The sequence below is a fragment of the Mesorhizobium sp. WSM4310 genome, assembly GCF_007003935.1.
GTDB lineage: Bacteria > Pseudomonadota > Alphaproteobacteria > Rhizobiales > Rhizobiaceae > Mesorhizobium.
This window is the reverse complement of the sequence record NZ_VFTA01000045.1, coordinates 1-45,368: the sequence shown is the minus strand read 5'-3', so window position 1 is coordinate 45,368 and position 45,368 is coordinate 1. Positions and strand designations below refer to the sequence as shown.

Below are 45,368 nucleotides of genomic sequence, written 5' to 3'. Positions count from 1 at the left end.
GCGGCTGATCTGGGTCTTGTAGTGGGTGCGGGTTTTGAGCCGGTGGTCGACGACATTGTCGGCCAGCCCAATATGCTGCAGCAGGCCGGTCGTCACCATGTGCCATGTGCCGTAAAGGCGTGGCAGGCCGACCAGCACCAACGGGATCCATGACCCCAGCGCGATCGCGGAAGCGATCGTCGCAATGTACACGGCCATGTGCCAGCGGGCGGCGACGACAGCCTTGTGCTGTTCCATCTCGGGGGTGTAGCTCTTCTCCTCCTCCGACAGCGAGCCGAAGGCCTGGCGCACCAGCGTCGGCAACGAATAACGGAAATCGAGAATGCCGGTGAAGGCCAGCGCCGCCTTCAACAGGTCCGGCGGGCGCATGACCGCGATCTCGGCGTCGCGGCCGACGATGATGGTGTCGGTGTGGTGGCGGGCGTGGCTCCAGCGCCATTGCACGGGATTGCGCATCAGCATGAAGGAAGCGATGTGGTAGACGACATCGTTCATCCAGCGCGTGCGGAAGGCCGTGCCATGGCCGCATTCGTGCCAGCGCGAGTCGCTCGACGAGCCGTAGAGCACGCCATAGACGAACAGGAACGGCACCACCCACCACGAGCCCCAGAACCAGACGATGCCAGCCGCCGAGCCGACGATGGCGGCGAGCCAGATGATGGTGTCGCGGATCGCCGGACCGTCCGAGCGCTGCATCAATTCCTTCATCGCCTTGCGCGGCACGTCGGTGTGGTACCATTCGGCCGAGGCCAGGCCGGTCTCGATCGCCCTGCGCGTGCTTTCGCCGACCAGGCTGTAATCGCGCTTTTTTGCCATCGTCGTCACATCGACCTCCAATCGTCATGCACCGCTGGCAATCCGGTCCGCCGGCCGGAGGGCTTGCTTGGGACAAATGTAGCGCTCACGCCTTGCCCGCCAGGCTTGGGAAATTGCCGGAGGGCTGAGGATAATCCTGCTCGGGCTGGCGGGCGATGGCAGCAATCCTGCCTTCGGCCGCGGCAATCTCACCAGCACCGTCGAGCGCCCGGAACACTGTGTTATAGGCCCGGGCTTCGCCATGCTCCAGCCAGATCATCTCGCCGCGGTCGCGCGCGGCGAGATCGCCAAGCACATGATGGGTCGAAGGCTCGATGCCCAGCGCATACTGGCCGGCCTGGAAATTCTGCCATTGATAGGCGCAAGGCAATTGATCCTTGCGCGTCACCACTTCGAAGCCCAGACCGAGCCGGTCGTTGACCACGGCAACAGGCACCTCGCCCTTTGCGTCGGCGCCCATCTCATGCTGCCACACCTGCTCGCTGAACCCCAATCGCGGTTCCGGCATGGTGCGGTAGCCGACCTTCTGCGCCTCGTAGCGCTCGCCGGCATGACCGGCCCACACCACGTCGCGGATTGGCGCCAGATAGCGCGAGCCCTGGTCGAGTAAGGGATGGCTGACATTGACATGGTAGAAATACATGTGCGGCGTGCGGTTGAAGCCATGGTTTACGACACGATCGAAAAGCCGGACCTCGTTGCCGCCGACATCGGCCTCTATGCGACGGATGAGATGCAGGTCTTCGCCGAACACCGCCGACTGCTGGACGATGCCTTCGGCCCACAGCACGCAGCGGTCGCCATCCCACCTTTCGCCATAGCCGGTTAGCCGCGCCGGGATGGTGCCGACGCGACCGTGCAGCGAATGGGTGATGGTTTTCTTGCCGGGGTAGTTGTAGTTTTCGGCCGGCACTTCTTCGCGGCCCAATATGTGGTCGAGGCCGCAGGTGACGAGCAGGCCGGAAAAGGAGCGCGCCCAGGCGAGCCCGCTTTCACCCTCATAGTCGTGCAGCCCGGGATGGCGGAAGCCGCTTGGGGAATGCCAGCCGATCGCCTGGCCCTTGAAGTCGCAATCGGCGATGTCGAGTGCGCGGTCGACCAGCGAGGTGAAGCGCAGGCCCGAGCCGGTGCGGAACTCCAACATGCGGATGCCGCGCTCCACGCCGTCGCCAAGCGTCATGAGCCGCACACCGGCGAATTGCGACAGCAGGCCGGAGCGCTCCGCCACCTGCCTTCGCGACAGCGTCTTGCCGTAAAGCTCTACCATGTCACGGCCGCTTCTTCACTGCACTGTCGTCCCTTCAATCGGCGGCACTAACGGCCTTCACAGACCGTTGGCGCGGAACTTCCCGTCGAGGAATTTCTTGGCGCGCGGCACGTCGTCTTCCGACAGATGCTCGATGATGACCGGGATGTTCGGGTGCTTTTCCGCCAGCCGCTTGAGGTAGAGGTCGTAGTTCAGCGAGCCGAGGCCAGGCGCCGGCAACTCGATCTCACCGACGCCCCGGAAGGTGTGGCTTTCCATCGCATCGGCGTCGCCGATATCGGCGTGCTTCTCCGACTTGTCGTCGCCCGAGCGCTTGACGTCCTTGGCATGCGCGATCTTGATCTTGTCGGTCAGCGTGTCGAACACCTGGTTGAGGATCTGGTCCATCCGGTCGATGTTGTGCGTCTCGAAATAGTTGGTCGGGTCCATCAACAGGCCGAGGCCGGGATGGTCGACCTGCGCGAACATCTTCACCGTCTCCTCGACCGAGCCGACGACGTTGTTGACATAGGTTTCAAGCAGGAACACCGCGCCGTGGTCGTAAGCCGTCTGGGCGAGGTCCGCGATCACCTTGCGGCATTCCTCGAACCCCTCCTCGGTCTTGTTCTTGGGGTGATGCACCCAGTCGGACTCGGTGTTGTAGGTGCCGGTCTCCGAGATCACGTAAGGCGAGCCGAAATGGCGGGCGTTGCGGATGATCTCCTTGAGATAGCCCACGCGCTTGTCGCGCTCCGCTTTGTCGGGGTGGATGATGTTGGTGTAGCCCGACACGCAGCAGACCGGCAAGTTGTGGTCGCGGAAAACATCACGCACCTTCTTGGCCTTGTCCTTGGTGATCTGCCCGGCCGACAGGTCGACATCCTTGAAGTGGAGGTCGAGCTGCACCGTGTTGAAACCAAGACCACGGATCTTCTTCGCCGTCTCTTCGAGGCTGTACGGGAAATAGCCCGTAAAAATGCCTGCCTGCATCATGATCTTGAATTCCTCCCTGTAAGCGATTCAATTATCTGGTGTTTCAGTTGCGGTGATCAGATAGCGATTTCGGAAAGCTTGACCGTGCGCCTCGATGCCATCGAGCGGTAGCCTGCCTCGACGAGCGCCATGGTCTTGACGTTGTCGGCGACGGACAGCGCCGGCGGCGTACCGGTCTTCACCGCGTGCTGCAGCTGCTCCATGACGCCGATAAAGGCATGCGGGAACCACATCGTCTCCCAGCTTGGGCTGACCCATTCGCCGCCAGTGGTCTCGGCCGAAGCATAGGTCAACGTCGAGGCAGCGCCCGTCGGCCAGCCGATCGTGCCCTTGGCGACACCCTTGGTGCCATCGACGCGCCAGTTGATGTGCTGGTCGTCCTTGTAGCCTTCCTGGCGCGGACCGGACCAGACATCCTCCAGCGAAACCGCGAGCACGCCGGACGGGAAACGCAGCGTCGAGACGGTGATGCCATCCAAATGGTCGAATGTCGTGCGTGGGTCTTTCCGCGTGACTGTCGTGATCTCATCGGGATCGCCGAACAGGAAACGCAGCACGTCGAGATGGTGCACGCTCATATTGGCGAGGGTCAACCGGTCGTAATCCTCGAGAAACGTTTGCCAGTGCGGGATCGCGTGCATGTCGATCTGCGCGAAGACGATGTCGCCCAGCGCGCCGCTGTCGATAATCTGCTTCAGGACGCGCATCGACTGGTCGTAGCGCATGTTCTGATTGACCGAGAGGACCTTGCCGGCCTTCGCCGCCTCGTCGCGCAGCTTGACGGCTTCCTCGACCGACAGCGCCAAGGGCTTCTGCGCCAGGATCGCCTTGATGTGCTTCTGCTTCAGCGCGTGGCGAATCAGCGCCGGCTGCAGGTCGGGCGGAAAGGCCAGGTCGATGATCTCGAGGTTTGCATTCTCGATCAGCTGTTCCGGCGTGTCGTGCACGGTCGGGATCCCCCAGCGCGTGGCGACTTTCTGCGCATTCGACCGCGTGCGCGAGGCGATCGCAACGACCGGAAACCCGGCCTCCTTGTAGGCGGCAAGATGGCACTCGGCCATGATCATGCCGGCGCCGACGCAGCCGATCCTGTATTCTTTCGTGCGGATCTTCACATCCGGCTCGAAGCCTTTGCCTGCCATGTCTTCCTCCCGAAATTCTGTCCTCGCGGCTGCAATCATCTCACCAGCGCGCCTCCGCTTTGCCCGAAATAATGCACGCGGGCGGGCTCGCAGAAAATCGCCACCATGGCGTCGGGCTTGATGTCGGGCTGGCCGCGCAGTAGCGCCTTCAGCCGCGCCTGCCCGGCGGCGAGTGTCACGACGGTGTAACCACCAAGCGGCTCGACCTCGAACACCTGCGCCGGCCGGCCCTGGCCGCCATCCGCCCACGGCCTGACCTTGATATCCTCCGGCCTGAGCCCAATCTCGACGGCATCAACGGGGGCAGCCTTGTCGGCAATCCGGATTGTGCCTTCGGCGGCTTCGACGCCGCCCTCGCCCCGTGCGGATTTCAGTATATTCATCATGGGCGAACCGAGCAGCCGCGCCACATAGGTGCTCGCCGGACGGTCATAGATCTCGGCGGGCGCGCCGATCTGCCTGATCTTGCCATTGTCCAGTATGGCGATGCGGTCGGCGATCGACATCGCCTCTTCCTGGTCGTGGGTGACATAGATCAGCGTCTTGCCGAGTTCGCGCTGGATGCGCTTCAGCTCGACACGCGTCTCCTCGCGCAGCCGCGCATCGAGCGCCGAGATCGGGTCGTCCATCAGATAGGCGTTCGGGTCGCGCACAAGCGCACGCGCGATCGCCACGCGCTGCCGCTCGCCGCCCGAGAGCTGCGCCGGCGGCTTGTGCAGGATGTGGCCGATATGCAGCTTGGCCGCGACATCGGCCACCCGCCTTTCGATCTTTGCCTCGGCGACTTTGCGCTCGACCAGCGGGAAGCGGACATTGTCGCGCGCGCTCATATGCGGGAACAGCGCGAGGTTCTGGAACACCATCGCCACATTGCGATCGGCCGGCGACACCGCGTTGACCGGTCTGCCGCCGATCAGGATTTCGCCGGCGTCCGGCCTCTCCAGTCCAAGTACCAGGCGCAGCATCGTCGACTTGCCGGACAGTGGCGGCCCGAAGAAGCAGAAGAACTCGTTATCGTTGACGATGAACGAGGCATCGTCGACCGCGAGTGTGTTGCCGTAGCGCTTGGTCACATTGCGAAAAACGATGTCAGCCATCTCAACCCGCCTTCATCGCAACGCCGGAAGCCGCATCGAAGATACGCACGGACGAAGCCGCCGGCGCGACGACTGCGGTTTGCCCGATCGACAGCCCGACATCATTGTCGAACACCGCCTTCACGGCGCCATCGCCTTGGCCGAGATGGACGATGGTGCGCGCACCGATGCGCTCGACAAAGGTGACCGGCATGGCGAGCCCACGCCCGTCTTGCGCCAAAGCCACCTGCTCCGGCCGGAAGCCGTAGAGCATGTCGCCACGTGCACCGCGCAAGTATGCCGCCAATTCGTCCGGCAACGGCGGCGTGATGCCCAGCGGCCCGAGATCGATGACAAGGCCCCGATCGCTCTCCGCCGGCTTACCGTGGAGCAGGTTCATGCCCGGCGCGCCGATGAAGCGAGCGACGAAGACATTGGCCGGATTGTTGTAGACTTCGAGCGGCGTGCCGACCTGATGCAGGACACCATGATCCATGACGGCGATACGATCGGCCATCGTCATCGCTTCGAGCTGGTCGTGGGTGACATAGACCATGGTCTGCCTGAACTGGCGCTGCAGCTGCTTCAGCTCGGTGCGCATGACAGCGCGGAAGGCCGCGTCGACATTGGAGAGCGGCTCGTCGAGCAGGAAGATCGCCGGCTCCATGATCGCCGAACGGCCGATCGCGACGCGCTGCAATATGTTGACGGACAGCCGGTCGGCCTTGCGGTCGAGCAGCGCCGTCAGTTGCAGCAGCTCGCCGATGGCGCCGACGCGGCGGTCGATCTCGGCTTTGGCGGCGCCCCGCATTCTCGGCCCATAGGCCAGGTTCTGGCGCACCGTCATATGGGTGAAGATGGCATAGTTCTGGAACACGAAGCCGACGCCACGCCGACCCATCGGCACGCCGGCCATATCGCGCTTGCCAAACAGGATCCTGCCGCTGGTCGGCTCCTCCATGCCGGCGATCATGTTCATCGTCGTCGACTTGCCGCAACCGGATGGCCCGAGCAGCGCCATGAACTCGCCGTCTGCTATGTCGAGGTCCATGGTCTTCAGCGCAGTGAAGTCGCCGAATGTCTTGGTGAGGTTGCGCAGCTGGATCGCGCTCATGCCGCCACCTGCCTTGCCCGCGCCATACGCTTGATGGCGAACACGGCGACGATGGAGAGCACGATCAGGATGGCCAGCGCGATCGCCGCGACATAGCCCCAGATCAGGTCCTGCGTGGTGACCTTGTAGATGTAGACGGAGATCGTTTCGGTCGCGACGCCAGGGCCGCCGCCGGTCATGATGTAGAGCGTGTCGAATATCTTGAAGTTCTCGATCACGCGGATCGCCAGCGCGATGATGATGATGGTCTTCATCTTCGGCAGCGCGATGGTGACGAAGCGCTGCCATGGGTTGGCGCCAAGCAGCGTTGCCGCCTTGATCTGGTCCTCCGGCACGCCGACCAGGCCGGCAAGCAGGATGAGGAACATCAGCGGTGTCCACTGCCAGATATCGGCGATCATCACCGCGATCAGCGCAAGCGTGGGTTCCGACAGCCAGGCGATGGTGACTGATGTGCCCGTGATGGCGGACAGGATGTCGTTCACCGGGCCGCCCGACTGGAACAGCATGAAGAACATGTAGCCGGCCACCGCCGGCACCACCATCATCGGCATCAGCAGGATCGAATAGAAGATGCGCTTGCCGGGAAAATCGTCCGCGAACAGTGTTGCCAGTCCTAGGCCGAGCAGGAACTCCGCCGGCACGCAGACGATCATGACGAGCGCCGTGCGCTTCAGTGCGCTCCAGAAGCGGGCGTCGGCGGCAAGGTCGGTGTAGTTGGCGAAACTGTTCCACATCTCCCAGGCATTCCACCAGCCGAGGCCCGAAAGCGGCGACCAGTCGGTGACGCTGATGTAGAGCTGCATCAAGAGCGGAAAGGCCGAGATGAACAGCACCAGGATCTGCGCCGGCAGCGTCAGCCGGAAGCCCAGTCGCGCGCCCTCGTCGCGCAGGGCCGGCTTCGCACGGGCGGCACCCATTTCGTCCTCCGAAACAGTCACGGTCGCCGCGCTCATTGCTTGAGCGCCCCAAAGGTCAGCCCGCGCACCAGATGGCGCTGGATGGCGATGCCCATGATAACCGGCGGCACGGCGGCGATCAGGCCGAGCGCTGCCTTGGCGCCATAGAGCTGGCCGGTCATCGAGGACGACAGCGAAGCCATATAGACCGGGATCGTCACCCATTCGCGCGTCGTCAAAAGCAGCGCGATCAGATAGTCCGACCAATTGAGGATGAAGACAAACAGGGCAGCGCTAGCGAGCGGCGCGCGCATCATCGGCAGCGTGATGCGGGTGAAGACGCGCAGCCGCGAGCAGCCCTCGACCAGCGCCGCCTCCTCGATCTCGCGCGGCATGTCGTCGAAGAACGTCTTCATCAGCCAGAAGGCGAACGGCAAGGTGACGATGCCGTAGATCAGCGCCAGCCCCCACCAGCTGTCGGTAAAATTCAGGAAGGCCCACATGATCATCACCGGGATCATCACCGCCATCGGCGGAAACAACCGCAACTGGATCAGCGCCAGCGGCAGGTTCTGCCCCGAGCCGAAGCGCGACAGGCCATAAGCAGCAGCCGTGCCCGCCGACATGGCGATGGCCGTGCCGAACACCGCCGACAGCAGCGACGACAGGATCGGTTTCAGCGCCGTGCGGTCGAGCGCCACGATCAGGCTGTTGGTGGATTCGCCGAAGACGAACTGGAAATTGCTGAGTGTCGGGTTCTTCGGCCACCATCTCAGGTCGGCGCCGGTCGCCGACCATTCGGCGATCGGCTTGAAGGCCATTGACACCATCCACAGGATCGGCACCAGCGTCACCGCCATCGCCGCGAGGATCGCGGCATAACGAAATATCTCGAAAGGAACGGAACGCTTCATCTGGCTGCTTTTGCTGGTGGCGTTGAGTGCGGAGGGGAAGAGCTTTCGCCCCTCTCCTCCGGCTCGATCCAGGGAAACGGATCAGCTGATCGGATCGAGAACGGTCGGCCAGGCCTCCTTGTTGGTCCTGATGGCTTCGAGCAATTTGTCCTCGCCGATGCGCCGGGCGATCTTCTTCCACTCGGTCTCGGTGTCGGCCATTGCCTGTTCAGCGGTCTTGGCCTTGGTCAGCGAGGCCATGAGATTTTCGTCCAGCGCATTGTGGAAGGCGGTGGCGCCGGGATAGTTGATGGTCGGCACCGTGCGGGCGACCGTCTCGCGCACCACGTCCATGTGGTAGGCGTGGTAGGTCTGCCGCACCAGCGGATCGGAGAAATCCGACAGCCGGAACGGATCCAGATAACCGCCGGGATTGGCGCTCATCCAGGCGTATATGCGGGCGGAGCCCAGCCATTGCAGCAGAAGGTAGGCGACCTCCTGGTTTTTAGACTGCGACGAGACCATGCCGGTCAGCGAGAACCACAGAACGGAGCGGCTGATCAGCTTGCCGTCGATCTCGCGGCCGGGCGGCAGCATCGAGCCGATCTTGCCGGTGACAGCCGAATCCTTGTTGCCGGGATTGTCGAGGAATTTCGGCAGGTTGGAAAAGGCACAGGTCATCGCCGCACCGCCCTTGGCAAAATTGCCGTACTGCTCCGGCCAGCCCCACGAGATCGCATCCGGCGAGTGATGGGCGAGCGAGCCGACATATTCGTTGGTCGCGGCGATGCCATGCTCGGAATTGATCAGCGGCTTGCCGTCGTCACCGAACAGGAACTGGTTGGGCGAAGCCATCGAAACATAGCGCTGGTACCAGTTGGTGTAGCCCCAGCCCTGGTTGCGCAAGTCGGTCGAGCCGAACAGGCCCTTGTCCGGGCGCTGGAAGAAGGCGGCGAGGTCGCCGTGCTGCTTCCAGGTCTTTGGCGGCGCCAGATCGTAGCCGTATTTGTCCTTGAACGCCTTCTGCTCGGCTGCGTCGCCGAACAGGTCGCTGCGGTAGACCCAGGTCTGGAAGTCCCCGTCCAGCGACACGCCATAGTTCGACCCGCGATATTTGTTGAGCAGTGATACGCCCTTGGCTCCGTCGACATAGCCGGTCTTGGGATCATCCCACTCGGGCTTGTACTGGGCGACGAAGTCGTCGAGCTTGGCGATGCCGCCGGTCTCGGCGAGATCGCCGAGGCGGTTCCATTCGGTCGAATAGATGTCATAGGCCCCACCCTTGGTGGAGATATCCTGCATCGTCTTGGTGAATTCCTGGCCGTTCGGCAGGCCGACGATCTCGATCGGAATGCCGGTTTCCTTTTCCCACAGTTCCTTGATCGACGGCGCGCCGGCGGGGAAAGGCTGCGTGAGCTGGCCGATCGAGCCGTCCGACAGGCCGAGCACGATCTTGGCAGGTGCCTTGCCCGCGCCCTTCAGCGACTTGGCCGCCTCGATGGCACGGCCTTCAGGCGTGTCGGCGCCGTATTGGTAACGCTCGGCGCCCTCGAAGCCGGTCGGGCCGCCGATCATGCCAGGCGCCAGCGCGTCGGCCGCAAAGGCGCGGCCGGGACGAATGAATTGCGGCGCGATACCGGCCGCTGCCACGAACGCCGCCAACTTTCCTCCGGACGCCAGCAATCGGCGCCGCGATATGCGGATCAGATCAGACATTGGAATTCCTCCCTGAGGGCTCCATGTTTCCTCCACGAGCCCATGAGGGATATTGACGGCAGGATTGGAAGACTGTCAACATCATAAATAATCAAAATACCTCATAATATCGCAATGAGGCGAGGAAATGCGTCATATCAAGGTTCATATACCGCTCCTGATGCCTCGATTTGATGGGAAATGTGCCTTCCCATTCCGGAATAGCCGTGCCGGGCGACCTGATTTAGCCCGACGGCTTGCGCATCGGCCAAGGCCGGATACATCATTTCCCATCAGAATCGCCGACGGCAGACAGCCGGCATTGCGTGATCCTGATGCGTTGAGGAGATGAAAGACGTGCGTTCCACCCTGACCGACATAGCCCGGGAAGCCGGCGTTTCCGCCGCCACCGTCGATCGCGTGCTCAACAACCGTCCCGGCGTGCGGGCGCGCACACGCGAGATCGTGCTCGAAATGGCGCAGCGTCTCGGTTACATAGCCGAAGGCCCGAACGGAGCAGCGCCCAGGCCCTCGCCCGGCGAGGTCATCCGGCTCGACTTCGCGCTGCCGGCCGGCACCAATTCCTTCATCAAAATGCTGCACCGACACATCGAGGCGCAGGCCTTGGCGCGCCCGGATCTCGATGTCCACATCGCCACCATAGAGGGTTTCAACCCCGACCGGCTCGCCCGCCTGCTGCAGGAATTGCGCGGACAGACGCAAGGCGTCGGCGTCATCGCACTCGACCATCCGACGGTGCGTGAGGCGATCCGCTCGCTATCGGCCAACGACGTCAAGGTGGTGACCATCGCCTCCGACATCCTGCATGTGCCGAGGGTCGCGTATATCGGCATCGACAACCGCGCCGCCGGGCGGCTGGCCGGCTATCTGCTCAACCGTTTCATGGGGCCGGAGCGCCCCGGCAAGGTGGCGCTGTTCGCCGGCTCGCTTTCCTATCGCGGCCATGAGGAACGCGAGATGGGATTCCGGCACATATTGACCGAGGAATCCCCCAATCTCGAGATCGTCGAGATGCGCGAAATGCTCGATGATCGCGAAAAGGCTTATTCTGAAGCATCAGCACTGCTGGACCGGCACCCCGATCTCGCCGCGATCTACAATGTCGGCGCCGGCAACACCGGCATCGCCCGCGCGCTCAAGGAACGCGGCCGTGCGCAATCGATGGTCTTCCTCGGCCATGAGGTGACGGACGGCACCAAGGACCTTCTGCTCGACGGCACGCTGGATGCGGTCATCGACCAGAACCCGCGCGTCGAGGCGCGTGAGGCGCTCAACACTCTGACCCAGGCGGTCCGGGGACTACCCTATGAGCTGCACCAGCCAAGGCTGCAGGTGATCTTCAAAGAAAACATCCCGGAGATTTGAGCGGCTAGCTTTCCGTTTTAGCCCTTATGACCGCCTGGCCATCCGTGCCAGTGCGGATGGCTAACCGATCACCGGAAACGATCCCACCACTATCACATACCACCAGCGGCATACTTTTCCCGTACAGAAACTCCGCTACGATCGCCCCCACCGCCAGGATCGGATCCGGCCGCTCCAGAAGAATGCCAACCGGCGCCGTACCCCGGCGGATCGCTTCGGCCAGGACGGAGGATGAGGAGGATGACCCTCGCCCGCTTGGCATGACCAGTATCCTGCCGGCGACATTCTGGCCCAATCCAGGATGCGAATGGTCGATGATTTCCCCCGTCTCGGCGTCGATGCCACCCCAGAAACTGAGCGGCTGCGAGAACACCAAAGCCGGGCCATCGGCCTCACCGGCGAGTTGGAAAGTGCCCAGCCTATCGGCCGCGTCCTTTGCAACGGGCTGCGTCACGAGGCACCCCGCACGACATGTCCGGCCGCTGCGGAGCGGATGCAATCCCTCATCTCGGCGAAGGCGACGGTCACGCCGATATTGCCCGGTGCGTAATGCGCCCATTTGCCGGAATTGGTCATCACCACGCCGTCGAGCCGCTCGAGGATGGAGGTGACATAGGTGCACGTATCGGCGACCGGGATCAGGCCGAATGCCTCCATGCCGGCCAGCGCGCCTTCCTCCTGCAACCGCGTCAGCGTCGCGCGTCCGGTGTTGACATAGATCGGGATGCCCTTGCCCGGCGCTGCCTCGCGCAGCATGGGCAACAGGCGCGTCCATTCCTCATACGAGAAATGCGGCGTGCCCAGCGACACTGCGGCAAGCGGCGCCCCGTCGGCCACTCCGGACAATCTGGACAACGCATGATCGATATCTGCCCGGGTGATGCGGATCGTCTCATCCGGCGCGTGGCCGTGAAACGCTTCGTCGAGCATGTTGGCCTCCGGCGTGATGCCGACCGCATGGAACAACGCCACGGCACCGGTCGTCGCGGCCGCCGCGCCAAGCGCCTTGAGCTGATCCTCGTCGCGCGGCCGCGGCAGGCCGGCAATGACCGGAATGCGGTCGCCACTGACTTGTCCGACGATCAGCCCGACGCCGACGAACAGGCTGTCGCTCGGTTCGGCTTCAACGATGTCCAGCTCGAACAGGATGCGGCCGCGCCGGTTTTCGCTGAGATGCAGGCCCCAGGCCGGTGCGCGCCCGGTCATGGCGCAGCACAAATCGATGAAGTCGCCATAGCGGTTGGTGCGCGCGCCGATCACCGAATTGGCGAAGACGATGGCATTGGATTCGCCCCAGGCGATCTGTTGGCCGAATTCAGGCCGGAACCGGGTCTGGTAGGGCGCGCAAGTGAAGGTCGCCTGGCAGCCAAGCTCCAGATGCGCCTTCATCAGCCGCCGCGCCGGCACCTCTTCCGCCGCCGGCATCTTCACCATGCCCGGATGGATGAGGTCGAACGAGCCGACATTGAGCGTCGTCGGCACCTGCACGCGCCCGCCGCCCTCGACCAGCCGTTCGACGAAATCCAGCCCGGCCTTGCCGTGATAGAGACAGCCGTCGATATGGGCACCGCTGATGTCGAGCAGGCCGCATGCGCCGATGGCGTTGGAGAACGCGACGAGGATTTTCATGGCGGCGGCTGCCGACGGGCCTTGCTCGCCGTCGAGCATGGATCGGTCACGCGCCATCAATTCTAGCGTCATCGGAATGCTCCGGACTTATGCCCGGCTATGCTGTTCCCTATTGTCCCCCGTCTGGCAAGAGCCGGAGCGAGGATCAGGTCGCAGCAATCAGCACCGTGCTTTCCGGCGACCAGCGCAGCACCACATCCTGCCCTTCCGCCAGCCTGTCGGCGCCGGTGTTCTGCACGATCACCTTCAGTGTCTGGCCGGCACGCTCGACGAAATAGGTGCTGTTGTTGCCGGCGAAGATGCGTTTGGAAACCTGGCCCTTCAGCATGTTCGCATCGCTATCCACAGCCCCGGCATCGGTGCCGATCCGGATGCGCTCGGGCCGCACGGCGCAGCTCGCCTTGGCGCCGGCGGCAAGCGTCGTACCCGCGCCTGCGGCAATCGCCGTACCATCCTGCAGGCGGATGCCGTTGCCGGTCGTATCGCCGCGAAAAATGTTGGCGTCGCCGAGAAAGGTGGCGGCGAATTCGCTTCTCGGCCGATCGTAGATCTCCTCCGGCGGCCCCTCCTGCACCAGCCTGCCGTCGCGCAATATGCCGATGCGATCGCTCATCGTCAGCGCCTCTTCCTGGTCGTGGGTGACGAAGATGGTGGTGATGCCGATCTCGCGCTGGATGCGCTTCAATTCGATCTGCATGTCGACGCGCAGCGCCTTGTCGAGCGCGCCGAGCGGCTCGTCGAGCAGCAGCACGCGCGGCTTGGTGACGATGGCGCGCGCCAGCGCCACGCGCTGGCGCTGGCCGCCGGAGAGCTGGTGCGGCCGGCGGCCGCCGAGCTTGCCCAACTGCACAAGGTCGAGCGCGCGCTGCACTTCGGTCGCAATCACCGCCTTGGCCTCGCCCCGCACCGAAAGGCCGAAGGCGACATTGTCGGCGACGCTCATATTGGGGAACAGTGCATAGTTCTGGAACACCATGCCGATGCGTCGCTTCTCGACCGGCACCCGCTCCACGCTCTCGCCGCCGATGGAAATGCGGCCGGAGTCAGGAAAATCGAAGCCGGCGATCTGCCTGAGCAACGTGGTCTTGCCGCTGCCCGACGGACCGAGCAGCGCATAGAAGCCGCCATCGGCGAAGTCGATGGAGACATCGTCCAGCGCCTTGTGCGCGCCAAAACTGCGCGAGACATCAGATACCTGCACGCCGGCCATTATTTCTCTCCGCCGAATTTGAAGAAGCGCGCCGTGAGCAGCATCAGCGCCATCGACACGACAATGATGATAGTCGAGACAGCATTGATCTCGGGCGTGAACCCTTTGCGGATCGCGGCATAGATCTCGACCGGCAGCGTCGTCTGGCCGGGCGTCGACAGGAAGTAGGACACGACGAACTGGTCGAACGACACGGCAAAGGCAAACAACCCGCCGGCGATGACGCCCGGCATGATCCAGGGCAGCGTGACACGAACTGTGACCTGCCACTGATTGGCGCCGAGCGAGCGCGCCGCCTCCTCCAGTTCCGGCGCGAAGGTCTGCAGCCGCGCCGAGACGACGACGATGACATAGGGCAACGCCAGCGCGACATGGCCGAGCAGAATGGCGAACAGGCCGCGTCCGATGCCGACGCCGAAGAAGAAGATCAGCATCGCCGTGCCGGTAATCAGCCAGGGAATGGCGATCGGCGGGAAGAGCAGCGCCTGCAGGACCTTCTTGCCGCGAAATTCGTAGCGGAAGAGCGCCAGCGACGCCGCCGAGCCGAGCACCACGCTGATAATGGTGGTGAGGATTGCGATCTCCAGGCTGTTCCAGGTCGCGGCAATCAGCTGGTCGTTCTGCCACAGCGAGGCGTACCATTCGGTCGTCCATTCGAACGGCAGCTGGTAGAAGGGCGAGACGTTGAACGACATCAGCGCCATGATGATGATGGGAAGATAGAGGAAGGCGAGCAGCAGCCCGATGTACAGCCGGCCAAGTCCTTCCAGGATGCGGGTCGTCGCCATCACGCAGCCCTCCGCAGCACCGGCGAGGCGATCGCCAGGATGACCAGCACGACGGCGAGCAGGATGAAGGATAATGCCGCCCCCAGCGGCCAGTTGAACACGGCGACGAACTGGTCCTCGATCACGGTGCCGTAGAAGGTGCCGGTGCGCCCGCCGAGGATGCGCGGCTCCATGAACGAGCCGACGACGGGGACAAATATGAGCGCGGCACCGGCCACTAGGCCCGGCATCGACAGCGGAATGATCACCCGCTTCAGCACCTGCAGCCGCGTGGCGCCGAGCGAGCGCCCGGCCTCGATCAGCGAGTCGTCGATTGCCTGCAAGGTGAGATAACAGGTCAGCACCATGTAGGGCACGTAGGAGTGCACCAGCCCGATGATGACGGCCGGATAGGAATACATCAGATCGATGTTGATCTTGAACGGCAGCACGGCGTTCAGCGCCGTATCGAGGATGCCGCCTTCGCGCAAAACCATCGCCCAGGAGAAGATGCGCACCAGCCCGTTCGACCAGAACGGCAGGATGACGAGCAGGAAGATCGCTTCGCGGCTGCGCCCCTTCAGCACCTTGGCGAGCACGTAAGCGGCGGGATAGCCGATGACGATGCACCACAGCGTCACTTCGAGGCCGAGGCGCAGCGAGGCGAGCAGCAGCCTGAGATAAAGGCTCTGTGAAAAGAAGGCGGCATAGTTGCCGAGCGTGAAAGCCCAGGGCTTTCCCGACAGCGGCAAGTCGGTCATGAAGGAGAAGAAGACCATGGCCGACAGCGGCAGGAAGATCGCCACCGTCAGCCAGAGATAGGCCGGCGCCATCAGCGGCAGAGCCGATCTCAACCCGCTGCGCGATGCGGTCGCGCTTTGTGCCGCCATGCCACCCTCCTCCCCAGGATTGAAAGGACCAGCCGGCGCGAACCGCCGGCTGGTTCGGACGTGCGTTTTATTTCACGTCGACCTTGAGCTGCTGCCAGAGCGCCAGATAGGCCTCGCGCTGGGCATCGGTGATCGGCGCCTGGAACTGGATGCGCTTGGCGACCTCTGGATCGCCCATCACCTTGCGGTTGAAGGCATCCTGAGGCAGCGCCGCCACGGCCTTGGTGTTGGCGGACACAGGGGCGCCGACTTTGGTGACCCATTCGACGTAGAATTTCGGGTCGATCATCCAGTTGATGAAGGCCTGCGCGCCCTCGACATTCTTGGAGCCGACAGGAATGGAGAAGGCATCCAGCCAGGCGACGGCGCCCTCCTGCGGAATGACCAGCGAAACCGGCAGCTTGAAGTGCGTCTTGGCACGATCGGCCGAGCCGCTCCAATAGGTGCCGATGTCGATCTGGTTGGAGGCGACCATCTGGTTCCAGTCGTTCTCCGAGCTCCAGAACGTCTTGATCTGCGGCATCAGCGAGGTGAGCTTCGTCTTGACCGCATCCATATCCTTGATGTCGTTGATGTTCTGACCGGTGGCGATAGCGCCGAACTGCACCGCCTCGACGGCGTCGTCGCGAATGACGACGCGGCCCTTGTGCTTGGGATCCCACATTTCGGCGATCGACGTCGGCGGCTTGTCGAAGGATTTTTCATTGATGGCGAGCGCGGTCAGGCCCCACACCCATGGCACGCCATAGACCTTGCCGTCATGGTCGAGCATCGGCGAACCGGCCTTATCCTTGCTGATGTCGGCATAGTTCGGCAATTTCGACGTATCGATCGGCTGGATCAGTTTTTCCGCCATCGCCTGGTCGTTGAAGGCGGCGTTGATCATGACCACGTCATAAAGCCCCGGATTGGTCCGGATCTTGGTCAGCATTTCCTGTTCGGAATTGAAGAAGTCGTTGACGACCTTGTTGCCGGTCGCCTTCTCGAAGGCGGCGACCGCCCAGGGCTCGTCGGCGCCGTAGCCTTTCCAGTTGAGCACATGCACTTCGGCGGCATTGGCGGCCAGCGTGAGTGCGGTGGTGAAAACGGCAGTCGCCGTCAGCAGGGCAGTCAATCTTGGCATGCGCATGTCGGTTCCTCTCATTGTTTGCCCGCTTGGCGGGGCTTGTCAGGCTGTCTGATGGGCCTTCTGGTTCTGGCCCGGCGCGCCGGTCGCGGCGGCCTGGCTCAGGAAAGTCTGGATTTCCGCATCGGTCGGCGCCGATGAGCCGCCATGGCGGGTGACCGAAATGGCCGCCGCCGCATTGGCGTAACGCCCCGCCTCGAAGGGCGGCGTACCGCGCGCCAACGCACTGATGAAAGCGCCGATATGGGTGTCGCCGGCGCCGTTGGTGTCGACTGCCGTGACCTTGAAGCCGGTAATGGTCTGCGCCATGCCGTCGGCCAGCCTGATATGGCAGCCCTTGGCCGCCGAGCGGATGACGACGCCGGCGGCCCGGGGGCAATGGTCGGCGAGCAGCCGCGCCGCCAGGCTCTCGACGTCACCGGAGCCGGCAATGTCGGCGGCCTCCGCCGCGTTGCAGCTGAGCCAGGTGGTGCGGGCAAGCACCCGCGACAGGATCAGGCGCGGAATGTCCGAAATGATCGGCGTCGGGTCAAAGACGAACGGTGTTTGCGCAGGAAGCGCCTCGATCCAGTCTGTGAGCGCGTCGCGGCTTCCCGCATAGCTCAGCGTATAGCCGGAGGTGAATACCCAATCGTCCGGCGCCGCCGATACGGGCGCCATCATGTCGAGGGTGAGCACACTTTCTGCCCCCGGCCACGAGACGAAAGTGCGCTCGGCATCGCTCGAGATCATGGCGACGCAATTGCCGCTGTCCATCGCAAGCGATGGCGGCGTCAGTGTCTCGATGCCTTCTGCGGCGAAGGCGGCGCGCAGGAAATCGCCGTTCGGCCCGCTGCCGAGCTGGCCGCCGAACACCACTGTCATGCCGGTGCGGGAGGCCGCGACCATCATGTTGAAGCCGCCGCCGGCGACCTGGGCAAAGCTCGATGCCGTCTTCTCGGTACCCGGCGCGGGCAAGGCGTCGATGCGGTAGACATAGTCGACCACCGCGCTGCCGATATGGACGAGGCGCCCGCTCATTCGGCCGCGTCCTTGCCGAACCCGGTCTTGGCCACCCTTGCCGCCACGAGATCGGCGGCAAGCGCGCGCACCTCTGACATGTCGATGCCGACAAGCCGGGCAATATGCTGCTGCGGCAACAGTGAAAAGCCGGTGCAGGCGCCGGCCATACCGGCCGCGATGGCGCCGATCGTGTCGGTGTCGCCGCCGAGATTGGCGCTGATCACAGCCGCCTGCCAGGGATCGCCCCCGGCGACTTCCAGCACAGCGAAGGCGGCCGGAACCGATTCCTGGCTGGCAACGCCGGTGCCGACCAGGTCGGTGATCAGCCGGATCGCATCCCCCGCCGCCTTGCCGCGCACCAGATCCTGCGCCCAGACGATACGCGAGGCGATGTCGCCGCCGGTCACCCAATGGCCAAGTGTCGCCCCTCGCCTCGCCGCCGCGACGGCACTGTCGGAGGCGGCGCGCCAGTCACCGCCGGAAACGCCACGGCTGACGGCCGCCGCGACCGCTGCGGCCGAGGCTATGGCGATCGAGGTGTTGTGCGTGGCGCGGCAGGTCTCGGCCACCTTGGCGACGAACGCGTCGAGTGGCTCCAGCGGCATCATGATGCCGACAGGCGCGATGCGCATGGCAGCCCCATTGGTGTCGCCGCTGCGCCCCGCTTCCTCGGCCGGCACGCCCTTGTTGATGGCGTCGATGGCGCGCTTGGTCGACGGCCCCAGCAGATCGTAGCTGCCGCGCGCCTTGACCTCGCGCTCCCAGTCGAGCAGCGCGTTGACCCAGCGCGTGTGGTCGAAGCGCTCGCCTGAAACAACCAGGATGCGGCCGAGCAGCAGCGCCTGTTCGGTATCGTCGGTAATTGTGCCGGCCAATAATCCCTTCGACACGGGATGCTCGGCGAAGGGCGCGACGAAATCGTCGACACGGCCGTAGAGCTCGGCGATGCGCGCCGGCGACAGGAGCTGCGTCGGCATGCCAAGCGCGTCTCCCAGCGCCCCGCCGACAAGCGCGCCCATGGCGCGATCAAGCGTGTCCGGCATCGCTCAGAACCTCATATGCAGCGCGAAATGCGCCGGATTGAGCAGGCTGGTGACATATTCGATCGGCCGGTCGTCGGCCGCGCGCGTCAGCCGCCGCCCGCGCAGGAAGGGCGTGCCTTGCGGGCAACCCAGGATGGCCGCGTCCTCGGCGTTGAGCATCTCGATGCCGACCCATTCCTCGCCATGGTCGGGGATGAGGCCGGCGCCGCGCAGCGTCTGGTGCAGCGATCCTTCGCGCAGGCCGCGCAGCGGCACATCCTCAAGCTCCGGCGACAGCGGCAGGCGGCTGCGCTCGATGGAAATCGCGTGGCCATCGCTGGCATTGGTGCGCACACGGTCGACGGCGATGAAGAAGGGGCTTTCGATCTCCAGCAAGGCAGCGAGATCGGCGTCTTCGATGATCTCCAGCCGCAGCGTCCTCGTTTCGGCATTGGCGCCGGCATTGGCCAGCGCCCGCGACCAGCCGATCGCGTCGTCGACCGGCTTGCCGTCGAAGGTGACGAAGGAGCCGATGCCGACCTTGGTGGTGATCAGCCCACGGCTGGACAGTTCCTCGAGGCCCTTGCGGACCGTGTTGCGGCTGACGGAGAAACGCTGGACGAGCTCGTTCTCGCTTTGCAGGCGGTCTCCGAAGCCGAGCACGCCGGAGCGGATTTCATGTTCCAGAACGGTCGCGATCTGCTCGGGCTTGCCCGTTCCGGGAGACAGTTGAACCATGCGCCGCTTCATATGCATACCTGTTCAATGAACCTGTATGGTCCTGTTCAATATATGGCTGTAAACCTCCTGTCAATGCGATGCCGAGACCCCAGGCAGCGACTGGAAATTGCCTGTTTCGGACAATGGCGTCAGCAAGATCGCCAATGACGTGCCGAGCAAGGGGCTCGGGCCAGCCATCGTCGAGGCCTTGGAAGCCCGGGTGGAACGATCAGCGACACCGGCGGCACAAGCGTCTCGGTCACCCCGGCAAAAAAGCCCGCTCCGGGATACCGGCGCGGGCCTTGGAGGAGGATGAAGGGGTGGGGACCCTCTCCTGTAGTTTCCTCGGGGGTGGACCGAAATCACAATACGCCAGTCCCGCGTGACGGCGGATCACAAGCCGGCTGGCTTGCATCACAATCCGCTGCGCCTGGGCCCCGTCATGGTCTCGAGATTTCGATCATCCCGGCGGCTTGCAGGCAGCTAGATGCGCCCTAGTACGACGAGGATGATGATGATCAGCAGCACAAGCCCGAGCCCGCCGCCGCCATAGTAGCCGGTTCCATAGAACGGCCCGCCGCCGAGCCCGCTAAAGCCGCCAAGCAGCGCGAGGACAAGAAGGATGATGAGTATCGTGCCTAAGGTCATGGTTCCCGCTCCCGTGGGCGCTGGTGCGCCGGTTTCGAACACCGTCATTTGCAGTGTTTCGAAAATGAGAACGTTCGAGCCGCCTTACCGTTCCGCCCCTAATGTTCGCCGGCGAAGGAAGGATCCGATATCCCGATAGATACAGGGTAGGAATTGACAGCGCCAGACACGCGGAAGCCCGCCCGAGAGACGGGCTTCCGAACGGCCGGAGGTCAGACCGTCAAAAAGGTTCACGCCGATTGCGCACGTCCATTCCTGGCGCCCCTGGCTTCAGCGGCGGGCGATCAACAGGCAGAGCTGACGCAGGTCGCGATCATAACTGCCCTCGCTGCTGAGCACGTCGACGCAGCGCTTCTTCATACGCGCCACCTGGCTGTTGGACATCTGGGCTACGACACCCGGCAGGCTCGGATGATTGGGATTGCTCGCGTACGAGGGATTGCTCGGGCTGGACGGATTGCTTGGATTGGTTCCGCCACCAATGCCGACGCGCGGACCGGTATGGCGACCGGCCGATCGCGGACCCCAGCCTCTTCAATCGACAATCCTGCCCTCAAAACAGGCGGTAGAACAGCCTGTAGCGCACACGTTCCATGTAAGCGCGATACTCCGGTTCGGCGGCCAAAAGGGCCTCCTCGCGCAGGATGCGATACAGCTGCATGTAGGTGATTACCGCATAGACAGCGAGGTTGTGGAAGGAAAAGGCCGACAGCAGATAAAGCACATGGCCGGCGAGGTAGCCGGCATAGATCGGGTGCCGCACAATCCGGTAGGCGCCGCCGGTCATCACGCCGCGATTGCCAGGCAGGATGGCAAAGGAACGGCCAAGCGATATCTTGCCCCAGATGACGAACAACAGCGCAACAAACTGCAGCGGCGCGGCGAAATAGACCGGAACAAGCGCTATGCCAGGCTGGAGGCTGATCAACGCGACACCGAAACTGGCGGTCACGGAGACGACGACCGTAAGCGGATTCCAGTCACGCGTCACCGGACGCCGCGACAGAAGCAGCCAGGTGAAAGTGAGGATCTCGGAAATCGCCACCAGCGCGGCGTTGATCCGGGTCGGGTCCTCCACGAGCTGGGACATGCCGCGATAGACGAACAGCCCCGCGCAGGCCAGGGCACAGAGGCGAAAGAAGCCTTCGCGCAGATCGACCAGTATGTCACGCTTTCGCGCCGCGGAGAAAAATCCGCCCTCATTATTATGCGAAAACGCTTCACTTTTTGACGTGAGCAACGCAAACACCCCGATGATCCCTCGAAGCGACCATTGCACGCAACCATTGCCGGGGGGTTAACCGGGACGATCGGATCGGCATCAAACGGGACAACTCCTGCGAAAGCATGCGGGTGCGGGACGCCCCCCGCATGCGAACCTAACGGAACAGGCCGTCCGATACCGGGTGATGCTTGTCCAGCCTCATCCCAAATTCAGATTTACGAAATACTTCGTGAAATCAGGGCGCTGCGTCAGGATCTTACCATCAGCGTCGCGCAAGATGCCCGCTTTGAAGAGATAGTCGCCGATGGCGTCCATCTTGGCCGGATCCATCGTGCCGATGGCGCCGTTCTTCGCGCGCAGATAATGCCCGTCGATCAGCGCCTTCAGCGACGCCTCGATCAACGCCGGATTGGTCAAGGCATCCTTGTTGGCGGCGATCAGCAGCGCTGCGGCTTCGGCTGGATGATCGACGGTGAACTGATAGCCGCGCCGCGTTGCCTGAATAAAAGCCGACGCCAGTGCCGGGTTTGCTTCGAGATAGGCTTCGCTCGAGGAGATCAGCGTCGTATGCTCGTCGGGCACGCCGTAGTCGGCATAGACGAAGCTGCGCTGCTTGATACCTTTGAGTTCGGCCTCGACGCCCTCCCAGGTCGAGACCTCGAGCGTGAAGTCGACAGAGCCATTGGCCAGCGCTTCATAGGCGGAAGTGCCGAGCGTCACCGTTTCGAAATTGCCCTTGCCGCCGTCATGGCGGATGATGGTCGAGATCAGTGCGTTTTCCCAGGCGCTGCCGAAACCGCCATAGGTCAGGCCGTCAAGGTCCTTCGGACTTTTGATCTCGCTGCGCGCCGCATTGAAGACCACGCGGCCGGTTTCCGACTGCACCACGGCGTAGACGGCCTTCAGGTCGGCCCCGGCGGTCTTCTGGGTGAACAGGCTGATGGTGCCGTTGATGCCGAAATCGGCAACGCGGTTGGCGACGAGCGTGCCGGCGCCGGTATCACCATAGGGCAAAATGTCGACCTCGAGGCCGGCCTCGCGGTAAAATCCCTTGTCGCGGGCGACGAACAGCCCGATGTGGTTGGTGTTGACAGTCCAGTCCAGCGCGACGGTGATTTTTTGCGTCGCGGCGAAGACACGGCTCGCTCCGGCGATCAGCGGAAGACCGCTGGCAAGGGTGAGCAGCAAAGCCTGCCGGCGTGTCAGATCAGTCATGGTCATGTCCTTTGGATGGTTGGGGGTTGAGCAAGATGTCGAGGATCTCGGCCTCGAGTGCGCCGGCCTGTTGCGCGGCGGCGCCGGTCGGATCGCGCGGACGCGGCAAGGGCACCGTGATCTCGCGCAACACACGGGCCGGGCGCGCCGACAGCACATAGATGCGGTCGGACAGGAACACCGCCTCGCGCACATCGTGGGTGATCAGCAGCGCCGTCCAGCGATGATGCCGCCACATCTGCTCGAGCCAGCGCTGCATGGCCGCGCGGGTCAGTGCGTCGAGCGCGCCAAACGGCTCGTCGAGCAAAAGCATGTCGCGCTCCTGCACCACGGTGCGCAAAAGCGCCGCGCGCTGGCGCATGCCGCCGGAAAGCTGTGCCGGAAAATGCCGCTCGAAGCCGGCGAGCCCGAACTCGGCAAGCAGCGGCGCGACCCGCGCCCGCGCCGCCTGGCGTCCGACGCCTTGCACTTCCAGCCCGAGTGTCGTGTTGTCGAGGATGCGCCGCCACGGCATCAGGGCGTCGCGCTGCGGCATGAATGCGAAATGCCGGCCATGGTCGTCGAGCGGCATGTCGTCGAACAACATCTCGCCTTCGCCATGCTCGGCACCCGTCAGAAGCTGGAACAGCGTCGACTTGCCGGCACCCGAAGGCCCAAGGATCGAGACGAATTCGCCGGCACCGACGCTGAGCGAAATGTCGGCGAGCACGTCGAGGCCGCCAAACGCCTTGCGCACATGCCGCAATTCGAGCCGGCTCATCGCCCCGGCCCCTTCCCTGCCGGCTGGCGGTCGATCCGTTCCCAGGGCATGGCGAGGCGCTGCAAGAGCGCCGTCAGCCCAAACAGGATCAGCGTGAGTGCGGCACTGACGCCGACCGCGGCCAGCACCAGATCGGGGCGGAAATTGTTCTTGGCGTTGAGCATGTAGATGCCTAGTCCCTTGGCCGCACCGGCATATTCGGCGAAGATGGCGCCGACCACGGCATAGGTGATGGATATCCGCAGGCCGGCGAAGAAATACGGCAGTGCCGAAGGCAGCCGCGCCAGAACGAAAACACGCCAGCACCCTGCCCCCATGGCGCGCAGCATCTGACCGATCTCCACCTCGGTCGCCTCGTAGCCCTGCACCAGAGCCACCAGCATCGGGAAGAAGGTGACCAGTGCCACCAGCATGATCTTCGGCGTCAAACCGAAGCCGAACCACAACACCACTAGCGGCGCGATGGCCACCAGCGGCAAGGTCTGGCTGACGATGAAGACAGGAAACAGCGCCCGCCGCAGCGGCTGGAAGAAGTCGACCAGCATAGACAGCGCGAAAGCGGCGCCGAGCGAGCAGGCAAAGCCCATCAGCGTGGCGCGGATGGTGGGAATGGCGTTGTCGATCAGCGCCTCGCGATTGAGCATTGCCTGTTCGAAGACGCGCGACGGCGCCGGCAGGATCGTCGGTTTGATGCCGGAATAATTTGCGTAGAGTTCCCAGGCCACGAGCAGCAACCCGACCGACATCACGGCCGGTGCTGCCTTGGCGAAGAGACCCGCGAGCTGCCGCGGGCGGCTTGACGACGATGAGACCAAGAGAGGATAACCTTGACGGCCGCGCGACGAAGGCGCGTTCTGTTCAGACAGCGGTGGGGCTGTTGGCGGAAACCGTGACGTCAAGGGTTACGTGGCCGGCGCCCGGCCCGAAGCGGCAGAAGGCTTCATTCAGCGCCGAAAAGATCGCGCCGGTATCGCCGCGCAGTTTGGTGCAGAAGTTCTTGGAGCGATCGTAGACGCCGGACTGTTTCAGGAAATCGATGCAGCCATAGATCTCATCCATGTGGTCGCCGGTGCCCATCACATAGAGCGAGAATTGCGCCGCCGCCGGCTGGCCGGTGGCAGCAGCATTGCGCACGACAGTGATGGCGGCTTCCTTGCGCGGCCCGAGCGGCCCGACAGGCCCGCCAAACGCGTCGGAGCGGCAGATCGGATCGTCCGGCTCGCCGGGACAGCCGCGCGAAATGGCGGCCGACAGCACGCAATGCTTGCCGCTCCGCGCCGCCGCCACGAACAGGTCGCGCAGCGCCGGGAACAACACTTCGGGTGGCCCGACCAGCAAGGTCGAGATGTCGTCGGTCTCGATACGGAGCCTGTCCCGGTAGGGGTCGAGCGCGCCGAGCGCGCCCAAGATGACACCGACGAAATCGTCGGCCATGGGATAAAGGGAAATCTGTGCGCCTGAAAACATCGCCCGCCTCGCTCCGCTGGTATTACCCAGATCAGCTTCTAGGGTCTGTGGGCTTGCCGCCCCCGTCTCAGCCCCGACCGTACGGAGCACCCCTGTGGATGAGCGCGTTAAAGCACCATTCCAACGGAAGGGGAAGCCGTTTTTTCAGCGCACCGGGCCAAAAGCGTTGCACCAGCAACACCGCAAACGCCATGGATGGGTCCGGCGGCAGCGGCCGGTCAGTGACTGTAGACCCGAGCACGCCGGCTTCGCCCGATACGGTCGATCCGGCAATTACCAACAGCACGACCATCGCGCCGGGCGACATGAACTCCGATGCGGATCGCAATTGCCCGACCAATCCGCAAGGCGCGCAGTCCGATGCCAACGGCAACGCGACGGCCCCACCGTGAACGACAACAACTGCGGCAAGTAAGTGATTGCCCAAACTGAAAAAGCCGCCGGACATCCGGCGGCTTTTCGATATCATTCCCAACGATGCTTTTTGCCCAATCGTTAGGATGCGGCCTTCTCGCGAACCGGCAGCTTCCAGCCCGGCCTGACGAAGTGGCAGGTGTAGCCGTTTGGATATTTCTCCAGATAGTCCTGATGCTCGGGCTCGGCATCCCAGAAGGCACTGGCCGGCGCGACTTCCGTGACGACCTTGCCTGGCCACAGGCCGGAGGCATCGACATCGGCAATGGTATCTTCGGCGACGAGCTTCTGCTCGTCGCTCGTATAGTAGATCGCCGAACGGTAGCTCAACCCGACATCATTGCCCTGGCGGTTGCGCGTCGTCGGGTCGTGGATCTGGAAAAAGCGCTCCAGCAGCGTGCGATAGCTGATCACTGCCGGATCGAAATTGATCTCGATGGCTTCGGCATGGGTGCCGTGGTTGCGATAGGTGGCGTTGGCCACATCGCCGCCACTATAGCCGACGCGCGTGGAGATGACGCCGGGATAGCGCCGTATCAGATCCTGCATGCCCCAGAAACAGCCACCGGCAAGCACTGCGCGTTCGGTCGAAGTCGCCATGTCACGTCTCCTCAAAAAGCAATTCCAGCTCATGCGAGCGTTTCCCGCCCGGAATTGCGCAGACAAAATTGGATTTCCCAATAGATGGGCATTGTCGTCCGCTTCGTCCAGTCGCGTGGAAACAACGCGGCCATGAACGAACGATATCACGACGCGATCGGGGATCGAACCGTTTCAGTTGGGCAGATGCCGGGTCGGGCTGTCGACGGCAAGCTGCGGATAGAGCGTGCCCGGCGGAATGGCAGCAAAGCTGATTGCCAAAGGCGGCGCCGTGCGCGACCAATTGAAAAGAACGGTCTTGACCGGGAGGTTGCCCAGCCATGTCCGCAACTGCGGCGGCACGCCATGTCCTCGCCAAACCATCAGCATGCCGTGGTCGCGCAAGCGCTGCCTGGTGATCCAGGGCGCCAACCGGGTGTCAAGATCGGTGAAGATCGACGGCTTGTCATAGGCATTGAGGCCAGCCAGCAAGGCCACCTGGGTATCGCCGCCGACAATGTCGAGCCGGCCGGGCGCCGCCGCGTGCCAGACCGCCTCGGCCTCGTCCGCGATCGGCTCCGCCGGCCAGCAGACGGCATCCAAGCGCCCCCGCACATTGCAGCCCGTCCAGCGCAGCGCAGCATAGGCGCCCGACACGGTGACGATGCAGAGGAACGCGCAGATCGCCAGCCTTCGCATCTCGATGGCGCCGAGCCGGTGGCCGAGGAAGGCCAGCACCGTGACACCGACAAGATTGTACATCGGCGCGCCCCAGGACTCGCCGGCGCCAATGAACAACGAGGCCACCATGATCAGGGTCCCCGGGCCGAGCCCCATCCACACGAGATAGACCAGAATGCTGCGCTCGACGGGCACTTCGGGGGCGGGCGAGCGCCGCAGCAGGCCTGATATCGCCAGCACCAGAAGAAGGCCGGAGAGTCCGGCCATCTGGACACCTATGTAATAAAGGCGCGCCCGGTGTTCGGCCACCCATTGGTCGCGGGCGGCGAAATAGGTCAGCGGCAGGAAATCGATGCGGTAGAGCGCGATGGCCAGCGGTGTGGCAACGGCGAGAAAAACGGCAAGGCCAAGCCATGGCCAGGGCGTCGCCAGCCGGCTGCGCGCGCGTGCGTCGCGCAACAGCCAGAGCGCGCCGAAGGCAAGCAGCAGGCCGGTAGAGAACTTGGCATAGAGCCCGACGCCCGACACCAGTCCAAGCGCCAGCCACCAGCCCGGCCCGCCGCCACGGCCGGCGCGCCAGAGCAGCCAGCAGATGGCCGCCCAGAACGGCATCTGCGCGTAGTCATGATTGAATTGCGGGGTCGGCCAGCCGAAGAAATAGAGCGACGGCATCAAAAGCACGGCGGCCAGCGCACGGCTTTGCCCGAGCATGTCGCGGGCCAGCAGGTAGACCAGGACGAAGGTCGACGAGATCGTCAGCTGGGCAACCAGATATTGCGGCCAGCGGAACGATCCGGTCAGAAGATGGCTGGTTTCGAGCAGCCAGCCTGGAAGCTGTGGGTGCTTGTAGGTCAACAGCACCCATTCGCGGCCCCACATGAAACCTTCCACCACGTCGCCGGGCGGGGCGGGATCGATCAGTGCCGGCACCGCCGTCCAGCACAGGATCTGCACCAGGCACAAAAGCGCCAGCAAATACCAGGGATGGCGGAGCAGGCCGGGCCATACCGATGACGAGTCGAGGCCGGCGGAAGTCAGCCCCGCCGGCGCCCAACCATCCATGGAGTCGTTTATTCCCACCATGCGGCGCTTAAATCACATCGTCCGGTTTGCCGAACAGTCCCCATAATCAAAGCTTACAAAAAAGTATACTTGCAAGCCATTGCAAAACCAAGATTGGGCAGGAATTTCGGCGCTCCGCTGCCCTCCCCCGGCAGAACAGCCGCCCATTTGGTCCTGTCTGAACATCCCTGATATCGATGCGTCACCACCATGCCGTCATCCACCATCGCGCGCTCGACTTCTGGCTGGCACGTGCGGCTGTCCTCGTCATCATCTGTTTGCAGCTCCTGGTGATCAACGATCTTTCGTTCGGCCCGCGCTGGCTGGCGCCGGCGCTGGAGGCCGCCTTGCTCGTGCCCCTGTCCGTCGCCACCGCCTGGACACAGGTCGCCAGCCAGAAAGCGCTCGAGGAGGAGCACTGGTATCTGGTCGGCCGGTTTCGCGTCATCATCCGCAGGACGGCGCTGGTGATGACCGGCGTCGTCAGCGTCATGAATTGTGGTTCGCTGGTGTTCCTGGTGCGCGCCCTGCTGGCGGGCCATGCCGGCTCCAGCGGCCAGACGCTGCTGATCGACGCGCTCAACATCTGGGTCACCAACGTCATCGTCTTTGCCTTGTGGTTCTGGAGCACGGACCGCGGCGGGCCGCCGACATGCGGCCTCGTCAATCGCGCCCATTCCGACTTCCTGTTCCCGCAAATGACCTTGAACGACCGCGAGATCCGCGACTGGCTGCCGGGCTTCGTCGATTATTTCTTCCTCGCCTTCACCAATGCGACGGCATTTTCGCCGACCGACACCTTGCCGCTGTCGCAGCGCGCCAAGCTTTTGATGATGGCCGAATCGATGATATCGCTGCTGACGATCGCACTGGTCGCCGCCCGCGCAGTCAACATCCTCGCCTAGGCCCAGAAACGCGAAAATAGCCCGCCCGGCGAACCGGAGCGGGCTATCGGATGGTTTGCGCCCAAAGCTGGAGCGCGAGGTCGACGATCTCACCCTCAATCCGCGCCGAGATCGCGTTCGAAAACCACCTGGTCGCGCAGCGGAATGCCGTTCACAAGCAAGCCTTCGGGGTAACCGGTCGATGGCCCGAAGGCATCCTGCACGATGCGAGACATTCGAAAGCCCTGTCTTTGGTAAAATCGCAAATTGCCGATATCGGCCGCCGCGGTCGACACGATCAGGCGCCGGCCGTAACGCTCGCGGCAGCGGGTGACCGCCGCCGCGACAAGGGCACGCCCCAGCCCCTCGCTCTGTCTTGCCGGACGGACCGCCAGGCTCTTGAGCTCGAAGACACCGCCCTCGCCTGTCTCGATGAGCTGCACGTGGCCGATGATCCTGTTGCCCTCTCGCGCGACCAGCACCTCGCCCTCATCGATATAGCTGGAAACCTGCGTGGGGGAATCGTCGGCAAGGGCAAACAGCGGCAGCAATATTTCGCGGTCCCCATCATATCGTTCAATCTGCATCCGTAACCCCGGGCTGGATCAACGCCGCCGCGAGTTCGGCAACCTTTCATCGGGATATAGCAGTGGCCGGGCGGGCGCCACAAACGCAAAAAGCCCGCCTCGGCGCGGGCCGAGGCGGGCATTGGCTCGATCGAGCCGTCAGGCGCGAATTCTCGGACGCACGGCAAGCCTTCGTAGGCAGGAATGAACGTGAAGATACTGGCCGTCGATCGCGCCCCGCCGCGTGCAATCCGTCACCCAAACCAGCCAAACGTAAGGCTAACCACCAAGACCGCGATGAGGATTGAGAGCGGCACCGCCATGAACAGCCCAGCCTCTAATAATCGGGTTTCCTTGTCACTGAACATTAGGCCCTGCCTCAACAAGCTTCGCTCAGATAGAAGCTGCGAAGCCTGTTTCCGTTCCGAATACCGGCGACATGCGATCCACGAGCGATTTGGCTCAACATGGTTGCCTGGAGATCGAAATCAGTTCGGTTTCCTCAATGATGCCGGCCATGTATTTTGCAATGATACGGGAGGCCAGCGCATCATTCGATTGGTGCCCCATTCCGGCCCAACAAAGGCGGTTTCGGGAGCGATTTCAGCGGAGGCTAATTGAATCGCGGTTTTTCAAGGAGCGAGCAGCTGTCGAAAAACCCGCCGGCCGCAGCCAGCGCGCCTCGCCCTTCCTTCGTTCGCACGTTTCGCTGATATGAGCAGGGGTGCAAATATCTTCACCAGTCGGCGCTGCCATCTCAAGGCCCTGCCGGTCAGGCCCAGTGGCCTTCCGCTGCCAGTCCCCACTAGCAACCAAGCCGCTGGGCCGCAGGCATGATTTGCGCCACATATGCGGCATGAAGGCGCTGAACAGAAGGTGTTGCTCGATGCTCCGGACAGACAATGGCGCGGCACTGAGGCTTTCAGATTTCGCCGATCCCAACGATGCAGTAATTGCCGCAATCGAGCTCTATGGGCCGGAAGCGCAGACCGCAGCGGCCTACTGCGCCATGGAAGCACACTTCGCCGGGCGACTGGCCGATTTCCGCCTCTGGTGCGAGGTCTTTCGCGTCTTCAAAACCAGATTCCATTGAGAGGCACATATATCGGGCTGCGCAGCCATCAGCGCGTTCTCGCAGTGCAGCCTGCCGCATGAAGCAACCATCGGAAATGCGAAAGCCCGCTTCGGCGGCCTTTCAGTCTTCCGTCGCCGACTTGAACTTCTGCACGATCACCTCGAACAGAATATCCGAAAAGGCGTCCAGATGGTTGATGGCGGCATCGAAATCCCTGGGCAGCACCGACAGCACGATCTTCAGATACTGGTCGGGCTTGCCGGCCCGCACCTCGGCGATGACGGCGGCGCCATGCGCGCGGAAATCGGCGCGCACGGCGGCGAGAAAATCGTCGCCCAGCGTCTTCTTCGTCCGCGTCGCGCGAGGCTTGCGTGCCAACGCAGGCTTGGCGACGGGCTTGCGCCTTGCCGGCTTTGTCATGCGGCGCGCCGGCCCGGCGGCGGCTTCGTCAGCCATCGACTTGATCCATGGTGCTGGCTGCGTTTGCGGAAGCAGCCAAGCCGGTCTTCGGCACCGATCTGGCCGGGTTCCTGGTGCGGGATTTCCTTTTCGCCACCTTGGCCCTCTTCGCGCGCTTCGGCTTTGCGGTCGCGGCAGGTTTTGGCGCACTGGCGCGTTTCGCCACGCTGGCCTGCGCCCTGAGCCGCGCCAGGACGAGACCCATGGCGTGGCCGCCGATGCCTGCTTGGGGAAAACCAAAGCCGCAGCCAGCATCCCACACCATGCCGATCAGCACGCCCGATGCCACCGGCTCGACCCGCCCCAACCGCACCTGCGGCGGCGCGCCCTCGAACGCGCCGATGGCGCTGACGATCTCGCGGCCGTCATCGTCGGTGATGATCGTGGCGTAGCGTTGGGTCATTGGATTTCCCGCTGAGGTCGCGCCCTACGGCCGCCAGCATACAAGTTGGCGGCCGGCTGATCGGCTGACAAGGCGCCAGAAACACAAAACCCGCCTCGGCGGCGGGTCGTTGGCGCAAATCAGCACCATGGACAAATATGTAGCATGGCTGCCCTCACCCGGTCAAGGAAAAAATTCCTAGATCATGGAGCCTCTCAAGCCTCCTTCTCGATCAAGCTCTGCGCCGTCGCCGAACCCCGAACCGGATAGCCGGCTTTTCATCAGCCGGCAGCTGTGGGACCATCAGAAGAAGCTCATGGAATGATTCGCGTCGTACGGCCTTGCAGGAGAGGGCGATGGACAGACCAGCCATGGCATCCGTCTTCAGGATGCGGCATGCTCCAGCCACGGTTTCCGGTGTGCGCAGCACCGGTCAGGGCCAGGCTGATCCGATCATCCGCGTGAATTCGCTTGGCGACGCGATCCGCTTCGTCGCCAACGCCTACCCCAATTACGACATCAGCGCTGTCGCCATCACCTGCGGCGATCCGTCGATCCCGCGCCTCGGCAGCATGGAGGTCAAGGCGGTGTGGCGCGAATATGGCGAGCGCCTGACGCAGGAATAGGCCGGCAGCACGAGCCGGCGCCTGCCCGGCATCCCGGTTGAAACCGGCTCCGCGCCTGGCTTCGGATCGGAAACGCCGCTGGAGCGTTTCCCCTTTGGTCAATGGAGGGAACCCCATGAACGTCGCCAATCTGCAACTCGAAGGCCTGCTGATGGCCGTCGCCTCGATCAACCACGTCCTGGTTCGCAAGGGGGTGCTGACATCGGAGGAGATCGACATCGCGCTGCGCAAGGCCGAGGCCAGCGAAACCGGCGAGGAGCGATCCAATGGCATGTCGGCGTCGAGCCGCGACGCCGTCAACTTCCCGATCCGGCTGCTGGAGCTCGCCAACCAGTGCCAGCCGGAGGCCGACATGCCGTCCTTCTCGAAACTGGCCCGCATGGTCGGCCAGATGAAGGAGCCCTATAACGATCAGCTGTGAGGCCCGGGCAGTTCACCGTTTCACGCAAACGGCGAACTCCTCCGATCTTGTAGCTCGTCTCAAGCCTTGCCCGGCCAGCCAAGGTTCAGCGCCAGCGTCCGTCCCGGCCCGTGGACGGCGGCGAAGAGCAGGCCGGCGGCGAACGGGAAATGCGACATGAAGGCGCCGAACTCGGCCTGGTTCGAGGCCCAGTGCGACGGGCCGTGGAAGGCAAAGCCGAGGAAGGTGACATAGACTGCCGCGACCAGCGCCGCCGGGGTCAGGAGGGCGCCGGTCAGGAAGGCTATCACCAGCAGCGTCTCGAGGATCGCGGCGCACCACGCCAGAAACAGCGGAAACGGGAAGCCGGCGGCGGCGATGTAGCCGGCGGTGGCGCCCATGTCCATGAACTTGAAGACCACCCCCATCAGGAACATGGCGGCGAAGACCAGGCGGGCGATGAGAAGGGCCGCGGTCTGCCACGGCGATTGAGTGATGTCCGGCATTTTGTCTCTCCAGGGTTGCAATGGATATCGACCCAAGGACGAGCGACGCCGTGCAGTTCCGACACCGGCCTGAATTTTTGTCCGCAAGCGCGGCCGCGACGGACGCCGTCGCCGGTCTGGCGCTGACGGACGGGCGCCGTCGCCGGGCCGGGAACCTTGCCGCGACCTGCCCCGAAAGCTACCCTCGCAAAGGGGGCGTGATCAGTTTGTGAGGAGAGCCAGCAATGGCGACGGTCCGGTATCTCGTCAGCGATGTCGAGTTGGCGATAGAATTTTACACCAGCCATCTGGGGTTCGCGCTGCGGCAGCAGTTCGGCCCGGCGATGGCCATCCTGAAGCGCGACGACCTGACGTTCTGGCTCGCCGGCCCGATGGCGTCGGCGGCGAGACCGATGCCGGATGGCCGCACGCCGCAGCCCGGCGGCTGGAACCGCATCGTCATCGAGGTGCAGGACCTGCCGGCGCTCGCCGCCCAGATGCGCGATGCCGGCGTGCCGTTCCGCAACGAGATCGTCGATGGCCCCGGCGGTCGCCAGATCCTTTGCGAGGACCCGTCCGGCAACGTGGTCGAACTTTTTGAACCAAGAGCATGATCCCTTCCGAAGCCCGTTCGGGATCATCATTGGTTTCTTCGTTGCCTCGCTTGGACCTCAGTTCGCCACCGGCGCCGGCGTGCTGAGTTCGAGGAACGGCACCGTCGAGCCGGGGATCATCGACTTCGGCAACTGCCCGTCCCATTTTTCGGCCTTGGTCAGTTCGACCAGCAGCGGATTGTTGGCGAGCGCTGCGGCGCGCGCCTTGATCGCTTCGGCCGTCGCCTCGCCTTCGATCTTGGTCTTGTAGGCGCTGGCTTCGGCTTCCGCCTTGACGCTGTCGGCACGGCCCTTGGCCTGGGTGACCGCGATGTCGGCCTTGATCTTTTCCTGCTGCAGGTTCTGTTCCTGCTTCTGCACTTCCACCTGCGCCGTCATCCGCGCCTCGACCGCCTGCTCATAGGCGTCGGAAAAGTCGATGTTCTCGACCTGGACGCTGTCGATCATCACTGGGCCGTCGGTCACCGACGAGATGGCGTCGGCGACATCCTTGTTGAACTTGGCGCGGTTCTGGATCACCGACACGGCGTCGTACTGGCCAAACACCGTCTTGATCTCCTGCGGCGCCTTGCGGGCGATGACCCGGTCGGCCAGCGCCTCGATCGACCCGTAATTGGTGTAGACGTTCGAGACCTCGGCCGCCGGCACGTGGAAATTGACGGTGACGCGCATGTCGGCCGGCTGCTGGTCACGTGAATAGGCCTGCATGGCCGGCAGATTGCCGCAATCGCTCTGGTTCTCGCAGCCCCATTTCAACACCTGCTGGCGCAGGCTGATCTTCTCGACCCTCTGCAACCAGGGCAGTTTGAAATGCAGGCCCGGATCGACGACCGAACTCAACGCGCCATTGGTCAACAGCACGCCGCGGTCACCCTGGTCGATCGTGTACCAGGACCCCATGACGGCACCGATCAGCGCCAGCACGATGGCCAGCGCGACGATGCCGCTGCCGATCGAGCGCGAGCCCACGGCCCCGTGCTGGAGGGCACGGTTCGAATTGCCTTGCGTGTCAGTCATTGCCAACCCCCCGTTGTCATTGCCCGGTCCCACGATTGCGCGGAATCATGGAGGCAAGATTGCTCAGATGTGGAGTGCCTCGGCCGTCCGCGCCAGTGAAATCAGATTATTTCGGTTTGCCTGCCGATGGTATGGGGCCGCTGGATGCGATCGCGACCGGCCGCGTCGGCGCTCCTATTTATGGTGCTGCCAGGCGGTTGAACCCAGCCAACGCGTTTGGCACTTGGCGCCAGCTTTCACCAACAAATAGCGATCCCGAAACTTGTCCGTAACCCGCGACGTGATATTGTTAGCTTGGGCTAATGTACAGGCATGTCCGGTGCAACCATTTTGGGGGGTGAGTTTTGGGCGCGAGCGTCAGGTTCAGGACGAGGTCCTATCTGGTCCGGTCACCGGTCCTCGAGTGTAATGGCTGTGGCGGCACCGGGCAGGTTTTCCAATGCCCACGCTGGACAAGCTCCAACGGGCTTTGCTGTCCCGCCGGCACGCATCAGCGCGGCTGCCCCGGCGCCAGCGCTGCTTGCGCCGAATGCGGCGAGGCCGATCCCCATGCCGCGGGCCCCGCCCCTGCATCGGCCTGACAGCCTCGATCCGCGTCGGGCAGGCTTCTGTCCGCCATCTGCCTTGGAACCAGCAGCGCCGATCGCTGTTATGTCTGATCGCGGCATCCTATATACTGATGCCCCGCGACCGTGCGGCCGACAGAAAGCGAGGCACGCCATGCCCGACGACAAAACGAAGATCAAGCAGGACCGCAAGCTGGTTTCGAGCGAGGAGACCTACGAGGTCGCCGCCTTCGCGCGCAAATACGGCATCCCGCAGAGCGAAGCCCAGACCATCATCAAGCGCTACGGCCCGTCGCGTAAGAAGCTCGACAACCACATGGCCGCGCGCGGATAGGCGGGGGCGGCCGCGAGCCGCAACCATTTCGCCGGCATTGCGTTGAAGGATGTTGCGGGCCGCATCGGCCGGGTCGGGAGCACCAGCCCGGTCGGCGGTGCGAACGGGATTTTTCCCGGTTTCTGGCCAACGAAATGGCCAGCATCTGTTCCGCCCGGCCCTTGGCGTGCCAGACTGACGAAAGCCAGACCGAGGGAGGGCCGCGATCATGTCCGACACCACACGCAGAACCGGCAGTTGCCTGTGCGGCGGCGTGCATTTCGTCATCATCGGCCAGCCGACACGCGTCGGCCTTTGCCACTGCAAGGACTGCCGCAAGGCCAGCGGCTCGGCCTATTCGGCCTTTGCGATATGGCCGCGCGACGCCTTCGAGACATCGGGCGAAGTCGCCTCCTACGGCACGCGCAGCTTCTGCCCGACCTGCGGCAGCCGCGTCGCCTGGGTCGGCGACGGTGAAGTCGAGGTGATGCTCGGCAGCCTCGACGTCGCGCCGACCGACCTGGAGCCGCAATATGAATTGTGGATCAGCCGCCGCGAGACCTGGCTGCATGCCTTGCCCGGCACCGAACAATTCGAGCATGACCGGCCCTTTGACGGGCCGGCGCCCGAAGACGCCGCTCCGCCGCCACCGAGGCCTTTGTCCGACGCCGTCGCGCAGACTGAAAATTGATCTTCGGGCCTGGAACCCTCCCTTGTCGACGACGTTATCCGGCGCCCCTCACAAGTGCCGTTGTCCACAACCGCGGTCAGTGTCGGGCGACATGCCACGGAGACGTCAGTTGAACGACAAGATTTTTCCCCGACCGATCCGCCTGAAATTCGCCCCCGAGCGTGAACGCATCGTGCGTAGCGCCTGGGAGGGCCTGGAATGCCTGGGCGACTGGCCTGCCGGCCGAGGCCGGCGATATCAGGCGGCGCTGCGCTGCTGTCGCGATGCGCTGGACGGCTGGACACCGCCGGAAAAGGCGATGCGGGCGATGATCGACGCCGCGCGCGAAGCCCGCATCCTCCAATAGTGGAAAAACCAGAGGCGGGAAGAGCAATGGCCGATGTGATGCTGACGACACCGGTGCGGATCAAGCCGCATGGCTCGGACACAATCCGTGAGGTGGCGACCCTTCAGGACGCCAGTGAAGTCCTGATCGACTGGCCGCAAGCCAGCCGCGGTCCCTTCTACCAGGCCGCGCGCGCAAAGGTCGAAGCGGCGCTGGAAAACAAGGACGGCACGGCGCAGGCGCAGGAAGCCTTTACGGCGCTGTGCGATCATGCCGGCGTGCTGGTTCGCTAACCCAGAAATGCAGGCGGTGCCCCTCGCCTGCTTTTCTGTTGCTGCCGATACCTATTTTTGCGGAGCAGATCGCCATCCACGATCGGATGAGAGGTTTCGAACCCAAAATTCTTCGGCGCCTGGCTTTCTACTTGGCCTGCGGCTGAGCCGGCACCTGGCCCGGCTTGATCACCGGTGTCTTGCCCACGTCGGGCGCCGGTGTCGCCATGCCCTGGTCGCCGGTGGCCGGCGGCTTCAGCACCCCGCCGCAATCATTGAGCTTTTCGCTCAGATTGCCGCCACCTGGCTGCTGCTTGCCTTGATCCGGCTCGACCCGGCATTTGTCGGCCTGCGGAGTCGGGTTGTTGGTGCCCTGCTGCTGATCCGTCTGTGCCGCCGCCGGCACGGCCAAGGCCAGCAACAGCGACGCGATGGCCAGAGGTTTTTTCATCTGAGCCTCCTTTTGCTTTGACGGCCGCCCGCGGCGGCAGCCTGCCTCGCAGGGACAACGCCCAACCGCCCGAAAGGTTGGCGAACAAAGGTCGGCGCTCCGACGCGACCGCCCGCAACCAAACCGGGCCTCCGGCCGTTGCCGGCAAGGAGGCACCACCATGTTCGGCAATTTTCAGTCGATAAAAATCGATGCCGGCGATGCCGGCATATTTTTCCGCCGTGCGGGCAACGGTCCGGCGCTGCTGCTCCTGCACGGTTTTCCGCAGACCCATCTGATGTGGCGCGACGTGGCGCCGGCCTTGGCCGAGCGGTTTACCGTCATCTGCGCCGACCTGCGCGGCTATGGCGCCAGCGCGTGCCCGTCGTCCGACAGCGCTCACGCCTCTTATGCCAAACGGACCATGGCCGCCGACATGGCGGCCCTGATGGCCAAACTCGGCTTCGGCAGCTTCATGGTCGCCGGCCATGATCGCGGTGGGCGGGTGGCGTACCGCATGGCCCTCGATCATCCCGGCCGCGTTGAAAAGCTTGCGGTTCTGGACATCGTCGCAACGGCCGACGCATGGGATCGGGCCGACGCCAGGCTGGCACAGGGCTATTGGCCCTGGTCACTGCTGGCGCAGCCCGAGCCCTTGCCGGAGTTGATGCTGCGGGGATCCGCCGAGGCGGTCGTCGACAACGCGCTCGGCGGCTGGGGGTCGTCGCCGTCAACGTTTCCGCCCGAGGTCCGCCAGGCTTACATCGATGCCTTGCGCGATCCCGCCCACATCCACGCCATCTGCGAGGAATACCGCGCGGCATCGACGCTTGACCGCGAGCATGACCATGCCGACAAGGCCGCCGGCCGGCGTATCCGCTGTCCGGTGCTGGCGCTGTGGAGCGGGCAAGGTGCGCTTGCCGACTGGTACGCGGGCGACGGCGGGCCGCTGGCTCTTTGGCGAGGCTGGGCCGATGACGTCCGCGGACGGGCCATGCCCGGCGGTCATTTCTTCCCCGAGGAGGCGCCGCAACAGACCGCTCGGGCATTGGCGGACTTCTTCGGCGAACCGGGTGGCGCCTAGGGGGTCAACCTTGCCGGAGGCGCCAGCACGGTTCTCCGCATCGTGCGATGGGGCAGCAGGCGGATCGGTCCTTTGCGGGCACGCCTCAAAGCAGTGGTCGCGTCCGCCGCGGAAGGAACAGCATGGCTTCGGGACCCTCGTTCCGGGCCACCATTGCGGCGTTTCGTAGGGCTTCCTGCCATCCATGACCAGCAATGCGCGATGCCTGATTTGCGCGGGTGGCCTCGCGCCGCGTCTTGCCCCGCGCAATACGCGGCCCGTCGCGGAACGGGCGGACACATGATGGGTTTTATGGGACAATGCAGCACCCGAACAAAAGAGAAGCCGCCATGCCCGCTCGCCTGCCTGTCCTGTTGATCACCTTGGGCTCCGTGCTCGCCGCGACCAGCCTGGCCGAGGCCCGCCCCGACAGCCGCGGTATGAGCTGCGCCGAGATCCGGGCGATGATCCAGAGCCGTCGCGCCGTGGTGTTGACCACGGGACCGGACACCTATGACCGCTATGTCAGGCAGTTCGGCAATGAATGCGACTGGCCGGAAGTGCCGATGTCGGCCTATATCCCGGCGCGCGACGGGCACTGCCCGGTCTATCGCTGCGAAGAGCCGGTCGACAACTTCCCGAATTGACGCCTCGCCGTCCTGACGGCATAAGCATCGGAGCTTCTCCCGCTTCGTCTAATGGTAGGACAGCGCCCTTTGAAGGCGTGAATCGTGGTTCGAGCCCATGAGCGGGAACCAATCTTGTCAATGGTTTGGTGCGGTCTCGACCGAAATCGTCTGATATCCAGCGATAAACGTGTCCGTATCAGGCGAACGCTGGCCTGCAGGGCGCGAGCATTTGGACACGACCAACTCAAACCTGTTCCGTCATCTTCGGAAACTTGATGTCCTGGATCATGAAGCCGCGGCGCGAGATCGATACGCCTGCAGTTTGTCGACGCTACGGGATTTGCGACACCACCCTAGACCGGTGGCTCGACAACCGCGCAAACGGCTTCCCCAGCCGCATTGGCGCGGCCGGCGCCGGTTCTGGCTGAGTTCGACGCCTATGATGCGTCGATCTAAGGCAACGGTTTGAAAGGCTGACTTTCTTTTTGTTGCATCTTTCGCAGCCAGTGTGTATTTATACACATGAAAAGTGCGGACGTTATCAAGGCCTTGGAGGCCGACGGTTGGTACGAAGTCGCTCGAAAGGGCAGTCATGCACAATTCAAACACAAGAAGAAAGCCGGCAGGGTCACGGTCCCGCACCCCAAAAGGGATATCCCTTTGGGAACTTTGCGGAGCATTGAACGTCAGTCCGGTCTGAAACTGAGGTAGAGAGACATGAAGCAGTATATCGGACTGATCCATAAGGACGCCGACAGCGACTTCGGCGTGTCCTTTCCCGATTTTCCCGGCGTTGTCACGGCCGGCGCCGATCTAGATGACGCTCGCGCTATGGCGGAGGAAGCGCTTGCCTTCCACATCGAAGGGCTTGTGGAAGATGGCGAGGCGATTCCAGAACCTTCCAGCCTGGAAGATGTCATGGCCGACGCCACCAATCGAGACGGCGTTGCAATCTTGGTAGCGGTGAAGACCGAGGCCAAAAAAGCTGTCCGGGTGAACGTCACGCTCCCTGAAGATGTCCTGCGCCGGATTGATGCCTTTGCTGAGGCGCACGGCTATACCCGATCCGGCTTTATCGCGAAGGCAGCTCAAAGGGCCATGGAGCTTGAGGCGGCCTAAAGGATCGCGAGACGCTTTCCCGCAGCGACGCCTCCAGCGCTTCGGCAAGATGGCACGATCTCCGGCGGCGGCGGCAACGCAAGGTGCAGCCGCACCTTGCGGCCCCTGATCGGGGAGCGCAAAATCCGTGTTTGTGGGCGAGCCCCGAGCTGCCTTCCGCGATCACACCATAGGCCAACGCGGCCATGTGGGTCACAGTGCAATCACAAGCGGTCGATTCCTTCGGGACATAGCCACTGCGAAAGCCTGCTGCGGGTCGCTCCCGTGGCGGGCTTTGCCGTGGGGACCAAGGTCCCATGGCCCTCGCGCAAAGGTCTGATGTAACCGCTTTGGTTCCGGTATCGTCCATTGGACGTTCCGTTAATTTATCCAATCGCGATATACATTCCTTCATTTGAATGCTTCAGTTGGATTGGTCGTGCCGCATACATAGCCAGCCGGCAGCCGCCCCAGGCCGGTTAGGCCCGGTGCGCTGCTTACCCCAACCAGAGGTGTACCGGGCCGCCTGAGGGATAAAAGCCCGCGCTCTCGGCCAGAGGCGCGCGGGCCGATCGGAAACCCGATCTTCGGCAGGGAATGCCCCCGCCCTGCCGACAAAACACAAACAATTAGAAACGACTAATGTTCCATCAGCCCGTCGAATGCCGGTTTCCCGTCGCGCTAAAATCGCCATTCAATTAGCGCAAACTTAATTAGCCATCTTGGATTTTAACGAATCGTTGACCGCGCTGTCCTATTTTGGAACAGCGCGGTCAAACCCCAACCGGACCGCGTAGGCGGCTCCGGCAACCCGGCCCCTGTTGCACTGCCGGAGCCGCTACCACACCATACAAAATACCAGCAATGGTTGAATCAACAGTTACCGCGCGTGCTTTCCGGTGCGCCACCGACGCCAAGGCAGTGCCGCGGATCGGGGAACGCGTTCCGCTTTCGATCGGGGGAGCCCGCAGAACCCTCAGGTCTTGCGCCACGTGCATATCCCGAGCGAACATTCGAAGGTGCCGCCACAGCCCAGCCTCACGCGACAGTGATTGGAGCCGGTGAAACTTTGCGCCGACATGCGCGTTTTTCGCCTGCAACCTTGTCGAGGTTCCAATGCAACCTGCGTGGTTCTCCAAGCCCGTGGTCGTTTCGGTCGGTGTGGCCGGCGCCACCCGCCACTTGTCCAATACACAACAGGCGATCGAATTGTTGACGACACATTGGCGCGACGCCGGCAGCCTGAAACATCAGTCCGCGCTACGCGCCTGCCGCCGCGCGACGAGCGGCGACGTGCCTCCCGATATCGCCAGGGAGGCTTTGGTCGAGGCCGCGCGTGAGGCGCATATACTGGTCGAGTAGGCCGCGCCGTATTCACGGATCGCAACCCTCATTCACAATTTCGTGATCGACGGAACCGTCTGAAACCGCAAGCGTTTTTTTACGGACGTCTTTTCGTCAGGCAACATCAGGAGGCGTTTATGCGCATCATGAACCTCGTCACTCTCGCCCTCATCATCCTTGGCGGTCTCAACTGGCTGTCCATGGGGGTGACCGGCTATGACGTAATCGGCACGGTCCTTGGTGGCGCCATGCTGGCCCGCCTGGCCTATCTGATCATAGGCCTTGCAGCCATTTGGCAGCTCATGCCGGGCTTCCAGAGCTTCACCGTTGGGGAAGTCGATGCCGAAAGGCATCTCCCGCATCACCGGTGACCGGCAAGCCGGGGCGGCGGAAAACCTGCCGTCCCGTCCCGGTTGGGCACGACGGCCTTTGGCGGGCAGTTCCAGGCGCATCGCCTGATTGTCGCTGATCTTGAACAGTGCCGCGATGGCAGTGGCAGTCAAAACCCTGCCGTTGCCTGACGGAGAGACGACGCCAATCTCCTCTTACGGGGGATACGGGACGTTCAGATGCCGAAACCCTGCGCTGCGCCGTCGTCGGCTTCGACACCGGCTTGCGGCACGATGATCGATGCCAGAGGCGCACTGAGCCGCCAGCTGAGACGGCCGGGCGAGCGCTCCAGTTGAGCCGAACCGCCCAGCGACTGCGGCGCCACCCGCTGCAGGACAACGGTGCCGAACCCCTTGCGCGCGCTCTCCTCGCGCTCCGGACGGGGCATGGACGTCTCGGTCCAGAGCAGCTGGAAGTCGCGTCCGTCCGATGCACCGACACTCTTGGTGCCCAAGTCACTGGCACCCAATTCCTTGGCACCCAAGTCCTTGGCGCCCAAGTCCTGGGTGCCGGAGCCCTGGGTGCCGGAGCCTTGGTCGCTTGAGCCGATTGTCCAGGTGATCTCGACCTTGCCGTCTTCGCTGCCCAGCGCGCCATATTTGGAGGAATTCGTGCCGAGCTCGTGGAAAGCCATGCCGAGATTCTGCACCGCATTCGACTGCAGCGTCAGGACCGGGCCGGAGAGCAGGATCTGCTCCTCGCGGCCGAAAGGTTTCAGATGTTCCTGGATCAGGTCGAACAGGCTGGCGCCGGCCCACTCCGAGGTGACGAGCAGATCATGCGAACGCGAAAGCGCCATGATGCGGGCGCGGATCAGTTCCTCGAACTCCTGCGGGTCGCTCGAGCGCCTGCTCGTCTCCCTGACCATCGACAGGATGACCGCGAACTGGTTCTTGACGCGATGGTTGACCTCCCGCATCAGCAGCCTGATCCGGCGCTCACTCTCCTTTGCGGAGGAAATGTCGCGGGCGATCTTGGAGGCGCCGACGATCTCGCCATTGGCGTTCCTGATCGGCGAAACCGTCAGCGAGACGGAGATAAGCGCGCCGTCCTTGCGCCTCCGCGTCGTCTCATAACTCGCCACGCGTTGGCCACTGCGAACCCTGCTGATGATCTCAGTCTCCTCGCTCTTGAGGTGATCGGGGATGAGCATGAGGATCGACTGGCCGACGGCTTCCTCGGCGGTGTAGCCGAACATGCGTTCGGCCGCCAGGTTCCAGCTCGTGATGATGCTGGTCAAATCCTTGCTGATGATGGCATCGAAAGAGGAATCGACGATGGCCGCGAGGCGTGCGTCGGCAGTCGCGTCCTGTTTCTGGTTGTTTGTTGCGATGTCCGCCGTCGCCGCCACGATTTCGCTCATCGGCATGAGGTAGTGCGCGAGCGGATCAAGACAATCTCCCCGGCCGCAATTCGCATGCGGCGCGCCACGGATGAAGCCAGCGTCACTCCGACGGCCGATCGCCCGTCTTGCCGTCGCCGTCGGGCAGCACGCCGAACTCCTGCGACTTGACCCCCTGCTCGGCCGTCAGGAACCCGTCCGAGGAAAGGCCGCGCCGCAGCAGCTCCCGCACCGCTGCCGAGCGGCTCGGCATGCGCTTTTCGAAGCGCCAGTTTTCCAGCGCCGCCAATTCGTCCGTGGTGAGCATGATCTGCAGCCGTTCCGGACGTTCCAGTTCAGCCATGTGCGCGCTCCTCGCTCAGGACTAAAAACACGGTGAGTTAGCATCTAGCTCATTCAGCTTATAAGTATGGTAACCCCCATTATGCGTCAAGACCGGCCAGTGAGGCCTCCGCACATCAAACGCATGATGCTCATCGAACGCCTGATACGCATTCCTGTAATTTAACTAACCAACTGATTTTATTTGTATATTTTCAGATTTCACTTGCCAGACCGATACCCCGAGCGCATGCTTCAACCTGAACAGAAAACCGTTCCCTTTGGGAGGTTTCGATGCGCTACGATTACTCCATGCGCTTGCACGATGACGTCAATGCAGCGGTCGAGAGGGCATTCAAGACGGCCGGCATCGTCAACATCACGGTGACGGCCGAGCAGGTCAGGATCATGAATCTGGCCGAGAATGTCGCCCTCGAGGACATTGAATATCTGGTCCTGCGGGCTGCCCAACTGCTTGGCGCGGCAATCGAATTCGACTCCATGAGCAGCGGGTTGGCGCTGTCTGGAAACGTCGAGGGTGAGGAACGGGCGATCAGCCCCCTCGTTCTTTCGCAGCCGGCCTCGATCCAGTGATGTCGCCCTGACGCCGCGCCCGGTCGCGGCGTCGCTTCCAACATCCGGACTGGCTCCGGCCTGGGCCTGCCTGGCGCCCGGCACCCTTGATCACAGTCGGTTGAGACAGCGCTGCACACCTATGGGAATTGGGCGCGTGCTCTATATGGTGCTGCAAACCCCAACCGGAGCAGCGCAGCCATGACCCTCGCGACACGAAAACTCGGCAGCCAGGGATTGAAAGTCTCGGCCATCGGCCTCGGCTGCATGGGCATGAGCCAGTCCTACGGCCCGGCCGACGAGGCCGAGTCCATCGCCACGCTGCATCGCGCGATCGAACTTGGCTGCACCTTCCTGGATACCGCCGAGGTCTATGGCCCGCACACCAACGAGGCACTTCTCGGCCGGGCGCTGAAGGGCAAGCGCGACCAGGTGACGATCGCCACCAAATTCGGCTTCCGCATCGAAAACGGCAAGCAGCTCAGCGGCGTCGACAGCCGGCCCGAGCATATCCGCGAGGTTGTGGAAGCCTCGCTCGTCCGGCTCGCCACCGACCATATCGACCTGCTCTACCAGCACCGCGTCGACCCTGACGTGCCGATGGAGGATGTCGCCGGCGCGGTCGGCAAGCTTGTGGCCGAGGGCAAGGTGCGCTTTTTCGGCCTGTCGGAGGCAGGTAGCGCCAACATCCGCCGGGCGCATGCCGTCTATCCCGTCTCGGCGCTGCAGAGTGAATATTCGCTGTGGGAACGCAATCTGGAGCCGGAGATCACCCCGCTGCTCAAGGAACTCGGCATCGGCCTGGTTCCGTTCTCGCCGCTCGGCCGCGGCTTCCTCACCGGCGATGTCAAGCGCGCCGAGGATTATCCGGAAGGCGACTATCGCCGCAACGACCCGCGCTACCAGGGCGAAAATTACGACGCCAATGTCGATGCGGCCGGCACGGTGCGCGACATCGCGGCGGCCCGGGGCGTCAAGCCAGGACAGATCGCGCTGGCCTGGCTGCTCGGCAAAGGCGGCGATTTCGCTGTCGATATCGTGCCGATCCCCGGCACCAAGCGCAGAAAATACCTGGAGGAGAACATCGCCGCCGCCTCGCTGAAACTCGACGCCGCCGAAATGGCCGCACTGGACGAGGCGCTGGCGCCGGGAAAAATCGCTGGCCCGCGCTATGGCGAGCGCGGCATGGCGATGGTCGATCGGTAGCTCCAGCGCGTTCATCGCAAGCGGCATTGAATACGGGAAGCGGATGCTTTTCTCCTCGGCAGTCTGCCGCTGAAGTCCATTGGTGATGGCTCAAAGCCTCCCAGCCCGACGATGGCAGCTGCCCGCGAACCACGAGGAATGGCCGGACAGACATTCTGCTGTCGCAAACCGTCGGTCGAAGATCGGAGCGGCAGGGCCCGCCACGGGGAAGCGGCGGGCCCGGATGGGATTGGATCACTGAAGTCGGGCTCCCGCCGCAACGCCCTCGGATGTGGGTTGTTCCTTCAAATTTCCGCCCTGTCGCTTTTGCCAATTCGCCTGGAACGAAATTTTTTCGTCGAGGTTTATCCCGCGAAGGGACTGATGCTTTCGAGGAGACCTCCCATGAAGCATATGTTGATCACCAGCATGCTCGCGCTCGGCATCGGATGCGGTGCCGCGGTGGCTCAGACACAGCCGGCTGAAACTCAGTCGGGCGGTGACGCCAATTGCGCGGCCGGCGCGGCCAACTGTCAAAATGGCTCGAAGATGAAGATGGGCGAGCAGGCTCAGGGCAAGGCCAAGGCCCAGACGGACCAGCAGGCCCAGGGCAAGCCGAAGCTCAAGACCGACGAGCAGGC

54 protein-coding genes, 1 tRNA gene, 1 pseudogene and 1 riboswitch are annotated in these 45,368 nt (G+C 63.5%); of the genes and pseudogenes, 22 read left to right on the top strand and 34 right to left on the bottom strand.

The window, feature by feature from the left end; translation table 11 throughout:
• The 9 genes from FJV80_RS30655 to FJV80_RS30615 form a co-directional block, all read right to left on the bottom strand.
• The coding region (locus FJV80_RS30655; protein WP_142878207.1) for a fatty acid desaturase at positions 1-816 on the bottom strand (816 nt) is incomplete at its 3' end.
• Positions 817-901: 85 nt separating this feature from the next.
• On the bottom strand, positions 902-2,083 hold the full coding sequence (locus FJV80_RS30650; RefSeq protein WP_142878205.1) for an aldose 1-epimerase family protein: 1,182 nt from the start codon (positions 2,081-2,083) through the stop codon (positions 902-904).
• Between the two features lie 57 nt (positions 2,084-2,140).
• Positions 2,141-3,055, bottom strand: a complete 915-nt coding sequence (locus tag FJV80_RS30645; RefSeq protein ID WP_095773825.1) for a sugar phosphate isomerase/epimerase — start codon at positions 3,053-3,055, stop codon at positions 2,141-2,143.
• A gap of 56 nt (positions 3,056-3,111) precedes the next feature.
• Positions 3,112-4,197 (bottom strand): Gfo/Idh/MocA family oxidoreductase, encoded by a 1,086-nt coding sequence (locus FJV80_RS30640; RefSeq protein WP_142878204.1) that lies wholly within the window; start codon positions 4,195-4,197, stop codon positions 3,112-3,114.
• Positions 4,198-4,232: 35 nt separating this feature from the next.
• A complete protein-coding gene (locus FJV80_RS30635) occupies positions 4,233-5,294 on the bottom strand; it encodes an ABC transporter ATP-binding protein (protein ID WP_142878203.1) in 1,062 nt (353 codons plus the stop codon).
• Between the two features lies 1 nt (position 5,295).
• Positions 5,296-6,387 (bottom strand): ABC transporter ATP-binding protein, encoded by a 1,092-nt coding sequence (locus FJV80_RS30630; RefSeq protein WP_142878202.1) that lies wholly within the window; start codon positions 6,385-6,387, stop codon positions 5,296-5,298.
• Complete coding sequence (locus FJV80_RS30625; protein ID WP_095773821.1) at positions 6,384-7,343, bottom strand: sugar ABC transporter permease; 960 nt, start codon at positions 7,341-7,343, stop codon at positions 6,384-6,386. The genes FJV80_RS30630 and FJV80_RS30625 overlap by 4 nt, the downstream gene beginning before the upstream one ends.
• The gene (locus FJV80_RS30620; RefSeq protein ID WP_095773820.1) at positions 7,340-8,200 is read right to left on the bottom strand and encodes a carbohydrate ABC transporter permease; all 861 of its coding nucleotides are present in this window, start codon (positions 8,198-8,200) and stop codon (positions 7,340-7,342) included. The genes FJV80_RS30625 and FJV80_RS30620 overlap by 4 nt, the downstream gene beginning before the upstream one ends.
• An 81-nt stretch (positions 8,201-8,281) precedes the next feature.
• Entirely contained in the window at positions 8,282-9,895 is a 1,614-nt protein-coding gene (locus FJV80_RS30615; RefSeq protein ID WP_142878201.1) for an extracellular solute-binding protein, read from the bottom strand.
• Between the two features lie 336 nt (positions 9,896-10,231).
• Here FJV80_RS30615 and FJV80_RS30610 point away from each other — a divergent pair, with 336 nt between their 5' ends.
• Positions 10,232-11,260: a LacI family DNA-binding transcriptional regulator gene (locus tag FJV80_RS30610; RefSeq protein ID WP_142878200.1), complete on the top strand. Its 1,029-nt coding sequence runs from the start codon at positions 10,232-10,234 to the stop codon at positions 11,258-11,260.
• Between the two features lie 4 nt (positions 11,261-11,264).
• Here the strand turns inward: FJV80_RS30610 and FJV80_RS30605 are convergent, their stop codons facing one another.
• The 15 genes from FJV80_RS30605 to FJV80_RS30525 all read right to left on the bottom strand — a co-directional run bounded on the left by FJV80_RS30605 (position 11,265) and on the right by FJV80_RS30525 (position 24,941).
• Positions 11,265-11,714 carry a DUF126 domain-containing protein gene (locus FJV80_RS30605; RefSeq protein WP_142878199.1) on the bottom strand — a complete coding sequence of 150 codons (450 nt, stop codon included), beginning with the start codon at positions 11,712-11,714 and terminating at the stop codon, positions 11,265-11,267.
• Entirely contained in the window at positions 11,711-12,961 is a 1,251-nt protein-coding gene (locus tag FJV80_RS30600; RefSeq protein WP_142878198.1) for an aconitase X, read from the bottom strand. The genes FJV80_RS30605 and FJV80_RS30600 overlap by 4 nt, the downstream gene beginning before the upstream one ends.
• A 73-nt stretch (positions 12,962-13,034) precedes the next feature.
• The gene (locus tag FJV80_RS30595) at positions 13,035-14,099 is read right to left on the bottom strand and encodes an ABC transporter ATP-binding protein (RefSeq protein WP_142878197.1); all 1,065 of its coding nucleotides are present in this window, start codon (positions 14,097-14,099) and stop codon (positions 13,035-13,037) included.
• Positions 14,099-14,887: an ABC transporter permease gene (locus FJV80_RS30590; RefSeq protein WP_142878196.1), complete on the bottom strand. Its 789-nt coding sequence runs from the start codon at positions 14,885-14,887 to the stop codon at positions 14,099-14,101. Before FJV80_RS30590 ends, FJV80_RS30595 begins: the two co-directional genes overlap by 1 nt.
• Positions 14,887-15,756, bottom strand: coding sequence for an ABC transporter permease (locus FJV80_RS30585; protein ID WP_142878195.1), 870 nt, complete (start codon positions 15,754-15,756; stop codon positions 14,887-14,889). The genes FJV80_RS30590 and FJV80_RS30585 overlap by 1 nt, the downstream gene beginning before the upstream one ends.
• Before the next feature lie 67 nt (positions 15,757-15,823).
• Positions 15,824-16,885, bottom strand: a complete 1,062-nt coding sequence (locus tag FJV80_RS30580) for an ABC transporter substrate-binding protein (RefSeq protein ID WP_095773813.1) — start codon at positions 16,883-16,885, stop codon at positions 15,824-15,826.
• 39 nt (positions 16,886-16,924) lie between these two features.
• On the bottom strand, positions 16,925-17,902 hold the full coding sequence (locus tag FJV80_RS30575) for a PfkB family carbohydrate kinase (protein WP_142878194.1): 978 nt from the start codon (positions 17,900-17,902) through the stop codon (positions 16,925-16,927).
• Positions 17,899-18,927, bottom strand: coding sequence for an ADP-ribosylglycohydrolase family protein (locus FJV80_RS30570; protein WP_095787649.1), 1,029 nt, complete (start codon positions 18,925-18,927; stop codon positions 17,899-17,901). Before FJV80_RS30570 ends, FJV80_RS30575 begins: the two co-directional genes overlap by 4 nt.
• 3 nt (positions 18,928-18,930) lie before the next feature.
• Positions 18,931-19,656 (bottom strand): GntR family transcriptional regulator, encoded by a 726-nt coding sequence (locus FJV80_RS30565; RefSeq protein WP_095774021.1) that lies wholly within the window; start codon positions 19,654-19,656, stop codon positions 18,931-18,933.
• A gap of 453 nt (positions 19,657-20,109) precedes the next feature.
• On the bottom strand, positions 20,110-20,274 hold the full coding sequence (locus FJV80_RS30555) for a DUF3309 family protein (protein WP_095774020.1): 165 nt from the start codon (positions 20,272-20,274) through the stop codon (positions 20,110-20,112).
• A 553-nt stretch (positions 20,275-20,827) separates the two neighbouring features.
• Complete coding sequence (locus tag FJV80_RS30545) at positions 20,828-21,523, bottom strand: isoprenylcysteine carboxylmethyltransferase family protein (RefSeq protein WP_095773810.1); 696 nt, start codon at positions 21,521-21,523, stop codon at positions 20,828-20,830.
• A 174-nt stretch (positions 21,524-21,697) separates the two neighbouring features.
• Entirely contained in the window at positions 21,698-22,714 is a 1,017-nt protein-coding gene (locus tag FJV80_RS30540) for an ABC transporter substrate-binding protein (RefSeq protein ID WP_142878193.1), read from the bottom strand.
• Entirely contained in the window at positions 22,707-23,474 is a 768-nt protein-coding gene (locus FJV80_RS30535; protein WP_095773809.1) for an ABC transporter ATP-binding protein, read from the bottom strand. Before FJV80_RS30535 ends, FJV80_RS30540 begins: the two co-directional genes overlap by 8 nt.
• Complete coding sequence (locus FJV80_RS30530; protein WP_179295864.1) at positions 23,471-24,289, bottom strand: ABC transporter permease; 819 nt, start codon at positions 24,287-24,289, stop codon at positions 23,471-23,473. Before FJV80_RS30530 ends, FJV80_RS30535 begins: the two co-directional genes overlap by 4 nt.
• A gap of 43 nt (positions 24,290-24,332) precedes the next feature.
• On the bottom strand, positions 24,333-24,941 hold the full coding sequence (locus FJV80_RS30525) for a YkoF family thiamine/hydroxymethylpyrimidine-binding protein (protein WP_095790729.1): 609 nt from the start codon (positions 24,939-24,941) through the stop codon (positions 24,333-24,335).
• A riboswitch (TPP riboswitch) is annotated at positions 24,932-25,045 on the bottom strand. It overlaps the preceding gene by 10 nt.
• Between FJV80_RS30525 and FJV80_RS30520 the strand changes: the two genes are divergently transcribed.
• A complete protein-coding gene (locus FJV80_RS30520; RefSeq protein ID WP_245318171.1) occupies positions 25,040-25,333 on the top strand; it encodes a hypothetical protein in 294 nt (97 codons plus the stop codon). (Overlaps the previous riboswitch by 6 nt.)
• Before the next feature lie 103 nt (positions 25,334-25,436).
• Here FJV80_RS30520 and msrA read toward each other — a convergent pair whose 3' ends face one another.
• Both msrA and FJV80_RS30510 read right to left on the bottom strand, forming a co-directional pair.
• Entirely contained in the window at positions 25,437-25,955 is a 519-nt protein-coding gene (gene msrA / locus FJV80_RS30515) for a peptide-methionine (S)-S-oxide reductase MsrA (protein WP_142878192.1), read from the bottom strand.
• A gap of 174 nt (positions 25,956-26,129) precedes the next feature.
• Complete coding sequence (locus FJV80_RS30510) at positions 26,130-27,677, bottom strand: glycosyltransferase family 39 protein (protein WP_142878191.1); 1,548 nt, start codon at positions 27,675-27,677, stop codon at positions 26,130-26,132.
• A gap of 197 nt (positions 27,678-27,874) precedes the next feature.
• On the opposite strand from FJV80_RS30510, the gene FJV80_RS30505 reads away from it, so the two are divergent.
• A complete protein-coding gene (locus tag FJV80_RS30505) occupies positions 27,875-28,582 on the top strand; it encodes a hypothetical protein (protein ID WP_095787645.1) in 708 nt (235 codons plus the stop codon).
• A gap of 95 nt (positions 28,583-28,677) precedes the next feature.
• Here the strand turns inward: FJV80_RS30505 and FJV80_RS30500 are convergent, their stop codons facing one another.
• Entirely contained in the window at positions 28,678-29,148 is a 471-nt protein-coding gene (locus FJV80_RS30500) for a GNAT family N-acetyltransferase (protein ID WP_095773804.1), read from the bottom strand.
• Between the two features lie 835 nt (positions 29,149-29,983).
• Between FJV80_RS30500 and FJV80_RS30495 the strand changes: the two genes are divergently transcribed.
• Entirely contained in the window at positions 29,984-30,220 is a 237-nt protein-coding gene (locus FJV80_RS30495; RefSeq protein WP_095203861.1) for a hypothetical protein, read from the top strand.
• Positions 30,221-30,322: 102 nt separating this feature from the next.
• Here the strand turns inward: FJV80_RS30495 and FJV80_RS30490 are convergent, their stop codons facing one another.
• Positions 30,323-30,658: a hypothetical protein gene (locus tag FJV80_RS30490; RefSeq protein ID WP_142878190.1), complete on the bottom strand. Its 336-nt coding sequence runs from the start codon at positions 30,656-30,658 to the stop codon at positions 30,323-30,325.
• Positions 30,651-31,064 (bottom strand): hypothetical protein, encoded by a 414-nt coding sequence (locus FJV80_RS30485; RefSeq protein WP_142878189.1) that lies wholly within the window; start codon positions 31,062-31,064, stop codon positions 30,651-30,653. The genes FJV80_RS30490 and FJV80_RS30485 overlap by 8 nt, the downstream gene beginning before the upstream one ends.
• Positions 31,065-31,399: 335 nt before the next feature.
• Here FJV80_RS30485 and FJV80_RS30480 point away from each other — a divergent pair, with 335 nt between their 5' ends.
• Both FJV80_RS30480 and FJV80_RS30475 read left to right on the top strand, forming a co-directional pair.
• Entirely contained in the window at positions 31,400-31,669 is a 270-nt protein-coding gene (locus FJV80_RS30480; RefSeq protein ID WP_095790724.1) for a hypothetical protein, read from the top strand.
• Positions 31,670-31,784: 115 nt separating this feature from the next.
• Positions 31,785-32,090, top strand: a complete 306-nt coding sequence (locus FJV80_RS30475; RefSeq protein WP_010910423.1) for a hypothetical protein — start codon at positions 31,785-31,787, stop codon at positions 32,088-32,090.
• Positions 32,091-32,149: 59 nt separating this feature from the next.
• On the opposite strand, the gene FJV80_RS30470 is transcribed toward FJV80_RS30475, so the two are convergent.
• Complete coding sequence (locus tag FJV80_RS30470; protein ID WP_095773797.1) at positions 32,150-32,575, bottom strand: DoxX family protein; 426 nt, start codon at positions 32,573-32,575, stop codon at positions 32,150-32,152.
• A gap of 224 nt (positions 32,576-32,799) precedes the next feature.
• On the opposite strand from FJV80_RS30470, the gene FJV80_RS30465 reads away from it, so the two are divergent.
• Positions 32,800-33,168 (top strand): VOC family protein, encoded by a 369-nt coding sequence (locus FJV80_RS30465; protein ID WP_185975291.1) that lies wholly within the window; start codon positions 32,800-32,802, stop codon positions 33,166-33,168.
• Positions 33,169-33,225: 57 nt separating this feature from the next.
• Here the strand turns inward: FJV80_RS30465 and FJV80_RS30460 are convergent, their stop codons facing one another.
• The gene (locus FJV80_RS30460) at positions 33,226-34,185 is read right to left on the bottom strand and encodes a prohibitin family protein (RefSeq protein ID WP_095773796.1); all 960 of its coding nucleotides are present in this window, start codon (positions 34,183-34,185) and stop codon (positions 33,226-33,228) included.
• Positions 34,186-34,905: 720 nt separating this feature from the next.
• Between FJV80_RS30460 and FJV80_RS30455 the strand changes: the two genes are divergently transcribed.
• From FJV80_RS30455 to FJV80_RS30440, 4 genes are all read left to right on the top strand, one after another.
• Complete coding sequence (locus tag FJV80_RS30455) at positions 34,906-35,085, top strand: DUF3606 domain-containing protein (protein ID WP_010910426.1); 180 nt, start codon at positions 34,906-34,908, stop codon at positions 35,083-35,085.
• 208 nt (positions 35,086-35,293) lie between these two features.
• Entirely contained in the window at positions 35,294-35,755 is a 462-nt protein-coding gene (locus FJV80_RS30450; RefSeq protein ID WP_095773795.1) for a GFA family protein, read from the top strand.
• 109 nt (positions 35,756-35,864) lie between these two features.
• On the top strand, positions 35,865-36,101 hold the full coding sequence (locus tag FJV80_RS30445; protein WP_095773794.1) for a DUF982 domain-containing protein: 237 nt from the start codon (positions 35,865-35,867) through the stop codon (positions 36,099-36,101).
• 26 nt (positions 36,102-36,127) lie between these two features.
• The gene (locus FJV80_RS30440; protein WP_095773793.1) at positions 36,128-36,373 is read left to right on the top strand and encodes a DUF982 domain-containing protein; all 246 of its coding nucleotides are present in this window, start codon (positions 36,128-36,130) and stop codon (positions 36,371-36,373) included.
• A 127-nt stretch (positions 36,374-36,500) separates the two neighbouring features.
• Here the strand turns inward: FJV80_RS30440 and FJV80_RS30435 are convergent, their stop codons facing one another.
• Positions 36,501-36,803 (bottom strand): hypothetical protein, encoded by a 303-nt coding sequence (locus FJV80_RS30435; protein WP_095773792.1) that lies wholly within the window; start codon positions 36,801-36,803, stop codon positions 36,501-36,503.
• A gap of 160 nt (positions 36,804-36,963) precedes the next feature.
• Between FJV80_RS30435 and FJV80_RS30430 the strand changes: the two genes are divergently transcribed.
• From FJV80_RS30430 to FJV80_RS30400, 8 genes are all read left to right on the top strand, one after another.
• Positions 36,964-37,866 (top strand): alpha/beta hydrolase, encoded by a 903-nt coding sequence (locus FJV80_RS30430; protein ID WP_142878188.1) that lies wholly within the window; start codon positions 36,964-36,966, stop codon positions 37,864-37,866.
• A gap of 329 nt (positions 37,867-38,195) precedes the next feature.
• Positions 38,196-38,492, top strand: a complete 297-nt coding sequence (locus tag FJV80_RS30425) for a hypothetical protein (RefSeq protein WP_095773790.1) — start codon at positions 38,196-38,198, stop codon at positions 38,490-38,492.
• A gap of 37 nt (positions 38,493-38,529) precedes the next feature.
• A tRNA-Gln gene (locus FJV80_RS30420) sits at positions 38,530-38,603 on the top strand.
• A 146-nt stretch (positions 38,604-38,749) separates the two neighbouring features.
• Entirely contained in the window at positions 38,750-38,902 is a 153-nt protein-coding gene (locus tag FJV80_RS34750) for a hypothetical protein (RefSeq protein WP_185973437.1), read from the top strand.
• A gap of 94 nt (positions 38,903-38,996) precedes the next feature.
• Positions 38,997-39,185 carry a type II toxin-antitoxin system HicA family toxin gene (locus FJV80_RS30415; protein ID WP_095773789.1) on the top strand — a complete coding sequence of 63 codons (189 nt, stop codon included), beginning with the start codon at positions 38,997-38,999 and terminating at the stop codon, positions 39,183-39,185.
• A 6-nt stretch (positions 39,186-39,191) separates the two neighbouring features.
• Entirely contained in the window at positions 39,192-39,593 is a 402-nt protein-coding gene (locus FJV80_RS30410; protein ID WP_142878187.1) for a type II toxin-antitoxin system HicB family antitoxin, read from the top strand.
• Between the two features lie 1,095 nt (positions 39,594-40,688).
• On the top strand, positions 40,689-40,934 hold the full coding sequence (locus tag FJV80_RS30405) for a DUF982 domain-containing protein (RefSeq protein WP_095773787.1): 246 nt from the start codon (positions 40,689-40,691) through the stop codon (positions 40,932-40,934).
• Between the two features lie 119 nt (positions 40,935-41,053).
• Positions 41,054-41,287 carry a DUF378 domain-containing protein gene (locus FJV80_RS30400; protein WP_019859308.1) on the top strand — a complete coding sequence of 78 codons (234 nt, stop codon included), beginning with the start codon at positions 41,054-41,056 and terminating at the stop codon, positions 41,285-41,287.
• 194 nt (positions 41,288-41,481) lie between these two features.
• Here the strand turns inward: FJV80_RS30400 and FJV80_RS30395 are convergent, their stop codons facing one another.
• Both FJV80_RS30395 and FJV80_RS30390 read right to left on the bottom strand, forming a co-directional pair.
• A complete protein-coding gene (locus FJV80_RS30395) occupies positions 41,482-42,675 on the bottom strand; it encodes a PAS domain S-box protein (RefSeq protein WP_185975290.1) in 1,194 nt (397 codons plus the stop codon).
• Positions 42,676-42,751: 76 nt separating this feature from the next.
• Positions 42,752-42,991: a hypothetical protein gene (locus FJV80_RS30390; RefSeq protein WP_095773785.1), complete on the bottom strand. Its 240-nt coding sequence runs from the start codon at positions 42,989-42,991 to the stop codon at positions 42,752-42,754.
• 272 nt (positions 42,992-43,263) lie between these two features.
• Between FJV80_RS30390 and FJV80_RS30385 the strand changes: the two genes are divergently transcribed.
• The 3 genes and pseudogenes from FJV80_RS30385 to FJV80_RS30375 form a co-directional block, all read left to right on the top strand.
• Positions 43,264-43,563, top strand: a complete 300-nt coding sequence (locus FJV80_RS30385) for a hypothetical protein (protein WP_095773784.1) — start codon at positions 43,264-43,266, stop codon at positions 43,561-43,563.
• A 180-nt stretch (positions 43,564-43,743) separates the two neighbouring features.
• A complete protein-coding gene (locus FJV80_RS30380) occupies positions 43,744-44,748 on the top strand; it encodes an aldo/keto reductase (RefSeq protein WP_142878186.1) in 1,005 nt (334 codons plus the stop codon).
• Between the two features lie 384 nt (positions 44,749-45,132).
• Positions 45,133-45,368: pseudogene (locus FJV80_RS30375) on the top strand (hypothetical protein); the annotation flags it as partial.

Bases quoted from the DNA above. Each gene is read 5' to 3' on its own strand.
- FJV80_RS30505 (WP_095787645.1), top strand. From the start codon at position 27,875: ATGCGTCACCACCATGCCGTCATCCACCATCGCGCGCTCGACTTCTGG.
- FJV80_RS30600 (WP_142878198.1), bottom strand. From the start codon at position 12,961: ATGACGCTAGAATTGATGGCGCGTGACCGATCCATGCTCGACGGCGAG.
- FJV80_RS30510 (WP_142878191.1), bottom strand. From the start codon at position 27,677: ATGGATGGTTGGGCGCCGGCGGGGCTGACTTCCGCCGGCCTCGACTCG.
- FJV80_RS30440 (WP_095773793.1), top strand. From the start codon at position 36,128: ATGGCCGATGTGATGCTGACGACACCGGTGCGGATCAAGCCGCATGGC.
- FJV80_RS30580 (WP_095773813.1), bottom strand. From the start codon at position 16,885: ATGCGCATGCCAAGATTGACTGCCCTGCTGACGGCGACTGCCGTTTTC.
- FJV80_RS30485 (WP_142878189.1), bottom strand. From the start codon at position 31,064: ATGACCCAACGCTACGCCACGATCATCACCGACGATGACGGCCGCGAG.
- FJV80_RS30475 (WP_010910423.1), top strand. From the start codon at position 31,785: ATGAACGTCGCCAATCTGCAACTCGAAGGCCTGCTGATGGCCGTCGCC.
- FJV80_RS30595 (WP_142878197.1), bottom strand. From the start codon at position 14,099: ATGGCCGGCGTGCAGGTATCTGATGTCTCGCGCAGTTTTGGCGCGCAC.
- FJV80_RS30455 (WP_010910426.1), top strand. From the start codon at position 34,906: ATGCCCGACGACAAAACGAAGATCAAGCAGGACCGCAAGCTGGTTTCG.
- FJV80_RS30400 (WP_019859308.1), top strand. From the start codon at position 41,054: ATGCGCATCATGAACCTCGTCACTCTCGCCCTCATCATCCTTGGCGGT.
- FJV80_RS30575 (WP_142878194.1), bottom strand. From the start codon at position 17,902: ATGAGCGGGCGCCTCGTCCATATCGGCAGCGCGGTGGTCGACTATGTC.
- FJV80_RS30525 (WP_095790729.1), bottom strand. From the start codon at position 24,941: ATGTTTTCAGGCGCACAGATTTCCCTTTATCCCATGGCCGACGATTTC.
- FJV80_RS30450 (WP_095773795.1), top strand. From the start codon at position 35,294: ATGTCCGACACCACACGCAGAACCGGCAGTTGCCTGTGCGGCGGCGTG.
- FJV80_RS30410 (WP_142878187.1), top strand. From the start codon at position 39,192: ATGAAGCAGTATATCGGACTGATCCATAAGGACGCCGACAGCGACTTC.
- FJV80_RS30490 (WP_142878190.1), bottom strand. From the start codon at position 30,658: ATGGCTGACGAAGCCGCCGCCGGGCCGGCGCGCCGCATGACAAAGCCG.
- FJV80_RS30585 (WP_142878195.1), bottom strand. From the start codon at position 15,756: ATGGCGGCACAAAGCGCGACCGCATCGCGCAGCGGGTTGAGATCGGCT.
- FJV80_RS30460 (WP_095773796.1), bottom strand. From the start codon at position 34,185: ATGACTGACACGCAAGGCAATTCGAACCGTGCCCTCCAGCACGGGGCC.
- FJV80_RS30465 (WP_185975291.1), top strand. From the start codon at position 32,800: ATGGCGACGGTCCGGTATCTCGTCAGCGATGTCGAGTTGGCGATAGAA.
- FJV80_RS30615 (WP_142878201.1), bottom strand. From the start codon at position 9,895: ATGTCTGATCTGATCCGCATATCGCGGCGCCGATTGCTGGCGTCCGGA.
- FJV80_RS30555 (WP_095774020.1), bottom strand. From the start codon at position 20,274: ATGACCTTAGGCACGATACTCATCATCCTTCTTGTCCTCGCGCTGCTT.
- FJV80_RS30535 (WP_095773809.1), bottom strand. From the start codon at position 23,474: ATGAGCCGGCTCGAATTGCGGCATGTGCGCAAGGCGTTTGGCGGCCTC.
- FJV80_RS30540 (WP_142878193.1), bottom strand. From the start codon at position 22,714: ATGACTGATCTGACACGCCGGCAGGCTTTGCTGCTCACCCTTGCCAGC.
- FJV80_RS30425 (WP_095773790.1), top strand. From the start codon at position 38,196: ATGCCCGCTCGCCTGCCTGTCCTGTTGATCACCTTGGGCTCCGTGCTC.
- FJV80_RS30435 (WP_095773792.1), bottom strand. From the start codon at position 36,803: ATGAAAAAACCTCTGGCCATCGCGTCGCTGTTGCTGGCCTTGGCCGTG.
- FJV80_RS30625 (WP_095773821.1), bottom strand. From the start codon at position 7,343: ATGAGCGCGGCGACCGTGACTGTTTCGGAGGACGAAATGGGTGCCGCC.
- FJV80_RS30645 (WP_095773825.1), bottom strand. From the start codon at position 3,055: ATGATGCAGGCAGGCATTTTTACGGGCTATTTCCCGTACAGCCTCGAA.
- FJV80_RS30640 (WP_142878204.1), bottom strand. From the start codon at position 4,197: ATGGCAGGCAAAGGCTTCGAGCCGGATGTGAAGATCCGCACGAAAGAA.
- FJV80_RS30570 (WP_095787649.1), bottom strand. From the start codon at position 18,927: ATGCCGGACACGCTTGATCGCGCCATGGGCGCGCTTGTCGGCGGGGCG.
- msrA (WP_142878192.1), bottom strand. From the start codon at position 25,955: ATGGCGACTTCGACCGAACGCGCAGTGCTTGCCGGTGGCTGTTTCTGG.
- FJV80_RS30635 (WP_142878203.1), bottom strand. From the start codon at position 5,294: ATGGCTGACATCGTTTTTCGCAATGTGACCAAGCGCTACGGCAACACA.
- FJV80_RS30495 (WP_095203861.1), top strand. From the start codon at position 29,984: ATGAAGGCGCTGAACAGAAGGTGTTGCTCGATGCTCCGGACAGACAAT.
- FJV80_RS30390 (WP_095773785.1), bottom strand. From the start codon at position 42,991: ATGGCTGAACTGGAACGTCCGGAACGGCTGCAGATCATGCTCACCACG.
- FJV80_RS30590 (WP_142878196.1), bottom strand. From the start codon at position 14,887: ATGGCGACGACCCGCATCCTGGAAGGACTTGGCCGGCTGTACATCGGG.
- FJV80_RS30405 (WP_095773787.1), top strand. From the start codon at position 40,689: ATGCAACCTGCGTGGTTCTCCAAGCCCGTGGTCGTTTCGGTCGGTGTG.
- FJV80_RS30520 (WP_245318171.1), top strand. From the start codon at position 25,040: ATGAGCGCGTTAAAGCACCATTCCAACGGAAGGGGAAGCCGTTTTTTC.
- FJV80_RS30415 (WP_095773789.1), top strand. From the start codon at position 38,997: ATGAAAAGTGCGGACGTTATCAAGGCCTTGGAGGCCGACGGTTGGTAC.
- FJV80_RS30380 (WP_142878186.1), top strand. From the start codon at position 43,744: ATGACCCTCGCGACACGAAAACTCGGCAGCCAGGGATTGAAAGTCTCG.
- FJV80_RS30430 (WP_142878188.1), top strand. From the start codon at position 36,964: ATGTTCGGCAATTTTCAGTCGATAAAAATCGATGCCGGCGATGCCGGC.
- FJV80_RS30620 (WP_095773820.1), bottom strand. From the start codon at position 8,200: ATGAAGCGTTCCGTTCCTTTCGAGATATTTCGTTATGCCGCGATCCTC.
- FJV80_RS30470 (WP_095773797.1), bottom strand. From the start codon at position 32,575: ATGCCGGACATCACTCAATCGCCGTGGCAGACCGCGGCCCTTCTCATC.
- FJV80_RS34750 (WP_185973437.1), top strand. From the start codon at position 38,750: ATGTCCTGGATCATGAAGCCGCGGCGCGAGATCGATACGCCTGCAGTT.
- FJV80_RS30385 (WP_095773784.1), top strand. From the start codon at position 43,264: ATGCGCTACGATTACTCCATGCGCTTGCACGATGACGTCAATGCAGCG.
- FJV80_RS30650 (WP_142878205.1), bottom strand. From the start codon at position 2,083: ATGGTAGAGCTTTACGGCAAGACGCTGTCGCGAAGGCAGGTGGCGGAG.
- FJV80_RS30565 (WP_095774021.1), bottom strand. From the start codon at position 19,656: ATGAAGCGGCGCATGGTTCAACTGTCTCCCGGAACGGGCAAGCCCGAG.
- FJV80_RS30500 (WP_095773804.1), bottom strand. From the start codon at position 29,148: ATGCAGATTGAACGATATGATGGGGACCGCGAAATATTGCTGCCGCTG.
- FJV80_RS30630 (WP_142878202.1), bottom strand. From the start codon at position 6,387: ATGAGCGCGATCCAGCTGCGCAACCTCACCAAGACATTCGGCGACTTC.
- FJV80_RS30480 (WP_095790724.1), top strand. From the start codon at position 31,400: ATGGACAGACCAGCCATGGCATCCGTCTTCAGGATGCGGCATGCTCCA.
- FJV80_RS30395 (WP_185975290.1), bottom strand. From the start codon at position 42,675: ATGCCGATGAGCGAAATCGTGGCGGCGACGGCGGACATCGCAACAAAC.